The sequence below is a fragment of the Borrelia recurrentis A1 genome, from assembly GCF_000019705.1.
Lineage (GTDB): Bacteria > Spirochaetota > Spirochaetia > Borreliales > Borreliaceae > Borrelia > Borrelia duttonii.
Genome location: NC_011244.1, coordinates 692059 through 749729, shown reverse-complemented (window position 1 = coordinate 749729; position 57671 = coordinate 692059). Strand labels below are relative to the sequence as shown.

Below are 57671 nucleotides of genomic sequence, written 5' to 3'. Positions count from 1 at the left end.
TTAATTGAAGGTATCAAACTTGAACTTACATCTAAACTAATTTCTTTAATAAACGACTTCTTCATAAATTCAGAACATCTAAATTCAGAATCATATCCAAGTCCTCTAGATCGCTCAGCTATGATATCAATAACCTCTGCAACATAATCATAAAGTTTTTCTGTTCCTTTATGTATCACAAAAAAATTAATATCTTTAATATTCCAATGAATACCTCTTAAATTAGCATAAAAAATATGTAAGCCCGCTAACAACTCCTGAAGTGCTAAATGAATTTTATCTGAATTTTCTTTTTCTAAATGACCTAAATGATTTTCCAAATTATCCTCCTATTTTATATAATTACATATATGTTATAATTATATCATTTTAGTATAAGTAGGTTTATTATGCAAAAAAAAATTCCTATCATTATTTTATTCCTCACAAGTCAATGCGCACTAATGGGCACCAATAAAGACTTAGCTTTTCTTTACTCAGATATTCATAAATTAAGAGATAATTTAAATTTAAAAAAATTAGAGATAGATCAAACCCTTGAAATTGTAGCAAAAGAATATGCAATAAATTTAGATAAAAATGACGTATTAACACATACACTATTTGGAACAACTCCAATGCAACGAGTAAGCAAATATGATAAAAATTTTTGCAGAATAAGAGAAATTTTAGCAGCAAAAATGGAAGTTCAAGATGTAACGGATGCATGGCTTCAAAGTCCAAAACACAAAGAAGCCCTAATAAATAAGGATACAAGCAAAATAGGTGGATATGTATTACGCACAAAAGATAATAAAAATATATTTGTGGTTCTTTTTGGAGAAAAATGTAAAAAAATTTGACATAAATCAAGTTTATCTTATATAATTTCTATTGATACTAAAGGGTTTATAGCTCAGGTGGTCAGAGCGCCTGCCTTACAAGCAGGACGTCGGGGGTTCGAATCCCTCTGGACCCAAAATTATTATGTTAATCCCCTTAATTTAATTTTAAGTATGATGTTTAGGTATTTTATCGATTAAAATCAGAATTTTTAGTTAAATGGCTTATAGAAATCATTTAGTTAACAACGCCACATCTTAAATCATAAAAGCTAAAACCTAAATAAGTGAAGTTTAAAAATTAAATTAATATTATTTTCCTTTAAATCCTTATCCAATTTCTCTAAACAAAACACGGCTTCATTTTTATCTTTAAAAAGCAAAATAAAAGCCCCTCCTCTACCAGCACCACTCAATTTTCCAGCAATAGCCTTAAATTCTCTGCCCCTCGCTATTATATAATCAAGTATATTTGAAGACAATTCTAAAGAACTTAAATATTTGTTGGCAATATTAATATTATTTGCCAACAAATCAATATCTCGCTTATTAAAAGCAGCATAAGAATCCTCAACAATATAACCAAGCCTTTCAATAATATCAAATTGGTTATTCTCAACAGAAATTTTATAATTTAAATCAGATATTATTTTACTTGTTTCACATTCCCTTTTGACAGCACCAACCAAAAAATAAAAATTACAAAATTCTATTTTTTTATAACTGAAAATACCATTTTTATTCTCCAGATAAAAAGTCCCATTTAATTCAACAAGTAAAATATCCATACCAGAAGATTTGCCATGAAAAATATTTTCAATTTTTCTTGCCAATACAATCTTATCATAAGCATTATATTCATCATGACTTACAATATATTCAGCAAAACATAAACTAAGACTGGCAGAAGAACCAAATCCCAAGCCAACTGGAATTTGAGAAAATATTAAAAATTCAATAGGTCTAACTTTACTAAAGTTTCTATTAATAAAGGATATTATTTCATCTATTTTTAAAGAAGGCTCCCCCAAATATCTCCAATCAGTAGAAAAAGTATAAACTAAATACATATAAAAAGGTATCGTAGCACCAATTACTGGAAATCCATAAACAGCACTATGTTCACCTAAAAATAATATTTTGGAAGATTTTTTTATTATAAACATCTAATGAAATTTAACACCAATTAAATCTAGATTTATAGGTTCAATATCAAATTGTTTAAAAACTTCAAAATTTGGATTATAAACTAAAAAAGTTTCATTCCCAGCACCCAAAGCCTTAATCAGAGTACATTCATCTTTAAGATAAGAAAGATTTAAAGGTAATTCAGCAGAAATTCCTATTCTTTTTCCAATTTCTAATCCTATATTTCTTGCCAACTTTAAACTAGACAGTAAACAATTAGCAGAATTACTAACATTTAAAATAATATTTTCCATTACAATATTAACATCTCTCATAAAACTCAATAACGAATCTCTATATCCATTATATCTAATGATAGCATTAGTAGTCTTAATGGGACCTGGACCTTTCATTAGATAAAAATTATCAAAACATATTTTATCCAAAAGCTCATATTTCGGGGAATTGCCTCCCTTAAACATAACAACACCTCCAAAAAGACTGGTAGCAATATCATACCCACTACCCATACCTCCTTGAGCATATCTGTAAGCTTCAAGGCAATACATAAAAATTTTATCTTTAATAAAATTTTTATTACCATTTAAAATTAAATAAATTCCATATATAATCCCAACAGCAACAACAGCACTCGAACCAAATCCTTTCTTAACACCACTATCCAAAAAAAAATTACTTGTATCAACATAAACATCAAAAGGAAAAGCTTCTAGATTATTAAAATAGCAATACTTTAAATAGCTAAACATTTTAAAAATAAAATCATCATTACTGTCTATTAAAGTAAAATTATCAATTTTAGTTCTTTTAGAAAAAAAACGCCATTTATCACTTTGTTTAAAAGAAAAATAAGCTCTCTCGTCAATTGCAATTGCAAGACCAAAACCATTTTCTTCTAAAATCGAATATTCACCCATTAAAAGCAAATTACCAGGCACTGAAAAATTTATCGTATCCATTCCAAACCACTTCCAATCCCTGAAACAACAAAATCAACATCTTTAAAATTTTTAGTAAGTTTGGGCAAAATCAAATTCAAATCTTTCTTTAAACACAATATCTTAACTTGTGGCCCAGCATCCATAGTTTCAAAAACAGAAAAACCTTCTCTTCTCAACTCAGCCACATATTTTATCAAATTTATAGTAATATCTTTGAAATAAATAATAGAAGATGATAACATTAAAGCAAACATACACTGATAACTTTTGATAACTCTCAAACCAAATTTATTAAAATCTCCTATTAAAAAAAAATATAAAGCTTCCTTAAAGATATTTTGACTAGATTTAATCCAAGCATCCCAATAAAACCTTTCTTGCTTACAAAGCTCCATGGCAGTTCTTGAAGAAATTTCTTTTTCTTGTCCATCAACTATAGCAAATATAATGCATAACTCATTAAAACAATTGTAATTATTACATTGAAATGCATTTAAAGCTCCTTCCTTTAAAAAAGTAAATCCACCATAAATAGCTCTTGAAGCTGAAGCTGAACCTATTCTTGCAAGCTCTGAGGCTTTTTGATAAGAAAACTGATCAAAATATTTTAAAATACAAGCAGCAATAGACGCAAAACCAGAACTTGAACTTGCAAGTCCTGCTGATGTTGGAAAATTATTTTCACTAACTATCTTAAATCCAATATCTAATTTATTTAATATTTTTCTTGCATAATTGAAAAATTTTTTTTCTCTATCTTGTAAAACAACAGATTTTGAATTCAGAATTATTTCATCTCTAGATGACAATACAAGTTCAGTTATAGAATAAAATTTATCAACGCTAACAGCAATACTCGAAGTAGCAGGAGTATTTAAAAATCTATCTCTCTTTCCCCAATATTTAATTAAAGCCAGACTAGGATTCACCTTACATTTAACTTTCACACTAAGCTCTCAAATCATTTAAAAATTTCAATGCAAAATCAATAGAATAAATTCCATTTTCATTCATATTCACTAATATCTTTTCTCTCTCATCACTAGACACATTATAATCTCTTTCAAGAAGATATAAAATCTTATTAACATGCAATCTCATATGTCCCCTTTGAATTCCATCAAAAGCAAGTGCCCTTAAAGCTGCAAAATTGCTTGAAAGTCCAACACAAGCAAGAATCCCCATAAACTCCTTTTTGCAATCAATACCCATAATTTTAAAGCTTAACATAGATGCCTCATGAGAACCAACTGAACCTCCTTTAACTCCAACTTGTAAAGGTAATTCTATTTCTCCCACCAAATTTTCATCAAAAACATAAAATTTACTAAGAGGTAAGTATCTACCACTTCTTGAGGCAAATTTATGTATGCTTGCCTCAAGAGCCCTTGTATCATTAAGTGTAGCGACACATAAACCTGTTATACCATTCATAATACCTTTATTATTAGTAATAGCACGCTCTTCTTCAAAAAATCCTATCTTTGAAATAAGAGAAATATTATGCGCTAAAGTCAAAGATTCTTCATTATTCTTAAGCAAATTATTAATATTTAACTTAAAATTGGCCTTTACCGAAAAATCATTAGAATCATTACTCAAAATTTTCAATACACATTTATACCCAAATTCTAAATTAATATTATGGGCCACTTTTTCAGCCACTGAATTTAATAAATTTGAACCCATAACATCACAAACATCTATGTAAATATTTAATTTTTGAATACCAATCTCTTCAATAAATTTAGTAGAAAGTCTTCTAAAACCTCCACCCCTAAGTTCCATGTTTTTTAAGAGAGATTTAGACCAAAGATCTATTTTTTCATGAAGACCAAGAAGAATATCACTTAAATCTTTATCTGTGCTTATATAAACTTGAGCAATACCTAATACTTCGCCCACAGAATAACTTAAATTTGCAGTTTTAAGAATTTTAGCCGCAAAATTCAATGCAGCAATAACAGATGGTTCTTCCGTAGCAATAGGTACACTATAATATTTATCATTTACTTTTAAATTCTTAACAATACCAACAGGCAAAGATAGATAACCAATATAATTCTCTATCATATGAGACAAAAAATTCTCATCAATAGAATCATAAAAAAAATCATCAAAATTTAATTTTAAAAGATCCTTTATCTCTAGTTTTTTATCTAAAATACTTTTATTTCTAAAATCATCACTAAGTTTCATAACAATCTTTAAAACTCTTAATATTAAGCATCAATGGATAACTTAAAAAATATTTATTTGTTCTAAACTGTGCCAAATTCTGACTATTACTTAAAAGCATAGACATCTTTAAGACATATTCATAGTCTTTAAAAAGTTTATATAAAGCCTCTTCACCTCCCGAATAAAAAACCCTCAAAACAGCCGCTGCAACTCCTACTAATTGAGCCCCAAGAGCAATACCTTTTGCAATATCCATCCCTGTTTCATATCCTCCTGATGCAAAAATCTTATCTTTAAAAGACTCATCAATACTAAGCAATGTCAAAACCGAAGATATGCCCCAATTAGCAAAACAAGATGCAATATCTAAATTTTTTTCTTTAATACCTTCAACTAAAACCCAATTAGTACCACCACTACCAGCAAGATCAACATAAGAAACCCCAAGCTCTAACAAACTAATAACAGAATCAGGCGATATTCCAAAACCGGTTTCTTTAACAATAACTGGCAAATTGGACACAGAACAAAACTTAGCAATTGTGTCCTTAATTCCTTTAAAATTTCTCCCACCTTTAGAATTCATCAATTCCTGACCAGAATTTAAATGCAAAATTACAGCATCAACCTCCAACCTCTTATTCATTTCAATTATTTCATAAACACCAAATTCTCTTAATTGAACAACACCTATATTAGAAAATAAAGGAATATTATCAGCATATTTCTTTAATGAAAAATCTTTAATATACTCAGGATATTTAAATATAAGCTTAAAAGAGCCAAGACCCATCGGAATACCAATATCATTTGCAATCTTAACAAGAGATTTATTCAATTTATTACCTTCTCTCACCCCTCCTGTCATTGATGATATAAAAATAGGCATAGAAATATCATAACCAAATAAACTCTCATGCGTATCTATCTCACAAAAATCAAGCTCACTAAGTGCATCATGTTTTACATTAACAAAATTTAAAAGATTATCACTTTTATTAACATTTTCCCTTTGTAAACAAATTTCAATTTGTTGTCTCTTATTATTTAATATATTAGGCTCGATACCCATAAATTCGATATCCATCTTCCCTAATTTCTTTTAAATAAAAACCTTGTGACTCATGTGGAATAATTTTATTTTCAAAAAAATTTCGATATTCATCAAAATTTGCATTGTGCCTTACTGAAAGTAGTTTATCAATATCCCAAGTCTTAATCACACAATGAGCGTTCTCTTCAACAGTAAGCTCATAAATAACCATAATATTTCCAGACCCATAAGAACAAAAAAGTATACTCTCTCCACTAATATCCTTTTTTTGAAATACTTTCTTTAAATAAGACATTAAAGACAAAAATATTGATCCTGTATATAAATTCCCAACTTCCTTAGAAGCTTCAATAGAATCATAAAAGTCTATTGATTCTAAATAAGCATTTCTCTCAGATTCATCTTCGCTATAATATTTCTTTAAAACATAATGCATAGAATCTATAGGCATTTTTGCAAAAGGAACATGCAAAATAAATCTATACTTAGAAAATAAATCTTTAATACTCATATTTTTCTTATGCGCAAAATCGGCTAAAGCCTCTTCATTTGCCTTATTGTAACAATCAATAGAATAACGCCCCTTCACTTTAGCCTCAAGACTTCCAAATGGCCTAAAGAAATCATCAACATCATCAGTATAAACTCCAAATTCAGACAAATTAATAGATAAAACTTTTGGATTTTTCTCAATTAAAACTGCTGCAGCACCAGCACCTTGAGTAATTTCTGCTGTAGTAAGATTATTATAATGCGCAATATCACTAGAAAATACTATTCCATATTCAGATCCATTTAAATGACTTAAAATACTTGAAGCACTATGCAAAGAAAGTGCAGTCCCTGCACAAGCATGCTGAGCTTGAAAAGTTAAAAAATTATTCTCTAAATTAATCCCAGCCAACTTTAAAGCCCCATAAACATACGATGATATTGATTTTGAATGATCTACTCCCGTTTCAGTTCCACCCAGAAATATTCTCATATTATTTAAATCAAGATCATTATTATCAAAAATCATTTTAACAGCAGCACTTGCCATTGTAACACTGTCTTCATTAGTACCTGTAAACCTAAATGCCTTCTGAAGAGTCCCATCAATGGCTCTATTAAATTTAGCAAAAAAATTTTCATCAGAATTGTACAATGAATTATCTAAAAGAACACAAAAATCTAAACAATTTAAAGGCAAAAAAACTCTAATATCACTAATACCAACTTTCATCAATTGTCCTCCAATTTAAAAAATGATTACCAAGTAATTTATACTATAGATCATAAAAATATCAAAGTTCAATATGATATGCTAAGAGGAGAAATAAATTATGAAAATAGCAATACTTCTATCCGGTGGAGTAGACAGCTCCGTAGCTCTTTATACAATGATACAAAAAGGATATAAGAATATAAAATGTTATTATCTAAAAATTTGGCTTGAGGACGAACTTTCTTATATAGGAGAATGTCCTTGGAAAGAAGATATAACTTACGTAGATTCTGTATGTAAAAAATTCAATGTGCCGTATAAAATTATTAATTTACAAGAAGAATACTACAATAGAGTAGTAACTTATGCCATTGAAGAATTAAAAATGGGAAATACACCAAGCCCAGATATATTTTGTAATCAAAGAATTAAATTTGGTGCATTTTTTGAAAAAATAAATGAAAAATATGATTTAATTGTAACAGGCCACTATGCCAAAATAGAAAATAAAAATAATTCCTATACATTAAAACAAGCAAAAGACAAAATAAAAGATCAAAGTTACTTTCTCTCTCATCTCTCTAAAAAACAAATATCCAAATTACATTTTCCATTGGGTGATTTATTAAAAAGTGAAATAAGACAAATAGCACATGAAATAGATTTGCCAAATAAAAATAGAAAAGATAGCCAGGGAATTTGTTTCCTTGGAAAAATTAAATATAACGAATTTATAAAATATCATTTAGGAGAACTTAAAGGTAATATAATTGAACAAGAGACTGGAAAAATACTTGGAACACATAATGGATATTGGTTTTTCACAATTGGACAAAGAAAAGGTATTAAACTTAGTCACGGACCATGGTTTGTAACAGAAAAAGATATCCAAAATAATATCATTTATATTTCAAACAGTACAAATTATCTCAAACAAGGTAAAGAACAATTTTTAGTTCACAAAACAAATTGGATCAATAAACCACTAAAAAATAACAACTTAAGCGCCAAAATAAGACATGGAGAAAAAAAAATAAAATGCAAAATAGAAACGCTAAAAGATGAAATTATAAGGGTTAACCTAGAAGAAAAAGACTATGGAATTTCACCAGGCCAATTTTGTATCTTTTATAAAGAAGATGAATGCCTTGGTGGAGCCAAAATCCTTAAAACATTAATATAGAAAGATATATTTTAATATCAAATTAAACCTATAGTAATCATTTATTTCTATAGGTTTATTGATCAATCTTAAAATAATCAACAGAATCTTTTAAATGTTTAACACTCTCTAACATTCTTTCCGACATTGCTGAAAGATTTTCACTACTTGATGCTGTTGTTTGAATCAATTGACTAACTTGTTCTATTGCATTTTTAAATTGTACAATTTGATTACTCTGATTAGAACTTTCACGAGTAATATTTTTAACAAGCCCAGCAGTTTCTTCCATTCCAGGAACGATTTGCTTAAAGTTATTACCTGCTTTACTTGCAATAGTTAAACTCTTATTTGCAATATCAATAATTTCTCTAGCAGACTCCTTACTTTGATCAGCAAGCTTTCTTACTTCAGCAGCAACAACTTCAAATCCCTTACCCTTATCTCCAACTCTAGCGGCTTCAATAGAAGCATTTAAAGCAAGTAAATTAGTTTGTCTTGTTATCTCATCAATAATACTTATTTTATCTGTAATAATTTCCATAGCTTGAATGACTTTAGTAACAGACTGATATCCTTCCTTAGTTTTCTCATTAGTATTAACAGCAATACTCTCGGTAGTAGATGCATTATAGGTATTCTCAGTAACACCTTGCGATATTTGTTCAATATTTGCTGTCATTTCCTCCAATGTAGAAGCTTGTTCAACCGCACCAGAACTTAAATTCTGACTTGCATTCGCTATTTGAATTGCATTTTCATAAAGATAATCAAGATTTTCATTAATTATTTTAGCAATAGACGAAAAATTCTCTCTCAAAAGTCCCAAATCATCATATAATTCATGAATTTCTTCAGTATCCCACCTTAAAGAATGACTTGTAATTGTAAAATCTCCAGAAGCAAGTTTTTCAGAATAACTTAAAATTCCATTTAAAGCAGAACTAAGCCTACCTACAAGATAAATAGTAACAAAACCAAGAACAATTAAAGTAATTACAAAGCCTATACTCAAAATGAAAGTAGTAAGCTTAGACATATAATAAAAATCTCCCCTATTAGCTCTCAAATATACTATAAATGAAACACCAGACAATTTACATTTTATCCTTTGAGCAAATCCAATATACTCGTCGTTAAGAGGATCAACATAACGACCAAAACTAATTTCTTTATTTTTTTGTATTAAATCTTCATAACAATTCTTAAATACACGCTCATAATAAGTATTAGACTTCACAAAATTATTACCAGGAGACCACTTATGATGAATAAGAAACGAACCTGTCTCATCAAATACCATAGCACGACCACTATTTAATGTTCCAAAACGAATATCTTTAAACGAATTATAGAGATAATCAAAAGCATAAAAGATCATAAAATATCCAAAAATATCATTGGTAACATCATCTCTTAAAGGAACACCTATCAATAAATAAGGAATTTGTCCTGATTCATTTTTCATTTGAGAAATATCTTTCATTAAAACTTCTTCAATCGAGCCAGAATCCGCCAATAAAACAGAAGAATTATACATATAACTAGCAGTTTGCAATTTAATAAAATATTCTTTATCTGCAACAGAAACACCATAATCACTATTATCTTTAACAGCAGTAGTAAATATTATTTTACCTAACTTATCGGTTATCATTAAGTTACTACCCCTACCTGTTTTACCTAAAATCTCAATTTGATCTAAAATAGCCTCTATTCTTTTAGGTTTACTTCTAGCAATAGATTCAAACCTTTCTACAGAATCCAAATACATCGAATTAACTTTTACCCGTTCCTCCATTGAATACAAATAACTAGTTAGTGAATTTTTAACATTGCCAATAAGATTTTGCATAAGATCCAATTGTTGCGCTACCAAACTTGAATTAATTAACATTCCAAATCCAATAAATAATACAGAAATAAAAATTGATATAAGCATACTAACAATAAGTAATATCCTAACTCTTAGCTTCAGTTTCATATAACAACTACCCCTTATAAAAATAAGTTTTAAAAATCTGAAAAATCATCATCAAAATCTAAATCCTTATCAATAACATCAATAGCTTTCTTAGGATCTACCCTTTTATTAATAGACTTATAATTCATACTTAAATCATCACGCACACCATTTGCTTTATTGCCTATAACTGAACTAGTCTTAACATTTATAGGAGCAAAATTTTCATTCATCAAATCATCAACTTCAAATTTACCAGAATCATCAGTTTTGAAAAAAGATATTACTTCTCTAAGTTCTTTAGCTTTCTCAAGCATCCTATCAGCCATACTTGAAAGCTCCTCACTGCTTGATGCAGAAGCTTGTACTACCTCACCAACCTGATCAAGAGCCACCCTAAACTGCATAATTTGTTCATTCTGTTTATAACTGCCTTCAGAAATTTTCTTCACAAGATCAGTAGTTTTTTCTATATCAGGCAACATATCTCGAAATATCATCCCCGCCTCCGTTGCTAGTCTAGAATTTTCTTCAACTAATTCACTAATTTCAAGAGCAGATTCTTTACTAAGATCAGCAAGCTTTCTAATCTCACTTGCTACAACAGCAAATCCTTTACCTTCTTCTCCAGCCCTTGCAGCCTCAATTGCTGCATTTAAAGCAAGCAAGTTAGTCTTTCTAGCTATCTCTTCAATAACACTAACCTTCTCAACAATAGATTGCATAGCCACAACAGATTCTTCAACAGCCTCACCACCTACGTGGGCATTTTGATTAGTAACTAAAGCTATTCTTTCTGTCTCTTGGGAACTATCAGCGCTCATCTTAACCCCATCTGATATTTGTTCTATATTAGCTGACATCTCTTCAAGTGTTGAAGCTTGTTGCAATGCACTAGAACTTAAACCTTGACTTGAATTTGCAACTTCAATACTTACCTTATTAACATAATCAATATTTTTAAGAACACTTGTAATAGCATCTGCAATAGCATTTTTCATTTTGATAATTTGCACACCCAACAAACTAAGTTCATCATAATATCCATCATCAGCAATAATACAAGTTTTATCTAAATTTCCTTTAAGCATTCTTTTTACTAAATTAATAAACACATTTAATCTAAAAACAATAATTGACTCTATTTTTACCGAAAGAATGATAATCAATATAATAAGTCCTAAAATAGAACACGCAATAAATTTAAAGGCCAAACTGTTAACAACACCGTAAATATCTTCATAAGGAATTCTAGCAAGAAGAACCCCACTATTAGTTCCAAGTTCACTGCTAATAGGTAAAATAGCATAATAATTATACAATCCCATCTCTGGCAAAAAAGCTCTTTGAATTTCATAAACTGATGTTTCAGTCGCAACTTCGGATTTTCTAGGGGGATGAGCTAACGTACTCTTTAAAAGACTAATGAAAGAATCACTAACTTTAAAACCCTCATCATACTCTATTAGAGAATTCACAAGGTAATTTTGTGAATCAAAATAAGCTAAATTTCCTCTATTATAAAATCCAAACCTAGATCTATCTAATTGCTCTCTTATACAATCATCAAGTAAATAACCTACTAAATAGCCAAGAAACACCTTATCTTCTGCCGAATGTACAGGAACAACTATAGCAGAAGCCTTTTTATCCTTATAGTAAGACCTAACAGCAACTTCTCCTGCTATACCCTCATTAAGAGAAGTATACCAACCAACAAAATCTAATTTATCTTTATTATAACCTTCAACAGCTCTTTTAAAATACTCTGTATGTGACTCAGATTGTGCAAAATCTGAATTATTCTCATATCTTGTAGTGACAATTATATTACCTTCGAAATCAAGAAATGCAAAATCTTCATAAAAAGTATCAAGTTTTAAATCCCATAATATATTGTATAAACGACTACGATATTTTTTATCAAACTTTACAGTATCAAGAACTATTTTAGAATTTTTTCTAAACCTATCTATTTCCATCTCTGAAAACATACGTCCACCATTCTTAACCACTGAATATTCATCCATAGTCTCAAGAGCCAAATTAGAACTAGCACCATCAATTATAATATAAAATGTATCTAATAAAGATTGTACAGAAAAAGCAGCTCGTCTTACTTGAGCTCTTGTTAATTGCTTATAATAACGTTCTAAATAATTACCCAAAATAAACTTAAAAATCAAAGAAAAAAACAATATTACCAACAACAAGCATAAGAATAAATATCCAACAAATTTGTACTTAACTTTTAACATAAAACTACCTCGTAAATTAATCCTTCAATCAATTAATTTAACAAACAACAAACTTACAAATATAAGAATAAATAGACACTCCTAATATACTCTATATCAAAAAACATAATTCATAAACAAATCTTACACCAATTCCAACTGTATATTAAAAAAAATCAGAATAAAAATCAATCTTCTCGACAAGGTAAACCCAGAGCTTGAGGAGCATAATTATTGTTTGCAAAAAACACAAGACTTAAAATTACAACAATATATGGTAAAATAATTAATATTTTAAGAGGAATAACTACAGAAAAAAAAGAAATTTGAGATGTCATAACAACTAGAGTCCTTATAAAAGAAAATAAAAAACTACCCATTAAAATTCCAAAAGGTTGCCAATTTCCAAAAATCACCATAACAATAGCAATAAAACCTTGCCCACCAACAATTCCCTGCATATAACTTGAAGCAATGACAGTCGATAGAACTGCCCCAGCAACCCCTGCAAATAAACCACTAAATAAAACACAAAAAAATCTAATCATAACAACATTAACTCCAAGAGATTTTAAAACCTCTGGAGCCTCACCACTAGCCTTAATTCTAAGTCCAATCTTAGTATACTTAAACATCATATAAAAAACAATGACACACATTATTGCAATATAGAGTGAATATCTTTTTCCAAAAATTTGAAATATAATAGACTTCTTATCCAAAACCCCATCAAAAAGTATAGGTAACTTAACATCTATTGGAGGGGTTGATGAAGAACCAAAAATCAAAGTACCAAATAACATAGCAATAGACGGCCCTAAAAAGTTAATAGCCATTCCAGTCATTACCTGATCTGATTTAAGAAAAATAGTGAAAATAGCATGTAAAAGTGAAAGAAGGAGACCTGATAAACCTCCAGCAAAAATTGCAAATAAAGGACTACCATAACAATATGCAATTGTAGCACCAACAAATGCACCAAGGGCCATTGTACCCTCAATGCCAACATTAATTACTCCGCTTTTCTCACTTATAAGTCCACCAAGCCCAGCCAAAATCAAAGTCTGAGAATTCACAAGAGTTTCACTAATTAGAAATATTAGTGCGTTTAACACCTTTAATTGCCTCCAAAAATATCTTTCTTAAAAAATGACTAGCAGAAATCACAATCACCACTATCCCTATCATTAAAGATACAATTGAAGAAGAAAGACCCATTAAACTTTGAACTCTGCTACTACCATAAATTAAAATTGAGAATAAAATACTTGAAAAGATTATCCCTATTGGAGAATTATTACCTATTAAAGCAACGGCTATACCATTAAAACCAGTTCCCTCCATATAAGAAAGTTTAAATATTCCCTTATTTACACCCATAACTTGTATAGCACCTGCAAGACCAGAAAGAGCACCTGCAAGAAACATAACAAACATCAAAACCTTCTTAATATCAATTCCCACACGATAAGACGCCAAAATATTACATCCTATAGAACTTATTTTAAATCCAAGCATCGTTCTATTCAATAAAACCCATATTAAAATAGCAACAACAATGCCAATAATTATTCCAAAATTAAGAGGTGCTTTTAACAAATCATTAATAAATGGATGTTCTCCTCTATAAGCAAGTCCTTCAGATGAAAATTTCCAAGAACCAAAAAAGTCAATAAAAGCGCTTTCTCGAATTGACTTGGATAAATCACTATCACCTTTTTTAATAACGGGTAAATCTATAATTAGATTATTTATATGAAATAAAATCCAATTAAACATTATTCCTGTAATCACTTCATTTATATTAAACTTAATTTTCAAATACCCAATTAAAACACCCAAAATTCCCGATACTAAGGATGCAAAAAATAAAACAACAATCACATGTAATAAAGGAAAAAACTCAAAAAAAATTCCACCTATTAAAGCTGCAATTGAACCAAGCATAAATTGACCCTCAACACCAATATTAAAAAGTCCAACTTTTAATGCAATGCCAATTGAAAGTCCCGTAAAAATTAAAGGCGTAGCATAACTTATAATATATCCTAAATGTTTGGGAGATAAAAAAATAACCTCTATTATTATAAAATACATTTTCAAAGGAGAATATCCAAGAACGAACACTACTAAACCAACAATTACAATTCCTAAAAAAAATGAAAAAAAATTAATAAACATTGGAGAACTTATAAATGTGATAATGACTTCTCTAAATCTAGAATTATTAATCATAATTTAACCTGTACCCATCATCATTTTACTAATAATATTTGCATCAAAATTATCTTCCAAAACACCTATAATTTTACCATCACACATTACAGCTATTCTATCACAAACACGAATAAGTTCATCAAGTTCAAGAGATACAAGAAGAACAGTCATTCCTGCATTCCTTTGTTCAATAATTTTTTCATAAATATTTTCAATCGCACCTATATCAAGTCCTCTTGTCGGTTGCACTGCTAATAGAATCTCGGGTTTCAAATTAATCTCACGTGCAATAATTACTTTTTGTTGATTACCTCCAGATAGATTTTTAACTTTACGCAAGATATCTCTTGGCCTAATATCAAATGTAATCACAAGTTGTTCGCTTATTTTCTTAAGAACAGAAAAATTAAAATTAACAAATTGCTTCTTTAGAGTATTTAAAAATTTAAACTTTATTTTACCACTTTCTATATCATTACCTTTCATTTTTAAATATTTAACATCATCAAAACTCTTAATAGCAATATTTTGTAAAATATTAAAATCTAAAATAAGTCCGTGTTTTTGCCTATCAGATGGAATATGACCTATTTTTTTATCTATTATTTGTTTAACAGTAAGACCTTTTATTGATTCAAATTTATCATCAACTTTCTTAATTATATCTCCACTAAAAATAGATCTAACGCCAATAATAGCATCAATTAACTCTTCTTGACCACTTCCTTCAACCCCAGCTATCCCAAAAATCTCACCCTCTCTAAGGTCAAAACTAATATTTTTAACTCTTAAAACACCTCGCTCATCTTTAACTTTTAAATTTTTAATTTCAAGAACATTTGTATAATTAATACTCTGTTTCCTAGACATATCAAGAAAGGTATTTTTACCTATCATCAATTTAGTAAATATTACCTCACTAGTAGTAGCAACATCAAAAGTTCTAACAACTCTCCCAAGACTCATAACTGTACATCTTTGTGCGACAGATTTTATTTCCTTTATTTTATGTGTAATAAGTATTACAGTATATCCTTCAATAGCCAATATCTTTAACACATTCATAAATTCATTTATTTCATTAGGAGTAAGTACTGCCGTAGGTTCGTCAAAAATAATAATATCTGCATTTCTATAGAGAACTTTGAGTATTTCTATTTTTTGTCTCATTCCAATGCTTAAATCTTCAACAGGCTTATCAATATCTATTTTTAAACCATGTTTTTCAGAAAGTTGAATTATTTTTTTTCTTACACGATCATAATTAACAAACCCAAATTTTGAATCTTCATATCCTAAAATAATATTTTGAACTGCCGTAAATTTAGGAATTAGCATAAAATGTTGAAACACCATACCAATACCACTACGAATAGACTCACTTGAATCTTTCAATTTAAGTTCACGCCCTCTTAAAAAAATTTGTCCGCCATCAGGTCTGTGAATTCCATAAATAATTTTCATTAAAGTGGTCTTGCCAGCACCATTCTCACCAAGAATTGCATGTATCTCTCCCTTTTTAAAATTGATACAAACATTATCATTAGCAACAAAGTCGCCATACCGTTTAGTAACTTTATCTAAAACCAATATATTTTGCATCAAAGATAACCTAAATTTTAAAGAAATTAAATAACATTATTTACACCCTAGCCAGACATAATAAAACTAAAAACAAATATTTTCAAGGAATCTTTAGAAAAAAAACAAAAATAATGTAGAATATTATAAATACTATAATAAAATAAACAAAAAATAGAAATAATGATAAAATGAAGCAAATGATATATGACTTTCAAGGGGATTTACAATATGAAAATCAAAGCTTGCATTTTTGACATGGATGGAACTTTAATAAACAGCATTATGGATATTGCATCATCAATGAACTTTGCTTTAAAAAAATTAGGATATAGAGAAATTAAAACAGAAGAATTTAATACTCTAGTTGGAAAAGGATATTCAAAATTAATAGAAAACACCCTAAAACATCTAAATATAGATCTAAATGACAAGCACCTTAATGACAATCTTTATCAAGAATTTGTAAAAACATACAATCAAAATTTATATTTTCACACAAAAACATATGATGGAATACCAGAACTTTTGAAAAAACTAAACTCACTTAAAATCCCTATTGGAATTTTAAGTAATAAAAACCATGAAGAATTACTAATAATCACAAAAGACATATTTAAAGATATCAAATTTTTTGAAGTCAGAGGTTACTCATCAAAATTCGAAGCAAAACCAGATCCTGAAAATGCCCTTGATATGATTATAGAACTCAATCTTATGCCACAAGAAATAGCATATATTGGTGATAGTGATGTTGATATGTTAACTGCTCAAAATGCTGGTTTTTTGCCCATAGGAGTCTCATGGGGATTTAGAACAATACAGGAATTAAAAGAAAACGGAGCAAAATACATATTAAATAATCCATTTGAACTCTTAGACATACTCAAATGAACCTAAAAATATATTTTCCACATCTTTACCACTACTTATTTAATCATGAAAGTATAAAAGGATTGTCAGTTTTTGAAAAAGAAGTTGAAATAATCAAATACATAGAAGATAATAAAAAAACCATTTCAACATTTATAAATGAAAATTTTAAATTTGACACAGATTCACTAATTCAATACGTTAAGGAAAAAACAAACATAATAATTAGTCCTATTATCTTATCAAATATTGAATCTATTGATCTAAATATTGTAAAAGATCTTTTTAATAAAAAATTTAATAAAAATAATCTTGAATTAATATTTAACTCCATTAAAACAAATCCTTATTTAAGAAAAGAATTCCTATATAATTTTAATATCATAAGTAGTGGATATATAACATTCTATATAAATAAACTTTTTGAAGATAAAAATTCTTACACAATATACTTAATCAAAAAAGAAAGTAATATTTTTGATTCTTCTAAAATTATAAAAAACTATATTAAAATTTTATTATTATTAAGAATCCTAATAATTAAATTTTATTTAGAAAAAGAAATAAAGTTAGTTCCTCAAAATATTGAAAATATATCACAATTAGTGAGCAAAGAAATAGAATTTTTAGACAATAACACAGTAAAGATAATAACTCAAAGTCTATTTAAATATGAACACTTAAGCAATATGTCTCCAATTGCAACATTAATATCAATCTTTTCAAATAGAACTAAAATTCCAAATATCAAAAATAACAGAACAAAAGGATTTATTGGATACGATGAGAGTTGGTTTTCAATAAAACAATCAAATTCAAAAGACTACGATCCAAGAATTATTAAAGAACTCTTAGAAATAGCTAGGAAAAACAAATGGTAAAAATATTTTCAAATTTTTTTAAAGCAATTTTAATAGCATCAATATTTACATTTTTGATGGAAGAATTATCAATAATACTTTTTTTGCCATATAAAATTCGATTTGCTTTAATATTCATTGGATTTTTATTTGACATAATATTAATTCTTATTTTCTTATACAAAATTTTAAAGGCATTTTTTTTAAAAAAATCACAAATATACATAAGAAATAATCTATTCTTCGACTTAATACATTGTCTAGTTCCTTTAATATTTTATAGTTCCCATCAAATGCAAAATATACTAAATCCGCAAGAAATAATCTTAACTCCAATAATACTCTCACTCTTTAAATTAAGATTCTTAAGACTTCTTAGATTTAACGACTTAATGATTGAAATCTATTATAATCCAAAAGAAAAAAATTTAATTTTAATTGCATTTGCCAGAACATTTTCAATAAGTTCACTGGTTCCATTTATATTTTTTATCATATTCTCAAGTTCAGGTTTTGCAAATACAATCCCCGAAAAACAAGAGTTCAATATAATAAAAAATATTTCTATCACAACTGAAAAAAATTATATTAAAGAAAAATATCCTTTCATACTTATAATTAAGGACAAAGAACAAACTATATATTCTAAATCCGATGATATATTTTTTTATTATAGTCCTAGTGAATATAAAATTATTGAAATAGACAAAACAAAATTCTATATAGATAAATATTTACAAAGAAAAAATGACTCTGTAATAGGAATATTTTTATTTACCCTTTTCATATCATTTGCAATATTTTTAACAAATTTTTATAAATTTTTTAAAGCAAGTTTTCTAAACCCAATTATATTAATGCACAAAGTTTTACAAGACCCATTTGAATATAGAAAAATTCAAATTCCATTTCATTTTAGTGAAGAAAAAGTATATGAAATGGCAAAAACATTTAACAATGTTTTATTAAAAAATAAATTAAATACAAAAAGAAAAAGCAAACTTCCACTAGAAATTGAGCAACTAAAGAAAATAATAAATAGTAACAATAAGGAAAACATATGATCAAAAAAATATTGCTGTTTTTAATAATTAATACATCAATTCATTCAAGATTAATAACACCTTCAATAGAAAAACGATCATCAGAATCCATAAAAAAATATTCTGCTTTTAACTTATTAATAGAAGAAGAATATTATATTCAATATCCAAAAAGTACACATGAAATACAAATATATGAATTAACAGAAAATTTCATAAAAAGTATTCTAAAAAATAAAATCGATGACTCAAAAATCACTCCAACATATAGAGAAACTAACAAATACTTACTTCAAAGTGAAATCATTGACAAAGATTTTACAAAATACAAAATATTTAAAATTAAAACTATAGACTCAATTTTTAAAAGCTCAGCATTAATATACACCACAAAAGGATTTTACAAGCTAGAACTATACATAAGTGATAATAAAGACAAATTAGAAATTTTCAACCTCAATCCATCATACTTCACAAAAAATCCAAACGAAATAACTAATGAAATGATTTTTTATAATAACAATAATAAATAATCAACATTAATTTCATTTGACAAATACAGACATAACTCTTTGAAGAACCTTGGCTCTATCAAGAGGTTTTACAATAAACGTCTTTGCACCCTTAATCAAACATTCCTTAACCAACTGCTCTTTCCCCAAAGCAGAAATCATTATTACTTTAGCATTTTTATCAAATTCAATAATATTATCAAGACATGTCATTCCATCCATTCTGGGCATAGTAATATCAAGAGTAACAATATCGACATTAGGATAATGATTTTTATACTTAACCACAGCTTCTTCACCATCAGCAGCAGTGTCAATAACGTTAAATCCTTCAGAAGTAAAAATTTGAGTAAGTTGCTTTACAGTAAAAACCGAATCATCCACAATCAAAACATTAAAAGGAACCCCTGTATCATAATTAATACCTCTTGGTTTATTTGAAGCATCCATAGCAATTGTAGTTTTTTGGATCATATTAAACCCTCTTTTCTAATAATAAGCACTCTCAATTTCATAATAATATCAAACCCTCTCCCTTATTGCAATATTAACTTCAATAATTTTATTATCTGGCAAAGTAAAAGGTACTATTAATGCTTCAGACCCTTTATTACTTATCTTCATATTCTCCCCATAAATAAAAGCTGGAGGCGTTATGTCAAACACAAAACCCTTAGAATGTAGAGTAGTAACAAAATTACCAGCAATAATATTACCAACTTCTGTAAGAGTTGCTGCTACCATTTCCTTGGTCTCCTCATCATCAAAATCAACATACTCTTCAAAATTTAATTTAGATGCAACAAAAAGTGCAGTATCAATATCCATGTCAATAATAATACTTCCTTCAACAGAACCTGCAAGCCCTACAATAACAGAAACTCCCTTTATCTTTTGATTTATTGATTTAAGCCCAGGACTGCCCATTTGAATATCATCGACAAGCAACATATCTCTTAAAACTGAAGAAGCAGCATCTAAAAATGGCTCTATATAATCTATCCTCATTAATTTCTCCTTTAAATCCTTTTATATAGGTTAAAATATTTTACAGACTTATCTTTTATAAAAAGATCATTATTCTTAAGTTCTTCATTATCTCCCAAAATCAAAAGAGCACCTCTAACAGATTTTTCTGCAATTGCATTCAGAATTAAAACTTGACCATCATCATTCAAGAAACATAAAATATCTCTTAAAAACACAATTCCCAAATTTTCTGGAAATTCTGATAAAATGGCATCTGAATATTCAAATAAAATACTATTCATAATCTCTGGCTTAAATTTATAAACTCCTGAAGCTTGCTCAAAGGAATTTTTTCGATAAATTTCACTCAAATTAATCTCAGATTCTAAGAAAACCAGATTAGAAGTACCTATAACTTTATTAAAATCATTATCAATAGCCGTTACTTTAAAAGGATTTTTATAAGACTCATATAAAACATTCACGAAAGATATTGTCTCTTTTCCTTCACCACAGCCAATTTCAAAAACATTTAAAATAGTACCAATATCACTCATATTATTAACGTGCCGTTGAACAATTTCCTCCTGAAATTCCTTTAAGTACTGCTCATTCCATAATTGACTCGATGATTTTGAATAAAATTCACTTAAGAAGTTATCATAAGCTAAATCATTAATATTTGCAATATCTAATTTAACTCCTATCTTCTTTAAAAAATCGTCACTTACCAAGGATGAATTAAAAGAATATTTAAAAAGATTTTCCTTAATCACCCTTAAATCATCTAAATTATCCTTAGAAGATAACACATGATTACTAGCAGATGCTTCTGATAACTCCAAAGAATTATTATCAAAAGATATCGACTGCTCTTCATGCTCAGAAGTACCTATCTTATCACCTGTATTTTTACTCTCTTCCAATAAAACTTCTTTTTCTTCTATATCATTATCATAATTGAAAATTTTACCAACATCAAGAACAATGTACAATTTTGAACCATATTCAACTACACCCCTCATGTAATGTATCAATGTTTCCTGAAATAAAATAGGATGAGGATTCTGAATCAAAGAAGAATCAATTGAAAAAACATTATTAACCTTATCAACAATAACTCCTATTAATAGATCGTTATTTCTAAGCACCATAACATCTTCAAAGTCTTTTTTAATGACTTTTAAATTAAACATTATCCTCAAATCAATAATAGAAATTATTTCCCCTCTTAAATTGTCAAGCCCAACCACATATTTTTTAGCATTAGGAACATATGTAAAATTATTAGACTTTCTAATCTCTTTAACTTGCATGATATCTACCAAATAACTATCATCTCCAATATTAAAAGATACAACTTTAAAATCTAAATTAACAGAATCTTTTTCTTTAAGATGACTACCAATATTATGTTCATCTAAATATATCTCTTTTATTTCCATCATAAAGACTATCCCTTCATATCCCTTAAGTCAAACAGCCTAAATACATCAATAATCAGAACAACCTTACCATTACCAAGTGTAGTAGCTCCAACTATTCCAGGACTTGAAGCATACTTATCTTTAATAGGTTTTACAACAAAATCTTCCTCTCCAAGAATAGAATCAACAACTATACCTGCTTTCTTATCATTAATGCTAATCACTATCAAAAATTTTTCATACAAATCTTGATGATCATTTTTTATATTAAAAAGCTCATCAAGCCTAAGCACAGATATAACTTCTTCTCTTAAATTATATACCTCATGATCATTTTCAAGAAGCCTAATATTATCTTCATTAATTCTATGAGTTTCAAGCACACTGTTTAAAGGAATAACATAAATCTCATTCCCTGATTTCACAAGAAGTCCTTGAACAATCACCAATGTTAAAGGAAGTTTAATTTTAAAAATAGTACCAACATTAATTTTTGAATCTATAATGATAGTTCCATTTAATTTTTTAACATTATTTTTAACAACATCAAGCCCTACCCCCCTACCAGAAACATCTGTAATTTGACTAGCTGTCGAAAACCCAGGCTCAAAAATCAAATTAAGCATTTCACTCTCAGAGAGAACTGTATTTTCATTTATTAAACCTTTTTCAATTGATTTTTTCCTAATGACATTTGGATCTATACCTTTCCCATCATCCTCAATTTCAATTGATATAACATTACCTTCATTTTTGGCACGCAAAATTATATGACCAGCTTTATCTTTTCCCTTACTAATCCTTTCATCCATAGTTTCAATTCCATGATCCATAGAATTTCTAATACAATGCATTAAAGGATCTACAAGGTCATCTATAACAGATTTATCAACTTCAGTATCTTCCCCTTGAGTACTAAGTTCTACAACTTTACCTAATTTCTTTGAAAGATCTCTTATTACTCTTGTAAACCTTGAAAAAATACTAGCAACCGGCAACATCCGTGTTCTTAAAACACTCTCATGTAAATCAGTAATTATCCTAGAGAGTCTATTAGATGCAAATCTAGAATCTTGGTGAATCTTAAATAATAAATCTTTTAAATTCATCATATCTTGCAAACTTCTATCAAGTTTATGTTCCAACAACTCCACTATCCGTGTCTCAATAGAATTTTCCAAATCTAAACCGACATCTTTAAAAATCATCTTTAAATCTGACAAAAAACTATTACGAAAATTTTCTTGATAATCATAAAAATAATTAAAACCATAAATAAAAGATGTCATATCAGAATTTATTTGATTATAGGACGACTTACTAATGACAGCTTCACTTACAAGATTTAATATAGAATCTATTCTTTTGCTATCAATTCTAATTAAATTAACATTTAAAGCTGATTTTTTAGATTCTTTAACAGGAGCATAAGCATCAACTTCAGTACTTACATCCATACCTTTAATATCTTTCAAATCAACTTCGCTAATATCAAAACTAACAACAACATCTGACAAATCTACCTTTTTAGAAATACTCTCTATTGAAGTTTTTGATATTAAATAATAAACAATCAAATCAAAAAATTTATCTGACAGCAAATCCTCACTATCAGGAATAGATTTATAAATTTCCCCCAAACTTTTCAAAGCCTGTAACATTTGAAAGCCAGAAATAGTTGACATAGGATTATTCTTATTAAAATATAATTTCACTTCAAACAACTTAGAATCTCCAATATAATTTCTTAAATCAATAATCTCATCATTAGAGAGTTGAAAACCACCCTTATTAGATACTGTATTATCTTTAGAAAGTGTATTATCAACTGAATTTTGCTCTCTTAAATTTGCTTTTGCCAATTCATTATCAATATAAAATTCATTAATTGAATAATCTGACGCAACATCAGATAAATTTATCTTTTCTTCAATCTTATGAATATCTAAATATATCAAATAATAATCCACTCTTTTTAAAAATTGATCCGAAATCAATTGATCATAATTTGGAACTGTATGAAGAATTGGAGCTAAATCTTTTAAAGCTTGAAACATCTGTATTCCAGCAATTGTAGCCATGGGATTATCTTTGTCAAAATCAACACTAACTTTTAAAAGTTTTTGACCAAGCCCTACAGCTTCCCGCATATCATTAATATCAGAAGAAGAGAGTAAAAATTCATCATTATCTTTATTTTCTAAAACTGAAACAGAAGTTGTCTGATAATCATATTCCAAAAAGCCTCTTAATTTACTTTTAAGCCCACTTACATCCTGCAAATAAACATCTCCATTAAGACGTGTATCAAGCATACTTTTTATTACATCAAGCGCATTCAAAAGTAAATCAATAAGATCATTACATATTTTTAACCTATTATCTCTAATAGCATCAAACACATCCTCAACAACATGAGTAAAACTTGAAAGTTCCATCATATCAACAGAAGCTGAACTACCCTTAATAGTATGTGCTGCCCTGAATATTTCATCAATAGTTTCCATATTATGAGGGTCATCTTCCAATGAAATAATATTCTCTTCAAGAGTATCTACAAGATTTTGAGCCTCTTCAAAAAAAATTTCTAAAAGCTCTTTATTATCTGCATCTATCATTCACCCATTTTCCTATTTTAATGATAACAGGAACAAATTGAAAATTGACCCTGCTATCATAATAAATTTATCATTTCTCAGTACGTACCCCAGATTTATCATTACTACTTTTTTTACCTTTTTCAAATAAATCTTGAAAAGATTCATCTGGCATTGATATACTCTCTCTCACCTTTAAAACTTTCTTCAGAGCTTCCTGGGACTTCAATTTTCGAAGTGACTCAACTCCACGCGTTTCATAAATTTTAAATATAGATTCATTATCAACATCAAAATCCAAGGAAATACTTAATTTATCATAAATAACCCTTAAATCCTTGATATAAAAAATTAGATTTTGTTCCCTTGAACTATGAAATTTTGAAACTCTAAATGCCTTAAACCTCATTTTGCTTGAAGGAAGAGGATAATTGGGAACACTATTATCAGCTGTTCTAGAACTTATCCCTGGAAGATAAGTAGGATTTGACCACACCAAATCTGCCCAACCCTTAAATTTTAAAGAACCTAAAGGATAAACATATTCCATACCACTCATATCTTCAAATAAAACTTCAAGATCAACATCATGTCCCAAACTGTAAACTGTAACCTTTACCTCTTTCATAATTCTAACATTATCAATAAGACCTCTACCTACAAATTGATTACCATTTTCTCCAGCATAAAAAGGAATTTTAAATGGAGGCAATACCATTGCAGAAGACTGAATATAACTTGGAAATAATACTCTAATTCCCAAAATTGTCTCTCCTGCATATCTTCTAGAATCACTCTTAACAACAGCCGGAACAACAATAGAATTCTTTACATATGCCTGCATTCTAGCTGAAGGTGTTAAAAGGACACTCCAATTATTTATTCCAAGATTTAATACCATATCTTCTGGCTTCATAATGCTTGAAGCTCCAGAATATACACGATCAATATAATCTGTAAGATCAAGCTCAGTAGAACTTGGATCTTTTGCAAGTTCTGCAAAATCAAGAACCAATTCACCAGGTTCACCATCAGAAGAACCATCACCTGATGATTTTCGAGATGTTTCTTGGCCAAAAACAGGAATTAAGAAAATAATAAAAAATAAAATAAAAACACTTTTCTTCATTTTATCCATCAAATCAACTCCTCATACAAAATAATTTAATTTTTTATTTGTCAATTTCATAATACATCCAATAATACTCAAAAACATCTTAAACATTTAAAATATACCCCTCAATGAAAATAAAAATTTCTTTAACATCTCTAGGATAGTTAAAATTAATTGTTTCTTTTAAAGATTTAACAAATAAACTTACCCTCAATTCCTCAGAATCCTTATAAGCACCATTTCCAAAAGAATCATAAAACTCTTTGGAAAGATTTATAAAATATACATCATTACTCATAAAAGAATATAAAAGCTTTACATTAGTAGTTCCAAATTGCAAATAAAAACCTTTACTATTACCCAATAAAAAATCTTTAACTAACAAATCCAAATTTTCTTTAAGAGTTTTTCTTTTTTTTAAATAACGTAAATCAGAAATTAATTCATGCTCAGAATGGAAATAAAATACTTTTCTAAAGAAAAGATTATCATAATTACAAAATATCATATATGAAGAAAATAAAAAACTTAATAATAAAAATACAATCAATATCTCAAGTAAATATTTTGAACAATGACGCCTAAGAAAATCGTAACAAACACAAATATTTTTCATCAACATGTTAAAACCACTATTTTTCATAAAATTCAATAAACTTAATTAAGGACTCAAGTACTAAAATATTGATTTTGCTCATATAATTGTAATCCAAAATCAAAATCGCATCATCAATATTCGACAAAAACCCAATTTCAATTAATACAGCGGGCATACTACTATTTTTAATCACAAACCACTGCTCTTCCCTAATTGTTCTAATTTTAGTCTCACATAAAACATCACTAAAAGTTTCATATAAAATTTCCGCTAATTTTTTTGATTCATATTTATACTTAATATCTAGTATATCATTAAGCTCCCTTAAGTATCTATTACCTCTAATATCATATCCTTTCAAATTCCTTATAACCTCTCTTTTTGAATTTTGAGGAAGATACCAAAATTCAACTCCTCTAGCATCCGGATTTGGGGCATTATTTGCATGTATCGACAAAAATATAACATTATTGGGAAAATCTGGTTTAATTGCATTTGCAAATTCGGATCTATCTTGTAATGACACAAAAATATCATCCACACGTGTTAATAAAATATTTCTATCTAAAAAATAATTACTAAGGATTTTATATAAATGTATAGAATAAGTCAAAGTGAAATCTTTTTCAAAAAAAGTAATATTATGTTCTCTTAACTTATGTGTTACAATAGCTCCCCTATCATGACCACCATGACCAGGATCAATAACAATTGATGTTATTCGTGGTTTACTATAACTTTGCAAAGATCGAAAATAATTTTCAATCTGCATCAAAGCTTTCTTAGTGATTAAAATTTCCCCATCTCTTAAAAGGATAGGATCTACATAAATATAATAACCAATAGATGATAAACCATATTCAAAACCCACTTTAAGCTTAAGATGTCCTTTCTCATGCTCAATTGTAAGAATATCTCTCTCAATATTAAAATTGAACTTAAAAAAGTTGCTATCAAATGAATCAAGAATATTGACATACTCAAATTCATCTGCATGCACAAATAAAAACACAAATACTAAATTAATCAATAATATTATTTTCCCAAAGTTCAATTGCACTCTTTAAATCACCTTTAAACCTTAAGCTATTTTTGATGGTTTCATATTTAATTTCTTTAAATTCTCTGCCAAACCTAAAAGGATTAACACCATATCTTAAGCATAGTCTTATAAATCGTAAAAATGAAAATTTTACTCCATTTCCAATAAAAATAGGAACATAATTTTTAAGTAAAAAAATCAAAAAACTTTTATTTTTTGTTAAATCTTCTGGAATATTTAAAGCTGTATATTGTATACGTAATTTCCTATAAATATAAATACTCTCTCCAAAATAAATAGCTCTAAGCCCAAAATCTAATCTTTGAAAATACTCATTTTTGATCCTCTTATCAAAACCTCCTAACTGAATAAACTTCTCCTTAGAATAAAGACCACAATAATCCATAGTAATTAAAGTCTTCTCATAATCACGTTCAGAATTTATTAAAATTACTTTCAATCTTTGATATTTATCAATAGTAGGCAGAAAAATCGATGGAACAACCTCTTCATCTTTATCAAAGAATTCACCACCAACAAGAAGTACATTCTTTTTAACAATTTCATCAAATATATTAGGAATCCAAAAAGGATTTAACAAGTACATATCACTTTGCAATACAAAAACAAAACTACAAATGGATTCTTTCATAGCTAAATTAACTTTCTCTCCAGAATTTAAATCCCCAGAAAGTAAAATAAACTTCAATTTATCATAATTTTCTGAAATAAACTGAAGAGAAGTCCTATTACTTTGTTTTTCAATAGAAATAATTTCTCTGATAAAGTCAAAATTAGAAAGAAATTCAAATAAATCCTCCCTAAAAATTTTTGTGCCTCTATTTAAAATGACAAAAGATATTCCAAAAGTTGACTTTTGTACATAACTATTTTTAGATTGAATAACTGTATAAGAATAATCATTACTCCTAAAATACATATAACTTACTTCAAAAATCCTTATAATTAAACTATAATAAATTACATGGTAAGCAATAACATGTTAAAAAAAAGTATTCTAAACATTGAACAATTAAAATATAGCATAGTTATTGCCGTTTTAACACTAATAACATTCATAAGTTGTAAAGATAAAAACGTAACTTACGACAAAAGAATTAAAAAAATACTTGATAACAATAAATTAGAATATAGAATAGATAAAGAAAATGATTTCATCATATCAAAAACCATTAACAATGCAAACATAGAAATAATAGTCAGGTCAAAACTAAATTCATATCAAAATTCAAAAATAAGAGAAATATTTGGAATAGTAGAAACATTTGACGTTAATTCGGATAAAATTCAAGAAATATCAGAATCTTTAATGAGCGATAGTTACAACAATCGTGTCTTAGGATCATGGGAAATAATCCATGATCCAGAAAGAGGCAATAATTCTTTGGTATACATTGTTAAAGCTGAAGAAAATGCAAAAGAAATATTCTTACTTGATGCCTTTGAAGAAATAGCAGCAACAATATCTATATTTAAAAAAGTCATAAGAGACGATAAAACAGACATCAACATTAAAGATAAATCCAATGAAACCTTCAATAAAATTCCTAATGACACATTACAAAATGAAGATAAAATCAACGATCATGAAGAAGAAGAACTTCAAAAAATAAAAGCTAAATAATTTACTCTATATTTAAAGAATTAACATCAAAATTAAATTTGACCTTATCACCCACTTTAATTTTAAATTTAGAAAAAGTACCCCCTGGAACCTCAAGAGCATATTTAACCTTATATTTAGAATTGACACTCACTTCTGAGAAAGGAATTAAACTATAAATCTCTTTAATAATACCTGCAGCATTAATATAAGCAATTTCAAGTGGTATAGAAGTATCCCGCATCCAAAAAGATAAATTTTTTTCTTTATCAAAAATAAAAAGCATGCCATTATTTATACCTATATGTCTAGTTCCCATATAACCTTTAGCTCTAGTAACCTTATCAATTGCAAGCGTAACAAAAAACTTAGTATCATTAATAATGATTTCTTTATCATATATATGCCTAACACAAGAGACAAAAAAAATTAATGCAAACAAAATTTTCAGGTTCAATTTTTTCCATTAATGTAAGACTTTAATGTCATTCTTAAAATATTATCATTTAACACAATAATTGAATCACCAATATCCCAAACATAATTAAAAGGAGTTACAACAGAAGCATCACCAAATTTTTCTTTAACACTCAAAACAATAGAATATTGAGAAACCAATTTTTTATCAAAAACAAAAGTATATGAATAAAGTTTATACTTATCAAAACTAAAATAAGCATTTTTTACACAAATTTTACCTCTAAAATTCAAAATTTGTGTATTAACAGAAGCTATTTCAACTTCTTCAATATCATAATAAAAAATAGAATTGCGTTTCATATTATCTTCAACAGTCTTAACATTATCTCCTAAGTTAAAAGATAAGAAAATAGAAAATAAATAAAAAACCGTAATTCCCATATAAATTCATCCTTAGAAAAAAAGAATATAAACAAAAAGCAAAATTATCAAAAAATTAGCAAACAAATAAAGCATAACATTCACATAAAATCCAAAATAAAATTTTCTCCTTAAAAAGCTATCACCACTCCAAAGCCTTTTAAATCCTCTATTAATAGAAAGTTTTTTTAACTGTTTTTCAAAAGGACTATAATTACATTTTGAACAACCATTCTCAAATGCAGAAATAATACCTACATATCCACAACTTGGACATTCAAGATCGCCTAACTTAGAATGACAATTCAAACACATTGCCTTATCAAGTTCAACTCTCTCACCACATTTCTCACAAAAAACCTCAAAATTGACTTTTCTCAAACCTTAATCCTTGTAACACAATATTTAAAGATAGTATACATTAATTACCATATAAAATATATTAATAATATTAATACATTGAAATAGGAAATTAAAATGAAATCAGGATTTGTATCAATCATAGGTAGACCTTCAACAGGGAAATCTACACTTTTAAATTCAATATGTGGACATCAAATATCAATCACTTCCTCTACACCACAAACAACTAGAAATAAAATAAAAGGAATATTTACAGACAAAAGAGGACAAATCATTTTTATAGACACACCAGGATTCCATCTAAGCAAAAAAAATTTCAATATAGCATTAATGAATAACGTATACTCTGCAATTATAGAAACAGAATTAATTATCTATGTCATAGATATTCAAGATCAACCTGGAACTGAAGAAAATGAAATATTAACAATCATACAAAGATCCAAAATTAATTTTATAGTGGCCATAAACAAAATTGATATTCACAAAACAAAAGAAAAAGAAATAATGACATTTTTAGAAGAAAAAAAAATACAAAAAAACAAAATTATAAAAATCTCTGCTGAAAAGCAAATAAATATTGAGACAATGAAAGATAAAATTTATGAAAATCTTAATGAAGGACCTCTTTATTATCCAAAAGAATATTATACAGATCAAAAAATAAATTTACGAATTAGTGAAATAATTAGAGGAGTAACTATTAAAAAACTTAAAGAAGAATTACCATACTCTATATACACAGAAATCGAGATCTTAGAAGATAGAGAAAACAAGTTTTTTATTAAGGCAAATATTATTGTAGCTGGAGAGAGTCAAAAGGGAATAATAGTTGGCAAAGGAGGAAAAGGAATTAAATCAATTGGTGAAGAATCTAGAAAAATAATATCAAAAATACTTGAAAAAAAATGCAATTTATTCTTACAAGTAAAATTAAGAAAAAATTGGAATAAAAACGCTAAATTAATTAAAAATTTGATAAATTAATATGATAACATTTTTCAACACTTCTTCATATTGAAATAACAAAAATAGGATGATAAAATTAAGTTTAAACAGAGGAAATATTATGAAAACAGCACACTGGGCAGATTTTTATGCAAAAAAAATAATAACAGAAAAAGGTGAAAAAGAACAATACACAGTTTCATCAGGAATTACTCCATCAGGAACCGTTCACATTGGAAATTTTAGAGAAGTAATTTCTGTTGACCTAGTAGCAAGAGCACTTCAAGATCAGGGAAAACAAGTAAGATTTATTTATTCATGGGATAACTATGATGTATTTAGAAAAGTACCTAAGAACATGCCTGATCAAGAATTATTAACAACCTATTTAAGACAAGCAATAACAAGAGTTCCTGACACAAAAACTAATAAGTCAAGTTATGCAAGAGCAAATGAAATAGAATTTGAACAACATTTGCCTACTGTAGGCATTGAACCAGAATTTATAGATCAAAGCTTAAAATATATGTCAAGTGATTATGCAAATCAAATAAAATTTGCACTAGATCATAAAGATGAAATAGCAACAATACTCAACAAATACAGAATCACACAACTTGCAGATGACTGGTATCCTATTAGCATTTTTTGTACCAAATGTAATAGAGATACTACAACAATAAAAAATTATAATCATTGCTATTCTATTGAATACTATTGCGAATGTGGCAACAAAGAATCGCTAGACTTAAGAAAAACATGGGCTTGCAAACTTCCATGGAGAATAGATTGGCCAATGCGATGGAAATATGAAAATGTTGATTTTGAACCTGCTGGCAAAGATCACCACAGCAGTGGAGGAAGTTTTGACACAGCAAAAGAAATCGTAAAAATTTTTGGAGGAACTCCTCCCATAACATTTCAATACGATTTTATATCCATTAAAGGACATGGTGGAAAAATATCTTCATCATCTGGAGACGTTGTTTCATTAAAAGATGTTCTTGAAATATATACACCTGAAGTTACAAGATTTTTATTTGCCTCAACAAAACCCAATACAGAGTTTGCAATATCATTTGACCTTGATGTAATAAAAATTTATGAAGATTACGATAAATTTGAAAGGGTATATTATGGAATTGATGAAATTCAAGAAAAGAAAAAAGAAACTTTCAAAAGAATTTATGAACTCTCACAACCAAAAGCACCAGACAAAGAAATTCCTTATCAAATTGGATTTAGACATTTAAGTGTAATATGTCAAATTTTTGAAGGAGACAAAGATAAAATCTTTACACTTTTAAATAATATAAAAGAACATCAAAAAACAAAACTAATAAATAAAATTGAATGTGCCATCAACTGGATTAAAAAATTCGCACCTGAAGATTTTAAATTTTCACTCAGATCAACATTTGATAACATTGAAGTACTTCAAGATAACAATAAACAAGCAGTAATACAATTACTAAAATTCTTAAAAGAAAATTTTAATAATATTACTGAAAAAGACATTCAAGATGAAATTTATAATATTGCAAGAAAAAACAATATTGAACCACCATTATTCTTTAAGCAACTCTACAACATATTAATTACTAAAGACAAAGGACCAAAATTAGCAGGATTTATTAAAACAATTGGTATTGAAAAATTTGAAGAAATTGTAAAACATTACATTTAATTTTAACACAAAAATATTTGAAATTTATAATAAGAAGAGATCATATTTATTAATAATCTCTTCTTATTAACGTTTGCTCTGTTTTTTATCTATCTATTTTTTTACCTTGATTAGCAACAGATTCCATAGCTGCCTTAATTTTATCTTCATCACCCAAATAGTAATGTTTAACGGGTTTTAAATTTTTATCAAGCTCATAAACTAAAGGAATACCCGTTGGAATATTGAGCTTTAAAATATCTTCTTCACTCATATTATCAAGATATTTAACAAGGGCTCTTAAAGAATTACCATGAGCAGCAACAATAACTCTTTTTCCTTCAAGAATAGCCTTAGCAATTTTATCTGTCCAATATGGTATAACTCTTGCAACAGTATCTTTTAAACACTCGGTTGAAGGAAGTTCACTTTTAGGAATATTTTTATATCTTGAATCATGAATAGGATGACGCTTATCAGATTCATCCAAAGGCATAGGAGGAACATTATAACTACGTCTCCAAATGAGAACTTTATCTTCGCCATACTTTTCAGCCGTTTCAGCCTTATTTAATCCTTGCAATGCCCCATAATGTCTCTCATTAAGTCGCCAAGATTTTTCTACATCAATATACGATTGACCCAATTCACACAAAATAATATTTAAAGTATCATTAGCTCTTACTAACATTGAGCTAAAAGCAATATCAAAAGAATAACCTTCCTCTTTCAATATTCTACCACCCTCACAAGCTTCAGAAACACCCTTCTCAGAAAGTTTAACATCAGTCCATCCTGTAAAAAGATTTTCCTTATTCCATTTACTCTCACCATGCCTCACTAAAACTAACTTATACATAAAATCTCCTAAGAAATATTTAGATTACCTTAATAACATTTTATCAATTAAATTAACACAAAATCTAATTAATGTTAATACTCAAACATTTCTTAAAGACAATAAGTTATAAAACTATTTTACTCAAAATAAAACATTATTATTTACTGAATTATTAATGATATAATTTACCTTAAAGCTCGTATTCTAATAAACATTTAGTAACTAAAAGGATTATTACAAATGGAAAAACAAAAAGAATTGATCTCAAAATATGCAATTGATAAATATGTAACAAGCAACATGTTCATAGGAATTGGAACAGGAACAACTGTTTTTTATGCAATTAAACACTTAAGCTACAAAATAAAATCTGGTGTTTTAAAAAATCTTACATTTTATCCAACAAGTAGTGACACACAATGCTTACTTGCAAAAGAAAATATTGCTTACGAATCAAAATTTACAAAACTTAACAAAAATATAGATATCACAATCGACGGAGCTGACGAGGTTCTATTAGATAAAAAAGCATTAATTAAAGGTGGTGGAGCAGCTCACTTAATGGAAAAAGTAGTCGCATATAACTCTAATCAGTTATTGATCATTGCAGATGAAACTAAAATAGTAACAAACTTAGGAGAAAAAACACCAATACCAATAGAAATTGCCCCAAATGCCCTTGCATTTATTAAAGCCAAACTAGAAAAAATGAACTTTAATCCTGTTTTAAGAACATGTAAATCTAAAGCAGGACCACTAATTACTGACAATAATAATTATATCTTAGACATAAAAATGAATATTGAAAATCCTAAAGGAACTGAAAAATATTTTAAATTATTCCCTGGAATACTTGAAATTGGTATTTTTAATCATCAAAATACTAAAATCATATACTATCAAAATGGACAAATTAAAGAAACTTAAAGCTTACTTTAAAAGAATTAACAATGAAATATTCTTCTATCAATCGCAAATAAAAATTCAATTTAAACCTCTCGCATTGCTCCAAATAAAGAATATCATTACTCAAAACAACTGATTTATTTAAACTTAAAAGGTAATCAATAAATTTATAAAAATCGTTCTGGTGATATATAAATCTACGTCTCAAAATAGATATATCAAGACCTCGCTTGGTACCAAGATTTGTAATGAAATGATAAATAAAAAAATCTAAATCACTTAAATTTTCAAAAGTGGCAGAAGACTCTACACTATACAAAAAATTATCATCCTTCCTAATCACAGCCCTAAGACCATTATTCTCAGAAACAAAAAGCAAACTAACAGCTTGCAAGCCAAGACCTAAATATGGACTGAGTTCCCAATATCGCACATTATGTTTACACTCATATCCTCTTAAGGCAAAATTTGAAATTTCATAATTTAAATAACCATGAGACTCCAAAAAATCAAAAGCATAGAACCATAAATCTTCACCCCTAATATCATTATAATCACTATAAGCATCACTACTAGAATCAACAATACAATTATTCTTATCAATCAAAACTTCTGAAAGAGAAATATGTTCGGGAGCATATGATATTACTTTTACTAAATCACTCTTAAGATTTGTTTTGTTGTGATACAAAATATTAATATCAAAATCAATATTCAAATCAAAATGAAATTGATGAATATTTTCAATAGCAGCATTAACTTTATCAATAGATACCCCAAAAATACCTATCTTCTCTAAAAATTTTGAAGAAAAACTTTTTATATCAAGACTAATTCTACTGACAAAAAAATTATCTAGAACTGTTAAAACAGACGTTGTAATATTTCCAGGATGCAATTCAAAAGTAAATTCATCCAAATCAAAAAAATTAAATTTTGCAGACAAAGATGTTAAAAAAGATTTTAATTCAAAAACATCAACCAATCTTAAATCATTATATTTAATATAAAGAGTCTTAACTTTTGGAAATCCCAAAACTTCTAAATAATAAGACAACTCACGAAATACTTTTTCATAAAAAATATGACTAAAACACTTGCTAAAATCAATATAAATACTTAGCTCTTTCAAAGACAAAAAATTCAATACTATATAAATAACCTTTAAAAAATTTAAGTTTAATTATAATATATATAATCATAGCATTAAGTATAATGAATTTAACTAACTGCAATATAAAATAGGAAATAAAAACAAGAGGTTTAAATGTCTAAAGATTACTACAACATACTTGGAGTAAGTAAAAATGCTACAACAGAAGAAATAAAAAAAGCCTACAAAAAATTAGCAATTAAATATCACCCTGATAAAAATAAAGAAAACAAATTTGCAGAAGAAAAATTTAAAGAAATAAATGAAGCTTACGAAGTTCTATCATCTCCTCAAAAAAAATCTAATTATGACAATTTTGGAAATGCAGATTTTAACAATAACTTTAATACAGACTCATTTACTAAAGGATTTAAGAATTCTGGGTTTCAGCATTTTGACAATTTTGATTTATTTTCTAATATTTTTGGAGAATTTACAAAAGGAACAATTCAAGATAAAGAGGTAACTATTAAAATTTCTTTATATGATGCTTATATGGGAGGCAAAAAATTTATATTGATAAATAACGAAAAAATCGAAATTAATATACCAAAAGGCACAATTGATACCACCAAATTAAAATTCAATGGCAAAGGAAATACCAATCCAATTTCTGGAAAAAGAAGTAACTTAATTATTAAATTTGAAATATCAAGTTATAAAAACTTTACACTAAAGGATCGAAATTTAGAAACACAAATTAACGTATATCCATGGGAAATAGCTTTAGGGAGTGAAAAAATCTTTGAAACAATTGAGGGTAAGAAAATAAAAATCAAAATTCCAAAAAACACAAAAAATGGAGAAATACTTAACTTAAAAGGTCTTGGAATGCCTGCTCTTGAAAATGCCATTAAAGGAGATCTGAAGGTTAAATTAATAGTAGATGTACCACCAATTATTAATGATGAAGTTAAAATAATATATGAAAAGCTAAAAGAAATATATAATAAAAAATTTTAAACAAATAATTGTTCAAAATTTTTCAAACTTTGCTCCCAATCACGCTTTAGGCTATTAAGTTTATCTATTTTAAGTTTATATTCCTTAATGCCTTCTTCAAGACTACTAAGACTTTTATTAATATCAACTGTGAATTGAATAACATCACCTTGACGAGGTGAAAGGCTAAAGAAAGTAAATTTCCAAGCTCCAGAATTTATAGTAGATATTATTCTTTTTTGAAAAACATAATCTGATATTAAAACAAGTTTCTGAAACTCCTTTCTACGTAAATAAATAAGTTCATTCCATTCATTAAAAATGGCATCGGGTAATTCATCCAAGCCAATCTCAATGATATTACTTATCGACAAGAGAATATTAAGAACCTCTAATAAATTTAGATAATAGCTTTCAAAACAATGAATAACAATATCCAACAAAGAAATCTTAACAAGCAATTTAGATATATCAAGACTATGCTCTTTCATAATTTTTGATATTCTCTCTTTTGCATACTCCATAACAAATTTTTTATGCGTATCTTTAATATATTCACTTACTTTGACCTGCTCCACCTTTTCACAATACTCATCAATTTCTTTATTAATTAAATCTAAACTACTATTATTAGCTTCATTAACAAAAAAATCAATTGAATGCCCAAGTCTCTCTAAAAATTCTTCTTTAATAAAATAAGTTGCAATCTTAATACAAGAATATGGTGTTTTATTTCGTCTATCAAATTCCTCAATCTTCTTTTTAAGATCCACTTTAAAATTTAAATATCTAAGCCTATCTAAAAATTTATCAAAAGTATCCTCATCATCCAAAAGGACATCACATTCAAAATCTAAAAACTCTGATTCTGGATAATATTTTTTGATTAAACTTTTAATGTTATTCAAAGTATCACAAAATATTGTCTTATTAACACTTAAATTATCATTTTCTTTTGAAGAAATGTAGGTAATATTCGTGATATCTTTACGAATTTTATCTAAAAAAACAATTTTATTTTTAAACAAATTAGCATCATTAATAAGAGTCGATTGTTCTTTGTAAGAATAGTAATTTATTAAACTATATCTAAAAATACTAAAATTGAGATGCTTTTGAAAATCAAAAAACCTATAAAATCCTAATGAACCAAAATCAAAAAACTTCATATCATAATATTATAACAAAATATCTATTTGATTTTTTTATAACAACTTAAAAGAATAGGAGAAGCTATAAAAACCGAAGAAAAAGTACCAACAACAACACCTACCATAAATATCAAAGAAAAATCCTTAATAGCACCTTCAGTAAATATGTATATAGAAAATACAGCAACAAATGTAGTAATAGATGTTAAAATGGTCCTTGACAAAGTTTGATGAATACTTATATTTAAAATATTTAAAAATGAACTATCTGTTATATTCCTAGAATTTTCTCTAATTCTATCAAAAATAATGATCGTATCATTTAAAGAATATCCAATAATTGTCAATATAGAAACAATTATTGAACTATTTATTTCTATTCTAAATAAACCTAAAAAAGCAATCACAAAAAGTATATCATGCATAGTTGCAAATATTGATGACACAGCATAACTCAATCTAAATCGTAATGTCACATAAACTAAAATAAGGGCAAATGTTAAACAAACCAACAAAACAGACTTTGTCCTTAAAACAGATGAAAATCTTGAATCAATAAAATAAGAATCAAGAATTTCAACATTAGCATCAAACTCAATACCTAATTTATCTAGCAACATACTATGAATTTCTTTTTTCAAAGAATAATCAGTAACCTCTGACTTTATTATAATATCAAAATGACTCTTAGAATCATTTGCAATAATTTCATTAACATCAAATGTTTTATAAAATAAAGAGAGCACTCTTTTTATATCAGAATCCTTAATACCTGCTTTATCTATCACAAAATTAATATTTAGACCCGAAGAGAAATCTACTCCCCAATTATAACCACCATGATACATAAAGGTGTAAATAAAACCTAAAAAAATCATACAAAAACTAGCTATAATAGCTTTATTTCCATATTTTAAAAAATTAAACACCTTTTGCATAATTTGAACTCCAAGAAATACTTACACATTTGTTTCTATTCAAAGATATAATCAATTCCAAAATAAACCTTGAAAAGACTAAACTACTAAAAAGTGACGCCACAATCCCTATAGATAAAGACCACGCAAAACCTTGAATAGTCCCTGTCCCAAGAAGAGTTAAGAAAAGCACAGCTATAAATGTTGTAACATTTGAATCCATTATTCCCCAAAAGGCTTTTTTAAATCCATCTTCAAATGCTCTTTCAAATTTTCTACCATTTCTAATCTCTTCTTTAATCCTTTCGTAAATAATTATATTAATATCAACAGCCATACCCATCGTTAACACCAGACCTGCAATACTTGTAAGAGTTAAAGTAAAATTAAATGCAGAAAGAATTGCCAATATTAAAAACAAATTATAAATGACCAATGAAAATCCTGAAACAAAACCACTTGTTTTATAATATATAAACATAAATAAAAAGACCAAAACAAGAGCAAGAAGAGAAGCCTTTATGCCAAGTTCAATTGTTTTTTCTCCAATAGTAGGACCAATAATCCTTAAATCATCTATTTTTATCTCAATAGGAAAAGCTGCTGTTTTAAAAACAAATGCAAGTTCCTGTGCCTCCTTTTTATCAAAAGAATCTCCTTGAATTGATACATTTCCACCAGCAATAGCATGATTAATATTGGCTACTGACTTAATTTTACCTTCCATAACTACAGCTAAAGTTTTTCCAACATTTTTTTGAGTAAAAGCAAAAAACTTCTCACTACCCTCACTATCCAAAGTAAATGTAACCACATCCTTTCCCGTTTTAGGATCACTTAAAATTCCAGCATCTTGAATATGAGACCCATCAAAAGAATTGTCAAGACCAAAATCAACAACATAATAACGCACTCTTGCCTCATCATCAACCCCATAAGCATCCTTTATATACCAGGGAAAAATTTTTTTACTATCATCAAGTTTCATGCTATTTTTAATATCATGTATAGAATAAAGGGGACCGGCTTCTAATATCTTAGAATTAAGAACAGAAGTAGCATCAAGATCAACAACATAAAAGATCAAATTTCCTTTACCACCCAAAAGAGAATCAACACGTCTCTCGTCTTTCTCTCCTGGAATATCTAAAAAAATTCTATTTCCACCTGCTTCTCTTGTAATTTTAGGTTCTGTAAGTCCAAAAGTATCCACCCTTTCCTTAAGTATTTGCATCGTACGACCAATAGCTTCTTCCTTTTCTAGAACACTTAAAGCTCTTCCTAATCTTTGTTCAAGCTCTAAATAATCAAGAAAAATAGTAACACTTACTCCTCCAGATAAATCAAGCCCAAGTTGTATTATTTTGTTTTTATTTCGCTTGATCTCTTCATAATATCTATAAATTTCAAGACTAAGTTCTTCAATATCAGAATCAGTTAAAAAACCACCCCTTAATGCTTCTATATCATTAAACGATTTGGGAAATTCTCTTCCATAAGTCTTATAATTATTTTTTGCAACTGGAATTAAATATTTTAAATCATCTGGAATTTGACCCTTTGGATTTTTTCGATACAATTCCTTAAGTTTCACAAGAGAACTTAAAGCCTGCGATTTAGAATAATCTCTTAAAGCCTCTTTTGAATATGAACTAATTTGTTTATCCTTCTCTTTAGTAAAAAAATACCATTTTAGAGTAGGAAATATTAAAAAATAAGCAAAAGAAGTTACAAACAGTATTAATATCAATTTAGAGACTTTATTCATAAATAATACCCTTATCCTTATTATGTCAAGTTAAAATTAAATTATTATGTTAAGTTAACATTATATATTAAAATTGCAAATTACTTCTCATTTTTTAATTTTTTATCCTTAATTTCGTCAAAAATAACCTTCTCAATTGAACTTTTTACAAATTTTGCCTCTGAAGTTTCACTAAGCTCAAGCAAAACTTCAGAATCATCAACTCTCTTAACAACTCCAAAAATTCCACCTATGGTTAAAACTTTATCACCTTTTTTAAGGCTTTTCAGCATTTCTTTCTTCTTCTTCTCTTCTTTACGTTGAGGAGATATCACTAAAAACCAAAATATAGCTATTACGGGAACAAAAACTAATAAGCTTCTAAAAAAGCTACTACTATGACTAAAATCTTGCAATAAAAACATAAAATTTCCTAATTTTTAAACATAAGTAACCTTTATATTAGCAATATCATCCGGATAAATTACCCCAAAGAGGAGCTCAAGCTCCTCTTTTCTACTATAAGTAGAGTTACTAATGTTATTATACCTTTTAATCAAATAATCAATAAGAGCATCATCTTTCCTATAAAACGCTTTACTAAAAGCGCTTCTATAAAATCCAAGATTAAAAAGCTCTTCCACACTTTTATCTTTATGTTGACCTAGAAGCTCTTTATCTATTATAGCCCTAATCCCATCATAACCTATACAAAATACAAATTCATTCTCACTCAAATTTTTATCCTTATAACAATAGAAACTCTAATAAAAGAGAAATCTGAAAAAAGGATTAACTTACATCATTCCCATTCCTGGATCCATAGGATAATTGCCACCAGCACTATTCTTTTCTTCCTTAATTTCAGTAATAGCACATTCAGTTGTCAATAACAATCCTGCAATTGAAGCTGCATTTTGAAGAGCACTTCTTGTAACCTTAGCAGGATCAATTATACCACTCTCAATCATATTAACCCATTTAAAACTTGCTGCATCAAAACCAAGTCCTTTCTTGTCAGTCTTAATCTGATGAATATAAATAGAACTCTCAAATCCAGCATTAGAGATTATTTGCCTCATAGGTTCTTCAAGACTTCTCTTCACAATCTCAAAACCTTGCTTCTCTTCATAACTAAGCTTACTTACGTCAACTGTATCAAGATACATAGCAACTTCAATAAGAGTTGATCCACCACCAGGAACAACACCTTCCTCAACAGCAGCACGAGTTGCAGATAAAGCATCCTCCACCCTATGTTTTTTCTCTTTAAGTTCTACTTCAGTAACAGCACCAACATTAATAACAGCAACACCACCAACAAGTTTTGCAAGACGTTCTTGTAATTTTTCTTTGTCATATTCAGAACTTGTCTCTTCAATTTGCTTTTTAATAAGCTCAGCACGCTCTCTTATTTGCTCTCTATTTCCAGTATTAATAATAGTAGTATTATCTTTGTCAACTTTTACTGACTTAGCTTGACCAAGTTGTTCAAGTTCAACATTCTCAAGAGTAAGTCCTAGTTCTTCACTAACAAGAACCCCTCCAGTAAGTATAGCAATATCTTCAAGCATTGCTTTACGTCTATCACCAAATCCAGGAGCCTTAATTGCACAAACCTTCAAAGCACCACGTACACTATTTAAAACAAGTGCAGCAAGAGCATCTCCCTCAATATCCTCAGCAATAATTAATAAAGGCTTATTTGTATTTACAACTTTTTCAAGCACTGGTAAGAGTTCTTTAATTGTGCTAATTTTTTTTTCACATATCAAAATATAAGTATCATCGAAACTCACACTCATATTTTCTTTATTTGTGGAAAAATAAGGAGATAAATATCCTCGATCAAACTGCATACCCTCAACATAAGAAATTGTAGTATCAAAAGTTTTTGACTCTTCAACAGTAATAACCCCATCTTTGCCAACTCTGTCCATTGCTTCTGCAATTTTTTCACCTATTGAAGTATCATTATTTGCAGAAATAGATGCAACTTGTGCAATTTCTTCTTTGGTAGTAATTTTTTTAGCAGATTTGCGAATTTTTTCAGCAGCTAAAGCCACAGCATGATCTATTCCTTTCTTAATTCCAATTGGATTAATTCCTGAAGAAACATTCTTAAGTCCTTCTCTTGCAATTGCATAAGCAAGTACAGTAGCCGTAGTAGTTCCATCTCCAGCCAAATCATTTGTCTTAATTGCAACTTCTTTTAAAAGTTGTGCTCCCATATTTTCAAATGAATTTTCAAGATCAATTTCACGAGCAACACTAACTCCATCTTTTGTAACAATAGGAGAACCAAATTTTTTATCAATTAAAACATTTCTCCCTTTAGGACCAAGAGTGACCTTTACAGCATTTGATAATTTTTCAATACCGCTAAGCAAACTCTTTCTAGCATCTTCATTAAAATATATGTCCTTAGCCATAAATTTTACTCCTTTTAAGTATAAAATTTAAAGTTAAATAATAAATAGCACATTATAAAGTTAACATGAACTTCATACATAATCACTATAAAAATATAATTTTTTTTGTTTCATTAATCAAGCCAAAATAATAAAAAATAAAGAAACCTATATATAGTAATTTACTGGAAAAACAATACCATTTATACTAATTTAATATATACTTATGTAAAGATTTTTTATGATATTTAGAAAAACTAGAAATTCAAAAATTTATATTGTTATTGTTTCAATAACTTCATTTGCTGAGAGCAAATTATATTCCATTTTATCAAATGCCAAATACTTAATTGAAAGTCAAAAACTAACTTATAAAATACACTGGACATTCCCAACATATTTTTTTGAAATTTTAAAACTAAATTCAGAATTAAATGAATGGTTTTTTAAAAGACTTAAAAATAACGAAGATATATACATTCCAAGCACATATAGTGGAAGTCCTCATGAATACATGCTACATGATGAGATACACGTAGATCTGTACTGGGCCTTAAAAAACCCATTCAAAAGCGGATACAAAGATTTATTTCAAGATAATCCTAACACATTTTATATCTATAATATGGAAAAACTAAGAAAAAGAGTACTTGAATTATACAGAAAACTTAATTTCAATTATATAGAAGGCATAAGGATTGCAAAAAATAACAAAAAATATTTGGTTTTCTATAAAAATAACTGTCAATTTTTATCAGAAATACAAGAACCTGATATACGAAAACAAAACACAGACTCACTCATTTATTTCCATGAAATTAAAGACATCTATGATAATCAAGTATTAAAAAATTTCTTGCTCTCTTTAAAAGAATTAGATACAAATTTTTATAGCATTAAGATACAAAATCTAGAGGGTAAAAAAATAAACACAGAACTTTTAGAAATTCCAGAATTTAATTCATTAAAAGAACAAGCATTAGTACTGCAATTCCAAAATAAAAGACTCAAAGAATATCAAATAAATGAAGCTTCTTTAAAAGAATTTTTAACTAATAAAAATTTTGAAAACCAATCACAAAATCCAGAACCTATTACAAGCAAAAATCTAGAATATAATATGGAAGGTAATTTTACATTATCCCATGAAAAATATTATGTAAAATTTAAAGAAGGCAAATTAAATAGAATCAAATATAAAGAAAAAAACTCTGAATTTCTAGATTCATGTAGAACTTATATTAAAACTTTATCAAAAAAAGAAATCATTATAGAACCAATTATTGAGAGTTCATTTTCATTCTCAAATGAAAAAATTATAGGTATTAGACAATATTTAAATTTCAATGCAAAAGAAAAATCAATAATCGATTTCTTTTTGGATGAAAATCTTGCAAGCTTTTTTATATCTCTCAAATTAGTATGGCCTACTACTGTTATAAATTGTAACAATAAAAAGCTAAATATAAATAATATAAATTACTTAACTGAATATTCAAGTTTAGAAATACCCATATTTGAAGTTGAAAGAGGGACAAACTTAAAAATTACTGCAAGATACAATGATCTTGATACCTATGAAAAAATCATTGAAACAAAAAAAGATACTCAAGGATATATTAATGGAACAGAATTTCTAATATCCAAAGGAAGCGATCAAAACAGTAATTTTTTCATCAGTTTTTTAAACATTGAAAAATGTATTATATATACAATAAATTACAAAATTGCAAAAAAAGGCTTTAAAAGGTGGTTTATATTAAATATAGGAGGATCTTATAATAAAGTAAAAATTGAGGATTTGAAAAATTATTCTTTGAGTTTAAATTTACTCTTATTACCAAATAATAATAATTTTGATAATAAAATAAAAATAAACTCAAAAATAAAAACTTTACTTTTTTATCCAAATATAAAAAAAAATGAAAATAAATAGCTATCAGTAGCAAAATATTAATAAACCGTTATAAAATTATTTTTATAAGGACATTAAAGTACTTAATCTTAAATAATAAAGGGTATTATATATGAACAACAATACAATCGAGGTACATTCTACTTTAGAAAAAGTCGGAATTACTAATGACCCTATCTTGCTAAAATCATTAACAACAGAGTTGGGCATGAAAGCCTCACATTCAAGAAATAGAATAATTTTACATATTGCATCAAATCCACGAGAATATTTTACAGCAAAAGAAATTTATAACAAACTCATAAAAGAAATACCAAGCTTATCAAAAGCAACAGTATACAATACGCTAAATATCTTAAAAGAACGCAACATTCTTAAAGATATAAAAACAACAGACCAAAAAGAAACAAGATTTTATCTAAGTTTGACTTCTACAATAGCTCACTTTAAATGCAACAAATGCAATCAAGTTTATCCAATACAACTTGATGACATTAAAGATATTCTGAAAGACAAACTTGGAGAAGAATGGAAAACAAAATCCATTGAAATTATTTATTCAGGATCATGTAATAATTGTCATCAAGAATCTCAACAAGAAGAATACAACACCAATGATGACAATCATTAAAGGAAAAAATATATGAACATTAAAAACGCAATTTTTATTTTTATTTTTATTTTTTTATTAATAATAGTAGGCCCAAAAATAAAATTTAGAAATGAATTTGACAAAACTCAAATTCCAAATAAACTTGAAGAAATTGATCAATACCTACTCATCGAAGAGTCCAAATTCAATTTGGTAGAAAACACAAAAAAAGAAATTATATGGAATAAAGAAAAGGAAAAAACACAGTATGCAGTGGTATATATTCACGGTTTTGGAGCATCAAAAAATGAAATTTATCCTATTCCTAATAATATAGCTAGAGCATTAAAAGCAAATATTTTCTTTACAAGGCTTAAAGGCCATGGAATTGACAATAAAAATGCATTTAAAGGGGTTAATACTAAAGACTGGTTACGAGACATCGATGAAGCTATCCAAATTGGCCAATCAATAGGAGAAAAACTAATACTTATTGGAACTTCAAATGGCGGTGCCTGTGTTATTTGGGCATTAAAAAACTATCAAGACAAAATACATTCTGCCGTTTTAATATCACCTAATATCTATCCTAAAGACAAAAGAACAAATTTAGTTTATTACCCGTGGGGACGTCAAATTGCTTATCTAATAACAGGAGGGTATAATGAGCCTGAGATAAGACAAAATAAAAGAATAGAATACTCAAAGGTCAACATATTTCATTCGCCAATACGACAAATTGATTCAATAATTGCAATGATGGGTCTTGTTAAATTAATCAATATTAATGGTTTTAACGAAATTAAAACTCCACTCACAATAGCTTATTCCCCAAATGATCCTACAGTAGATTCTCAGGAAATAAATAATTTTATAAATAATTATGGGGGATACAAACAATCAATACCAATAATTCTTGTTGAAAGTCCTCATTCTCATGTTCCTGTAGGAAATCACAGTTATAGAAGTGCACAAAACACATCTTATTTAACAAAATATGCTGTCGATTTTATTCAAAACATAAAAAAAAGCAAGTGATGTAAAAAACATACACTTGCTTAAAATTTTAATTTTCTTCATTATCAAGATATTCTTCAATTTCATTTTTAAGAACACTAACTCCAGGTCCATAAACTACCTGAACACCACTGCTCTTGATAATAATTCCTTTGGCTCCAGTACTTTCCAAAATACTCTTTGAAACCTTTATAGAATCTTTTACGGTAACTCTAAGTCGCGTAGCACAACAATCAAGTTCAACAATATTATCACGTCCCCCAAGGCCCATAACTACTTGCACACTAACATCACCTTCCCTTACAACTTCATTTTTACTCAAAGAAAAAGAATCATGAGAATTAACAATATCCTCCCTACCAGGAGTCTTATAATCAAATTTAGATATTAAAAAAGTAAAACTAAAATAATATAGCCAAAACCAACAAACACCTACCATTGGAACTAAAACCCAATTTGTTCTTGCATTTCCTTGTAAAATCCCGAAAAGAACAAAATCAATAAATCCCCCAGAAAAAGTCTGACCTATTGTAATCTGTAAAATATGAGCAACCATAAATGCACACCCATCAAAAACTGCATGAACTACATAAAGCACCGGCGCAACAAAAAGAAAAGAAAATTCAAGGGGCTCAGTAATTCCTGTTAAAAAAGAAGTTAAAGCCGATGACAACAAAAGACCAAAAACTTTCTCCTTTTGATTAGGTTTTGCAAGTCTATAAAGTGCAAGAGCAGCTCCAGGCAATCCAAACATCATAGTAATAAATCTTCCGCTCATAAAACGACTAGTTCCAATAAAAAATTTATCAGTACTATGAGATGAAAGTTCCGCAAAAAAAATGTTCTGAGTCCCTTCTACCAATTTACCATTAATAATTTCAGAACCACCAATACCAGTTGTCCAAAAAGGCAAATAAAATATATGATGAAGCCCAAAAGGCCCAAGCATTCGCAAAAAAATACCATAAATAAGAGTACCAACATATCCTGTTGCATCAACTAATATACCCACCATACTAATTCCAGATTGCATAAATGGCCAAAATATAAACATCAATACAGCAAGAAAAATACTTGAAAGAGAAACTATTATCGGTATAAATCTAGATCCTGAAAAAAACCCAAGTACTCTTGGAAATTCAACTTTATTAAACTTATTATGAAGACAATAAGTCATAATACCAACAATAATGCCACCAAAAACACCTGTTTCTAAAGTTTTAATACCAAGTATTAATCCAATAGCTCCATTTGAGAAATCTTCAACTTTACCAAACATCTCAACTAAAATACCAATCGTAGAATTTAAAACAAGATATCCAACAAAAGCCGCAAGCCCTGCTGTTCCCTTATCCGATTTTGCAAGCCCAACAGCAACTCCAATTGCAAATATTGGTGGCAAATTAACAAAAATAATAGCACCTGCGGTACGCATGATGTTAAAAACTGATTGAAGAAAAAATACATCTAAAAATGTATAAGTACTAATAGTTGCCGGATTGGAAAAAGCACCTCCAATTCCTAAAAATAATCCTGCCGCAGGAAGAATGGCAATAGGCAACATAAAAGAACGACCAAATTTTTGGGCATTCTGAAAAAATCTCCCCATAAAAACCCTCCTATATACCTAAAAATATTAAATATACTATTAAATTGTTATAACTTCATTTATTTTATCAACAAAACTTTTAGTAATTTCCATAGGTCGTGTAATAGCTCCACCTACAACAACCAAAGAAACTCCCAACTCAAAACTTCTCTTAGCCTTAAGAGGAGTATCAATTTTGCCTTCAACTATCAATTGCGCTTTCAAATTACATTTAAGTAAACTTTTTAAAAAAGCAAAATCATTATCAGCAATATTAAATCCCTCGGTATCTTCTGTATATCCATGCAAAGTTGTACCAATAAAATCAAAACCAAGTTGATCTGCATTTAAAGCCTCATCTAGAGACCCAATATCTGCCATTAATAATTGGCTAGGATATTTTTCCTTAATTTTATTCACAAATTCAGATAACAAAAGCCCATCAGGACGATTCCTAAAAGTAGCATCAAGAGCAATCACCTCAACCCCTTCATCACAAAGTTCATCAACTTCTTTAAGAGTAGGTGTAATAAAAACAGAAGAATTGTGATAAACTCTCTTAATAATGCCTATAATTGGCAAATCAACTTCTGATTTTATTTGACGAATATCAAGAACACCATTAGCTCTAATTCCAATAGCTCCTCCCATTTTTGCTGCCAAAGCCATCTTAGACATAATAAAACTACTATGCAATGGCTCCCCTTCAAGTGCTTGACAAGACACAATAAGACCTTTCTTAATAATAAAAACCTCCTACAATACAATCATCTAAAAGAGATTCTAAAAAAGCTTAAAGATATAAATTTATAATATTTTTACAAAAGATACAATTAATCAACAATTTAACATAAAAAAAACATATATTTCACATACAATGAAATTAAGATATAATTTAAAAATGTCAAATAAAATCAACTGGTTTCCAGGCCATATGAAACGGGCCTTAGAGTTAATACAGATAAATATCAAAAAAACAAATATTGTATTAGAAATACTTGATGCCAGAGCTCCATTTAGTAGCAAAAACCCGCTCATAGAAACAATAATCAAAAACTCAAATAAAGATAAAATAATACTTTTAAATAAATCAGATCTTGTCCACGAAGGAGAAATTCTAAAATGGAAAAAATATTTTGAAACTCTTGGTAATAATGTATTAATCACAAACATATATAAAAAAGGAATAAAAAAACAAATAATAAACAATATAAAAAAAATAGCTAACATAAAAAAAATTAAAACTTATAAAGAAAAAATAAAAGTTTTAGTAATTGGAGTCCCAAACGTTGGAAAATCATCAATAATTAATCTATTAGTAGGAAAAAAAAGTACAAGTGTTGCAAATAAACCAGGACACACAAAAAATATACAAATATTAAAAGTAAATGAAGATATTAATCTCTTTGACATGCCAGGAATACTATGGCACAACCTAGAAAATCAAGAAATAGCAAAAAAATTAGCAATATTAGACATGATCAAAAATGAAATTATAGATAATACAGAACTTGCCCTATATCTACTTAAAGAAATGCATATAAAAAACAAAACCAAATTGATAGGAAAATATAATATAATATCAACAGACACACTTAAAATTTTAGAAGAATTTGCAACAATAAGAGGATTTATCAATAAAAAATATGGAACGGATATTGAGAGTGCATCAAAAATACTGATAAAAGAATACAGAGAAGGAAAATTTGGAAAAATTATACTTGACTTAAGACCTGATAACAGCAATAAATAAAATCATTTACATAAGCATTAATATAAAGTATAATCTAGTCTCATGTGGCTTATAATAGGCTCATACAAAAAGGAGGGTCCCATTAGTTGGATAATTACATCCTAGAGATTAAAAATTTAAAACATTATTACACAGATAGTAATAATAAAACTCTAGATTCAATTAATTTAAAAATAAAAAAAAATGAATTTATTACCTTACTTGGCCCATCAGGATGCGGAAAAACAACGTTAATAAAAATAATAGGTGGTTTCTTAAATCAAAAAGAAGGAGAAATTTATTTTTTATCAAAAGAGATTTCAAAAATTACACCTAATAAAAGAGAGATCAACACAGTATTTCAAAACTATGCTCTATTTCCACACATGAATGTCTTTGACAATATCTCATTTGGACTGCGAATAAAAAAATTAAATAAAAATTTAATCAAAGAAAAAGTCAAAACAGTACTCTCACTAATTGGCATGCAAAAATACGCATATAGAAATATTAATAAATTATCAGGCGGACAAAAACAAAGAGTTGCAATAGCAAGAGCAATAATTATGGAACCAAAACTTTTATTATTAGATGAACCTCTCTCAGCTCTAGACTTAAAGATGAGACAAGAAATGCAAAGAGAACTTAAAAAAATTCAAAGAAAACTCGGAATAACATTTATCTATGTGACACACGACCAAGAAGAAGCATTAACAATGAGCGACAGAATAGTAGTAATGAATGAAGGAATAATTCTTCAAATTGGAACACCTGAAGAAATTTACAACGAACCAAAAACAAAATTTGTAGCCAGCTTCATTGGTGAAAGCAATATTTTTGAAGGAACTTATGAAAAAGAATTTGTAGTGAAAATGTTTGGAAAAACTTTTCAATGTCTTGATAAAGGATTTAAAAATAATGAATCTGTTGACCTTGTAATCAGACCAGAAGATGTAAAAATATTACCAAAAGGTCAAGGACATTTAAGTGGTGTAATCACTTCCGCAATATTTCAGGGTGTACACTACGAAATGACATTAGAAATTCAAAAATCTAATTGGTTAGTCCAAAGTACAAAATTGACAAAAGTTGGTGAAGAAGTTGACATTTCACTAGGCCCTGATGACATTCATGTAATGTGTAAGGAATAATAAGTATGAATAAAATAATGTTAAAATTATATAGTCTCTTCTTATTAATCTTCATTATCTTCCCACTAGTCATAATAATAACTCTAGGGTTTCTTAATGAAAGAAACGAATTTACATTTGCAAATTTTATAAGATTATTAGAACCAAGTTACTTAAGAATTTTTTCAAGAAGTATAAATTTTGCATTAATTACAACAATTTTTTGCATATTAATTGGATATCCTACAGCATGGTTTATATCTATGTCAAAAAAAAGTACTCAAAACAATTTAATTATAATGATAATACTCCCTATGTGGATTAATACCCTACTTAGAAGTTATGCTTGGATTAGAATACTTGGAAAAAATGGCATTATCAATAATTTATTTATAGCAATGGGATTTAAACCCATGGATTTACTTTACAATGAAAAAGCTGTAATAATTGGTATGATATACAATTTTTTACCATTTATGATTTTACCAATATATATAGGGCTCTCAAAAATAAAATATGAATACATCGAAGCAGCAAGGGACCTAGGAGCTAGGATGTGGCAAATATTAATCTATATCAAAATACCGTTAACATTATCATATCTTGCTACAGGAATAATAATGGTATTTATTCCTTCAATCACAGTGTTCATTATCTCAGATCTTCTAGGAGGTTCTAAACAAATTTTACTTGGAAATTTAATTGAAAAACAATTTTTATTTGTACCAGATTGGAATACAGGATCTGCTATATCATTTATTTTAATGATAGTCATAGTAATATTTAATTTAACAATAATTAAATTAATGCAAAAAACAGAAAAAATATGAGGTATTAACATGCTTAAAATATTAAAAAATACTTTTTTATTTTTGACACTTAGCTTTATTTATGCTCCCATAATAATTTTAATAATTTATTCTTTCAACTCAGGAGACAATGGATTTTTTTTTGAAGGATTTAGCTTAAAATGGTACAAAGAAGTATTTGCATCAAAACAAATAAAAATTGTTATATATAATACCTTGCTGGTAGCAATAATATCATCTTTAATTTCTATTATAATTGGAATTTTGGGAGCCTACAGTATCTATAAAATAAAAAATAAAAAAATAAAAACTATACTCCTATCAATAAATAAAATACCAATAATCAATCCTGACATTGTAACAGGAATTAGTTTAATGACATTTTATTCTTTAATCAAAATACAACTAGGATTCTCTACAATGTTAATGTCACATATAATCTTTTCAACACCTTATATAATAATAATAATTCTACCCAAGCTATATTCTCTCTCAGACAATATCATTGATGCAGCTCGTGACTTAGGAGCATCAGAAACCCAAATTTTTACAAACATAATACTCCCAGAAATACTTGGAAGTATAGCAACAGGGGGACTTATTGCATTTACGTTATCAGTTGATGATTTTTTAATATCATTTTTTACAACAGGGCAAGGATTTAATAATTTATCAATATTAATAAATTCTTTAACTAAAAGAGGAATCAAACCCATAATTAATGCCATTTCCTCCATACTATTTTTCGTAATACTTAGTCTTTTATTCATTATCAATAAATACGTAGGAATTAAAAAATTAACGGTAGATACAGAAATTTAATTAAAAGGAGTTTGATTTTGAAAAAAGTTTTAATACTTATAATAATTTTAATTATTGTGTCTTGTTCCTCACAAAAAAAACAAAATGTTCTGAATATCCTTAACTGGGCAGAATATATTGATGAAAATTTATTAGCTCAATTTGAAAAAGAACATAATGTAAAAATAAATTATGACTGTTTCAACAATACGGAAGAAATGATGGCAAAATTTAATAACACAAAAAATTATTATGACATCATAGTTCCATCAGAATATCTTATTGGCGATTTAAGAGATGAAAACAAAATTGAACTTTTAGATCATTCAAAACTACCAAATGTAAAAAAAAATATACTAGATGAATTAAAAAACCTAGAATATGACCCTGGAAACCTTTATTCCGTGCCTATTTTTTGGGGAGTACTAGGAATACTTTATCATAAAAATAAAATTGATATAAATGATATGAATGAATTTGATATATTATTTAATGAAAAATATAAAAAAGAAATTGCAATGTTAGATTCTCCAAAAGAAAATATCGGGGTTGCACTTAAAAAACTTGGTTATTCATTAAATGAGCACAGCATACCTATCATAAAAGAAGCTGAAAAACTACTAAAAAACCAAGTCTCCTTAGTAGTAGGCTATTTCTCAGATATTGCTGCAAAATCACTAATGCTAAACGGTGAAGCATCTATTCAACTAACATGGGGCGGAGAAGCCATAGATGCTATGCTTAAAGATCCAAATTTAGATTTTTACACACCTAATAGTACAAATCTTTGGTTTGATGTCCTTGCAATTCCATCAGACGCACCCAACAAAGAGCTTGCTTATAAATTCATAAATTTTCTTTATGAAAACGAAGCATCTTATGCTAACTTTGAAGAAACAAAATATAATTCTCCAAATAAAAATGTTCTTAAAAGACTAAAATCAGAAGCAACAAATAAACCTGAAATGAAGCTATATTTAGATGATAGATTTGTTCCAAAAAATTTTTCAAAACATGAAGTATTTAAAAGAATATCTAAAAAAGTGAAAGAAGAACAAATGAGAATATATGTAGAAATATCATCTTAACATAGGCACTTTAAAAAAGTGCCTATTAAATTTAAAAACTGATTTTTTTCAATTTAAAAAAGGCTATAGAAAAAATAATAATAATACCTAAAAAAACCTGATAAAACAAAAATGGCATAATATCAAGTGGAGATATGGCTCCCTTTGCAATATTCATAACACTTATCATATGCATTCCATATGGCAACGCACCAATTAAAGCACAAGAAGAAATTGAAAGCAATGCCGCACAACGTTTAGGGCAAACAGAATTGGCCTCAGATATTCCCTTAGTAACAGTCCCATTAACTAAAATTGCAAGACCACTATTTGATAAAAATCCTGTTACCATAATTATTAAAAAAGTAATTGTAAATTCAGCACTTCTTCTACATCTAGCTAAATATTTTAATTTGGTTAAAATCCACTCAAAACCTCCATGATTAATAGTCATATAAGAAATTCCACCTGTAAAAATAACAATAATAAGCATCTCACTTAAATCCAAAAGTCCTTCATTAATCTTTTGAGCCATTAAAAGCAAAGTTAAATCACCATTAACAATGCCAATAAATCCAGCAATCAATATTCCAAAAAATAAAACTAAAAAAACATCTACTCCTAAGAATGCAAAAATCATAACAAAAAGATAAGGAATTACTTTAAAATAATTTATATCACCAAGTTCAAACTCAACACCAATACCACTCATATAAGAACCTAAAATAGCAAATGCTACAGTTGATAAAATAGATGCAGGAAATGTAAAAAAAACACCATTTCTAAAAACATCTATAATTTTGACTCCCTGGGTACGACTTGCAATAATAGTTGTATCTGATATTAAAGACATACTATCACCAAAAGCACCACCTCCAAGAACAGCTCCTGCAACCACTGGCAATGGAATGCCGCTCTTATCCGCTATCTCAAATCCAATTGGGGTAATAGCAACAACAGTTCCAAGAAAACTACCAGTTGCCGTAGAGAGGAAAAGACATATTAAAAATATTCCAGCTACTAATAAATTGGCAGGTATATATTTAAGACCAATATTTGCCACAGTTTCAACGCTACCTATTTCTTTACAAACAGCAGAAAAAGCACCTGAAATCATAAATATAAAAGATATAAATATAATATCATTCTGTGCACACCCTTCAACAAATTCATTCAATTTATCTATAAATGAACCTTTAAATAAAAGAAATGCCGTGACAACAGCTAATAACATAGCAATTATTGGTGGCATTTGATAAAAAGCCATCTCTACACCTTGAATCTCTAAAACTATTCCTGTTCCTACATACAGAACAATAAAAACAAGAAAAGGAACAAGCCCAAAAAAGTTTGGTTTTATATGACTATCTGTGTTCATTTTAACCCCCTATATAATCCACAAATTGATGTAAATTACTATTTAGATCTCTTTCTTTTTTAATTTTAAGAAACCTCAATAAATTTAATTTTTAGTAAAAAATCAAAAAATATCTTTATCTATCTCAAAATAAACTATAAGTAAAATCATAAAAACAATTAATAAATAAAACTATAATTACCTAATAAAAATTTGAGACCTGTAAAATGCAAATAAACACTTCTTAGAAAGAATAACTCATATCAATAAGAAATATTATCAATAAATATCACCACCTTGTCTTCTTACTACAAACATGTTAACAAATAAGAAAATATTATCTCACTATAACAAAACAAAATGATCATTATACAAACCTTGTCAAGTCACCATCCCATCCTCAATCTTAACAATTTACTCTAATCATTTATTTATTCATCATAATAAAAGTTTGCCATTCAATAACATCTAGATCCATAACTCAGACTTACAACGTTTCCTCTAGCTAATTTGCATAAGCTTGCATAAGATATAAAGGATCACAAATCTATACCAAATTTCAATATATCTATAAATATTTCCCTGCAATATCTCCCATCTAAGAAAAAGTAAAACAAATAATTCAAACATGAATAAAAACAATTCATATGAAATTAATATATATCTTAAGATTAAAGGTATTAAAGAATTACAATAATACCCATTTTGATAAAGAATCAAAATTTAACAAAACTACACTTAACTTCATAATCAATAAACCCTAATCAAATCCTAAAACCAAATAATAAACTCTAGATATATATTTCTAATATTATAGCATAAAACAAAATATTAATGGGCTTTAATTGAAAAATTCATATTAAATCTAAAAATTAATGCAAAAAAGAGAATAAATTAAATTTATATAAAATTATTACTTTACATAAGATTAAATACCATATATAATTACATTTTGCGCCAAAAATGATCCTTTTCCAATATCAAATTGGCTTCAATTGGTCCTTCAGATCCATAAAAATAATCCATATTCTCTATATTTCCCCATTTATCAAGAATATCTGATACAAATTCCCAAGAACTATCAATCTCATCATTACGAGCGTACAAAGTTCTATCACCTAAAAAGGCATCAAAAAGTAATCTCTCATAAGACTCACCAAAAAATTTATTAAATGAAGCATGATAAGAAAATTCCATATTAGCTTCTTGAATTTCATAATTATAACCTGGTTTTTTAGTATTAAATTTAATTTCAATTCCATCTCTCGGTTGTATTCTAAAAACCAAAGCATTTGCAAGATTAGATAGTCCAGTATTAAAAATAGTAAAATTAGGTTTTTTAAACTGAATATATATCTCTGAAAATTTCCTAACAAGTGCTTTTCCTGTTCTAATATAAAAAGGAACACCAGACCAACGCCAATTATCAATAAATAATTTCATAGCCAAATAGGTTTCCGTATCTGAATTACACAAAAAATTAGCTTCTTTCCTATATCCCTTTCTAGAAACACCTTGTACTTTAGAACACACATATTGACCTTTAATAATATTATCTTTCATAGTATCTTGATTAAACTTTCTTAAACTTTTCAAAACTTTAACCTTTTCATCATGAATAAAATCAGCATTAAATCCAATAGGGGGTTCCATAGCAATAAGACTTAAGAGCTGCAAAATATGATTTTGAACCATATCCCTTAATGCTCCAACAGAATCATAATATTCAGCCCTACCATCAATACCAACTTCTTCTGCTACTGTAATTTGAACAAAATCTACATAACGATTATTCCAAATATTCTCAAAAATAGAATTCCCAAATCTAAATGTAAAAATATTCTGAACTGTTTCTTTCCCTAAATAATGATCTATTCTATAGATTTGCTCTTCTTTAAATACAGAATAGAGAAGAGAATTTAAAAACCTAGCAGTATCAAGATCACTGCCAAAAGGTTTCTCAAGAATAATCTTAGATAAATATGAAGTATCATCACATAAATACAACTTTAAATTTTCAATTATCGATTCATAAAATTCAGGAGATGTTGCAAGATAATATATTTTCTCTCTATTACTCAAAAGAGATAATAATTTTAAATAAGCATTTTTATCTCTAAAATCTCCTGATAAATAAATAACAAATTGTAAAAAATTATCAACCAAAGCAGTAAACTCTTCTTGCCACAAAGCGTCCTTAATATAATTTTTAATTTCTTCATCGGTAAAATTTTTTCGTGCAAATCCAATAATTCTAAAATTACTAATATAACCATCTTTATATAAATTAAAAAGCGAAGGAATAAGTTTTTTTCTAGCCAAATTACCAGTAACACCAAAAATTACAACATCAAAATTAGATACATTCTTTCCACTCATAAAACAGCTCCAACAAGTAATTATACTATTATTGCTATATTAAAAACCATTTAAATAATCCCATTTTAGATACTAATAATTTATTTACTTTTAATCTAACCAAAAAGTTGATTAAAATAGACAGTATAAAACACACAAATCAAATATCTCTTGGTGTATAATGTAAAACAATGAATAATTTATCACTCTTTACAGACTTTTATGAACTATCAATGATGAATGCTTAC

General features: G+C 27.7%; 55 protein-coding genes and 1 tRNA gene (2 of these 56 only partly in view). 21 read left to right on the top strand and 35 right to left on the bottom strand.

The annotated features are described in order from the left end of the window. Window positions 1-320, bottom strand: the 5' portion of a protein-coding gene (locus BRE_RS03505) for a Dps family protein (RefSeq protein WP_012539096.1). The gene continues 184 nt to the left of window position 1, outside the view; 320 of the gene's 504 nt are visible here — the first part of the coding sequence; the start codon lies at window positions 318-320; the stop codon falls past the left edge of the window. A 69-nt stretch (window positions 321-389) separates the two neighbouring features. Here BRE_RS03505 and BRE_RS03500 point away from each other — a divergent pair, with 69 nt between their 5' ends. Together BRE_RS03500 and BRE_RS03495 are read left to right on the top strand one after the other, a co-directional pair. Then, complete coding sequence (locus BRE_RS03500; protein ID WP_012538430.1) at window positions 390-842, top strand: CAP domain-containing protein; 453 nt, start codon at window positions 390-392, stop codon at window positions 840-842. A gap of 42 nt (window positions 843-884) precedes the next feature. Further along, window positions 885-958, top strand: a tRNA-Val gene (locus BRE_RS03495). A gap of 135 nt (window positions 959-1093) precedes the next feature. On the opposite strand, the gene mvk is transcribed toward BRE_RS03495, so the two are convergent. The 6 genes from mvk to BRE_RS03465 are packed head-to-tail and all read right to left on the bottom strand — an operon-like array spanning window position 1094 to window position 7371. After that, on the bottom strand, window positions 1094-1987 hold the full coding sequence (gene mvk, locus BRE_RS03490; RefSeq protein ID WP_012539095.1) for a mevalonate kinase: 894 nt from the start codon (window positions 1985-1987) through the stop codon (window positions 1094-1096). Then, on the bottom strand, window positions 1988-2929 hold the full coding sequence (locus tag BRE_RS03485) for a GHMP family kinase ATP-binding protein (protein WP_012539094.1): 942 nt from the start codon (window positions 2927-2929) through the stop codon (window positions 1988-1990). It lies immediately after the preceding gene. Next, a complete protein-coding gene (mvaD, locus tag BRE_RS03480) occupies window positions 2917-3858 on the bottom strand; it encodes a diphosphomevalonate decarboxylase (protein ID WP_012539093.1) in 942 nt (313 codons plus the stop codon). Before mvaD ends, BRE_RS03485 begins: the two co-directional genes overlap by 13 nt. Before the next feature lies 1 nt (window position 3859). Further along, window positions 3860-5110 carry a hydroxymethylglutaryl-CoA reductase, degradative gene (locus BRE_RS03475; RefSeq protein ID WP_012539092.1) on the bottom strand — a complete coding sequence of 417 codons (1251 nt, stop codon included), beginning with the start codon at window positions 5108-5110 and terminating at the stop codon, window positions 3860-3862. Continuing rightward, entirely contained in the window at window positions 5100-6164 is a 1065-nt protein-coding gene (gene fni, locus BRE_RS03470; protein ID WP_041178151.1) for a type 2 isopentenyl-diphosphate Delta-isomerase, read from the bottom strand. The genes BRE_RS03475 and fni overlap by 11 nt, the downstream gene beginning before the upstream one ends. Beyond that, window positions 6148-7371, bottom strand: coding sequence for a hydroxymethylglutaryl-CoA synthase (locus tag BRE_RS03465; protein WP_041178150.1), 1224 nt, complete (start codon window positions 7369-7371; stop codon window positions 6148-6150). The genes fni and BRE_RS03465 overlap by 17 nt, the downstream gene beginning before the upstream one ends. A 100-nt stretch (window positions 7372-7471) precedes the next feature. On the opposite strand from BRE_RS03465, the gene mnmA reads away from it, so the two are divergent. Further along, entirely contained in the window at window positions 7472-8536 is a 1065-nt protein-coding gene (gene mnmA / locus BRE_RS03460; protein WP_012539089.1) for a tRNA 2-thiouridine(34) synthase MnmA, read from the top strand. 55 nt (window positions 8537-8591) lie between these two features. Here mnmA and BRE_RS03455 read toward each other — a convergent pair whose 3' ends face one another. The 5 genes from BRE_RS03455 to BRE_RS03435 all read right to left on the bottom strand — a co-directional run bounded on the left by BRE_RS03455 (window position 8592) and on the right by BRE_RS03435 (window position 16537). Continuing rightward, on the bottom strand, window positions 8592-10499 hold the full coding sequence (locus BRE_RS03455; protein ID WP_012539088.1) for a methyl-accepting chemotaxis protein: 1908 nt from the start codon (window positions 10497-10499) through the stop codon (window positions 8592-8594). A gap of 29 nt (window positions 10500-10528) precedes the next feature. Next, entirely contained in the window at window positions 10529-12736 is a 2208-nt protein-coding gene (locus tag BRE_RS03450; protein WP_012539087.1) for a methyl-accepting chemotaxis protein, read from the bottom strand. A gap of 167 nt (window positions 12737-12903) precedes the next feature. Next, window positions 12904-13830 carry an ABC transporter permease gene (locus BRE_RS03445; protein WP_012539086.1) on the bottom strand — a complete coding sequence of 309 codons (927 nt, stop codon included), beginning with the start codon at window positions 13828-13830 and terminating at the stop codon, window positions 12904-12906. Continuing rightward, window positions 13802-14950 carry an ABC transporter permease gene (locus tag BRE_RS03440; protein WP_012539085.1) on the bottom strand — a complete coding sequence of 383 codons (1149 nt, stop codon included), beginning with the start codon at window positions 14948-14950 and terminating at the stop codon, window positions 13802-13804. The genes BRE_RS03445 and BRE_RS03440 overlap by 29 nt, the downstream gene beginning before the upstream one ends. Window positions 14951-14953: 3 nt before the next feature. Continuing rightward, window positions 14954-16537 (bottom strand): ABC transporter ATP-binding protein, encoded by a 1584-nt coding sequence (locus tag BRE_RS03435; RefSeq protein WP_012539084.1) that lies wholly within the window; start codon window positions 16535-16537, stop codon window positions 14954-14956. A 207-nt stretch (window positions 16538-16744) separates the two neighbouring features. On the opposite strand from BRE_RS03435, the gene BRE_RS03430 reads away from it, so the two are divergent. From BRE_RS03430 to BRE_RS03415, 4 genes are read left to right on the top strand one after another with little or no spacing between them, the layout of a single operon-like run. After that, window positions 16745-17407, top strand: a complete 663-nt coding sequence (locus tag BRE_RS03430) for an HAD family hydrolase (protein WP_041178149.1) — start codon at window positions 16745-16747, stop codon at window positions 17405-17407. Then, window positions 17404-18267, top strand: a complete 864-nt coding sequence (locus BRE_RS03425; protein ID WP_012538416.1) for a hypothetical protein — start codon at window positions 17404-17406, stop codon at window positions 18265-18267. Before BRE_RS03430 ends, BRE_RS03425 begins: the two co-directional genes overlap by 4 nt. Beyond that, window positions 18261-19310, top strand: a complete 1050-nt coding sequence (locus BRE_RS03420) for a hypothetical protein (protein ID WP_012538415.1) — start codon at window positions 18261-18263, stop codon at window positions 19308-19310. The genes BRE_RS03425 and BRE_RS03420 overlap by 7 nt, the downstream gene beginning before the upstream one ends. Then, window positions 19307-19822 (top strand): hypothetical protein, encoded by a 516-nt coding sequence (locus tag BRE_RS03415; RefSeq protein ID WP_012539082.1) that lies wholly within the window; start codon window positions 19307-19309, stop codon window positions 19820-19822. The genes BRE_RS03420 and BRE_RS03415 overlap by 4 nt, the downstream gene beginning before the upstream one ends. Before the next feature lie 12 nt (window positions 19823-19834). Here the strand turns inward: BRE_RS03415 and BRE_RS03410 are convergent, their stop codons facing one another. From BRE_RS03410 to BRE_RS03375, 8 genes are all read right to left on the bottom strand, one after another. Beyond that, window positions 19835-20275 (bottom strand): response regulator, encoded by a 441-nt coding sequence (locus BRE_RS03410; protein ID WP_012539081.1) that lies wholly within the window; start codon window positions 20273-20275, stop codon window positions 19835-19837. 48 nt (window positions 20276-20323) lie between these two features. After that, a complete protein-coding gene (locus tag BRE_RS03405) occupies window positions 20324-20809 on the bottom strand; it encodes a chemotaxis protein CheX (RefSeq protein ID WP_012538412.1) in 486 nt (161 codons plus the stop codon). Between the two features lie 11 nt (window positions 20810-20820). Beyond that, window positions 20821-22215: a CheR family methyltransferase gene (locus tag BRE_RS03400; protein WP_041178203.1), complete on the bottom strand. Its 1395-nt coding sequence runs from the start codon at window positions 22213-22215 to the stop codon at window positions 20821-20823. A gap of 8 nt (window positions 22216-22223) precedes the next feature. Next, on the bottom strand, window positions 22224-24815 hold the full coding sequence (locus tag BRE_RS03395) for a chemotaxis protein CheA (RefSeq protein WP_012539079.1): 2592 nt from the start codon (window positions 24813-24815) through the stop codon (window positions 22224-22226). 70 nt (window positions 24816-24885) lie between these two features. Further along, the gene (locus BRE_RS03390; RefSeq protein ID WP_041178202.1) at window positions 24886-25923 is read right to left on the bottom strand and encodes a flagellar filament outer layer protein FlaA; all 1038 of its coding nucleotides are present in this window, start codon (window positions 25921-25923) and stop codon (window positions 24886-24888) included. An 88-nt stretch (window positions 25924-26011) separates the two neighbouring features. Next, the gene (locus BRE_RS03385) at window positions 26012-26551 is read right to left on the bottom strand and encodes a flagellar filament outsheath protein (RefSeq protein WP_041178201.1); all 540 of its coding nucleotides are present in this window, start codon (window positions 26549-26551) and stop codon (window positions 26012-26014) included. Continuing rightward, window positions 26541-27536, bottom strand: a complete 996-nt coding sequence (locus BRE_RS03380; RefSeq protein WP_198004636.1) for an N-acetylmuramoyl-L-alanine amidase family protein — start codon at window positions 27534-27536, stop codon at window positions 26541-26543. The genes BRE_RS03385 and BRE_RS03380 overlap by 11 nt, the downstream gene beginning before the upstream one ends. Further along, window positions 27529-28488, bottom strand: coding sequence for a glycosyltransferase family protein (locus BRE_RS03375; RefSeq protein ID WP_012539075.1), 960 nt, complete (start codon window positions 28486-28488; stop codon window positions 27529-27531). The genes BRE_RS03380 and BRE_RS03375 overlap by 8 nt, the downstream gene beginning before the upstream one ends. A 60-nt stretch (window positions 28489-28548) precedes the next feature. Between BRE_RS03375 and BRE_RS03370 the strand changes: the two genes are divergently transcribed. After that, entirely contained in the window at window positions 28549-29193 is a 645-nt protein-coding gene (locus tag BRE_RS03370) for a hypothetical protein (RefSeq protein WP_049752016.1), read from the top strand. 1 nt (window position 29194) lies between these two features. Here BRE_RS03370 and BRE_RS03365 read toward each other — a convergent pair whose 3' ends face one another. Genes BRE_RS03365 through BRE_RS03355 form a run of 3 tightly spaced genes read right to left on the bottom strand, consistent with a single transcriptional unit; the run spans window position 29195 to window position 30393 of the window. After that, window positions 29195-29629, bottom strand: a complete 435-nt coding sequence (locus tag BRE_RS03365; RefSeq protein ID WP_012539073.1) for a DUF192 domain-containing protein — start codon at window positions 29627-29629, stop codon at window positions 29195-29197. Then, on the bottom strand, window positions 29626-30033 hold the full coding sequence (locus BRE_RS03360) for a hypothetical protein (RefSeq protein ID WP_012539072.1): 408 nt from the start codon (window positions 30031-30033) through the stop codon (window positions 29626-29628). The genes BRE_RS03365 and BRE_RS03360 overlap by 4 nt, the downstream gene beginning before the upstream one ends. A gap of 12 nt (window positions 30034-30045) precedes the next feature. Beyond that, entirely contained in the window at window positions 30046-30393 is a 348-nt protein-coding gene (locus BRE_RS03355; protein WP_012539071.1) for a hypothetical protein, read from the bottom strand. A gap of 96 nt (window positions 30394-30489) precedes the next feature. Between BRE_RS03355 and era the strand changes: the two genes are divergently transcribed. Both era and lysS read left to right on the top strand, forming a co-directional pair. Further along, a complete protein-coding gene (gene era, locus BRE_RS03350) occupies window positions 30490-31362 on the top strand; it encodes a GTPase Era (RefSeq protein ID WP_012539070.1) in 873 nt (290 codons plus the stop codon). 82 nt (window positions 31363-31444) lie between these two features. Continuing rightward, complete coding sequence (gene lysS / locus BRE_RS03345) at window positions 31445-33010, top strand: lysine--tRNA ligase (protein WP_041178148.1); 1566 nt, start codon at window positions 31445-31447, stop codon at window positions 33008-33010. 85 nt (window positions 33011-33095) lie between these two features. Here the strand turns inward: lysS and gpmA are convergent, their stop codons facing one another. Further along, a complete protein-coding gene (gene gpmA / locus BRE_RS03340; protein WP_012539068.1) occupies window positions 33096-33848 on the bottom strand; it encodes a 2,3-diphosphoglycerate-dependent phosphoglycerate mutase in 753 nt (250 codons plus the stop codon). Between the two features lie 222 nt (window positions 33849-34070). Between gpmA and rpiA the strand changes: the two genes are divergently transcribed. Beyond that, window positions 34071-34757 (top strand): ribose 5-phosphate isomerase A, encoded by a 687-nt coding sequence (rpiA, locus tag BRE_RS03335; protein WP_012539067.1) that lies wholly within the window; start codon window positions 34071-34073, stop codon window positions 34755-34757. Here the strand turns inward: rpiA and psgB are convergent. Continuing rightward, window positions 34744-35874 (bottom strand): HemN-related non-iron pseudo-SAM protein PsgB, encoded by a 1131-nt coding sequence (psgB, locus tag BRE_RS03330; RefSeq protein ID WP_232212700.1) that lies wholly within the window; start codon window positions 35872-35874, stop codon window positions 34744-34746. The two genes, rpiA and psgB, sit on opposite strands and share 14 nt — an antisense overlap. A 129-nt stretch (window positions 35875-36003) precedes the next feature. Here psgB and BRE_RS03325 point away from each other — a divergent pair, with 129 nt between their 5' ends. Further along, the gene (locus tag BRE_RS03325) at window positions 36004-36852 is read left to right on the top strand and encodes a DnaJ C-terminal domain-containing protein (RefSeq protein ID WP_012539065.1); all 849 of its coding nucleotides are present in this window, start codon (window positions 36004-36006) and stop codon (window positions 36850-36852) included. On the opposite strand, the gene BRE_RS03320 is transcribed toward BRE_RS03325, so the two are convergent. The 6 genes from BRE_RS03320 to groL all read right to left on the bottom strand — a co-directional run bounded on the left by BRE_RS03320 (window position 36849) and on the right by groL (window position 43078). Next, window positions 36849-38000 (bottom strand): hypothetical protein, encoded by a 1152-nt coding sequence (locus tag BRE_RS03320; protein ID WP_012539064.1) that lies wholly within the window; start codon window positions 37998-38000, stop codon window positions 36849-36851. The genes BRE_RS03325 and BRE_RS03320 overlap by 4 nt on opposite strands. 23 nt (window positions 38001-38023) lie before the next feature. Further along, window positions 38024-38920 carry a protein translocase subunit SecF gene (gene secF, locus BRE_RS03315; RefSeq protein WP_012539063.1) on the bottom strand — a complete coding sequence of 299 codons (897 nt, stop codon included), beginning with the start codon at window positions 38918-38920 and terminating at the stop codon, window positions 38024-38026. Next, window positions 38904-40667 (bottom strand): protein translocase subunit SecD, encoded by a 1764-nt coding sequence (gene secD / locus BRE_RS03310; protein WP_012539062.1) that lies wholly within the window; start codon window positions 40665-40667, stop codon window positions 38904-38906. Before secD ends, secF begins: the two co-directional genes overlap by 17 nt. An 80-nt stretch (window positions 40668-40747) precedes the next feature. Next, a complete protein-coding gene (gene yajC, locus BRE_RS03305; protein WP_012538392.1) occupies window positions 40748-41071 on the bottom strand; it encodes a preprotein translocase subunit YajC in 324 nt (107 codons plus the stop codon). A gap of 15 nt (window positions 41072-41086) precedes the next feature. Next, window positions 41087-41383 (bottom strand): hypothetical protein, encoded by a 297-nt coding sequence (locus BRE_RS03300; RefSeq protein WP_012538391.1) that lies wholly within the window; start codon window positions 41381-41383, stop codon window positions 41087-41089. A gap of 60 nt (window positions 41384-41443) precedes the next feature. Next, window positions 41444-43078, bottom strand: a complete 1635-nt coding sequence (gene groL / locus BRE_RS03295) for a chaperonin GroEL (RefSeq protein ID WP_012538390.1) — start codon at window positions 43076-43078, stop codon at window positions 41444-41446. 223 nt (window positions 43079-43301) lie between these two features. Here groL and BRE_RS03290 point away from each other — a divergent pair, with 223 nt between their 5' ends. From BRE_RS03290 to BRE_RS03280, 3 genes are all read left to right on the top strand, one after another. Further along, entirely contained in the window at window positions 43302-44993 is a 1692-nt protein-coding gene (locus tag BRE_RS03290) for a hypothetical protein (RefSeq protein WP_041177736.1), read from the top strand. Between the two features lie 91 nt (window positions 44994-45084). Beyond that, on the top strand, window positions 45085-45603 hold the full coding sequence (locus BRE_RS03285) for a transcriptional repressor (protein WP_012539060.1): 519 nt from the start codon (window positions 45085-45087) through the stop codon (window positions 45601-45603). 12 nt (window positions 45604-45615) lie between these two features. Beyond that, window positions 45616-46602 (top strand): alpha/beta hydrolase, encoded by a 987-nt coding sequence (locus tag BRE_RS03280; RefSeq protein ID WP_012539059.1) that lies wholly within the window; start codon window positions 45616-45618, stop codon window positions 46600-46602. Between the two features lie 28 nt (window positions 46603-46630). On the opposite strand, the gene BRE_RS03275 is transcribed toward BRE_RS03280, so the two are convergent. Together BRE_RS03275 and BRE_RS03270 are read right to left on the bottom strand one after the other, a co-directional pair. After that, on the bottom strand, window positions 46631-48190 hold the full coding sequence (locus BRE_RS03275) for a PTS transporter subunit EIIC (RefSeq protein WP_012539058.1): 1560 nt from the start codon (window positions 48188-48190) through the stop codon (window positions 46631-46633). 39 nt (window positions 48191-48229) lie between these two features. Next, window positions 48230-48916, bottom strand: a complete 687-nt coding sequence (locus BRE_RS03270; RefSeq protein ID WP_332248260.1) for an N-acetylmannosamine-6-phosphate 2-epimerase — start codon at window positions 48914-48916, stop codon at window positions 48230-48232. Window positions 48917-49070: 154 nt separating this feature from the next. Between BRE_RS03270 and ylqF the strand changes: the two genes are divergently transcribed. The 5 genes from ylqF (at window position 49071) to BRE_RS03245 (ending at window position 53729) form a co-directional block, all read left to right on the top strand. Beyond that, window positions 49071-49922, top strand: a complete 852-nt coding sequence (gene ylqF / locus BRE_RS03265; protein ID WP_041178146.1) for a ribosome biogenesis GTPase YlqF — start codon at window positions 49071-49073, stop codon at window positions 49920-49922. A gap of 86 nt (window positions 49923-50008) precedes the next feature. Beyond that, on the top strand, window positions 50009-51052 hold the full coding sequence (locus BRE_RS03260) for an ABC transporter ATP-binding protein (RefSeq protein ID WP_012538383.1): 1044 nt from the start codon (window positions 50009-50011) through the stop codon (window positions 51050-51052). Window positions 51053-51057: 5 nt separating this feature from the next. Next, window positions 51058-51861 carry an ABC transporter permease gene (locus tag BRE_RS03255; protein ID WP_012539055.1) on the top strand — a complete coding sequence of 268 codons (804 nt, stop codon included), beginning with the start codon at window positions 51058-51060 and terminating at the stop codon, window positions 51859-51861. Between the two features lie 9 nt (window positions 51862-51870). Beyond that, window positions 51871-52662, top strand: coding sequence for an ABC transporter permease (locus tag BRE_RS03250; RefSeq protein WP_012539054.1), 792 nt, complete (start codon window positions 51871-51873; stop codon window positions 52660-52662). A gap of 17 nt (window positions 52663-52679) precedes the next feature. Continuing rightward, complete coding sequence (locus BRE_RS03245) at window positions 52680-53729, top strand: ABC transporter substrate-binding protein (protein ID WP_041178145.1); 1050 nt, start codon at window positions 52680-52682, stop codon at window positions 53727-53729. A 31-nt stretch (window positions 53730-53760) separates the two neighbouring features. On the opposite strand, the gene BRE_RS03240 is transcribed toward BRE_RS03245, so the two are convergent. Together BRE_RS03240 and zwf are read right to left on the bottom strand one after the other, a co-directional pair. Further along, the gene (locus tag BRE_RS03240) at window positions 53761-55086 is read right to left on the bottom strand and encodes a Na+/H+ antiporter NhaC family protein (protein WP_012539052.1); all 1326 of its coding nucleotides are present in this window, start codon (window positions 55084-55086) and stop codon (window positions 53761-53763) included. Between the two features lie 924 nt (window positions 55087-56010). After that, complete coding sequence (gene zwf, locus BRE_RS03235; protein WP_012539051.1) at window positions 56011-57444, bottom strand: glucose-6-phosphate dehydrogenase; 1434 nt, start codon at window positions 57442-57444, stop codon at window positions 56011-56013. A 170-nt stretch (window positions 57445-57614) separates the two neighbouring features. On the opposite strand from zwf, the gene BRE_RS03230 reads away from it, so the two are divergent. Further along, a protein-coding gene (locus BRE_RS03230; protein WP_012539050.1) for a nicotinate phosphoribosyltransferase crosses the window boundary here: on the top strand, window positions 57615-57671 show its 5' end (the start). 1389 nt of this gene lie beyond the right edge of the window; 57 of the gene's 1446 nt are visible here — the first part of the coding sequence; its start codon is at window positions 57615-57617; the stop codon falls past the right edge of the window.

Coding starts and splice junctions, on each gene's coding strand:
- BRE_RS03500 (WP_012538430.1), top strand. CDS start 390: ATGCAAAAAAAAATTCCTATCATTATTTTATTCCTCACAAGTCAATGC.
- mvk (WP_012539095.1), bottom strand. CDS start 1,987: ATGTTTATAATAAAAAAATCTTCCAAAATATTATTTTTAGGTGAACAT.
- BRE_RS03485 (WP_012539094.1), bottom strand. CDS start 2,929: ATGGATACGATAAATTTTTCAGTGCCTGGTAATTTGCTTTTAATGGGT.
- BRE_RS03475 (WP_012539092.1), bottom strand. CDS start 5,110: ATGAAACTTAGTGATGATTTTAGAAATAAAAGTATTTTAGATAAAAAA.
- fni (WP_041178151.1), bottom strand. CDS start 6,164: ATGGGTATCGAGCCTAATATATTAAATAATAAGAGACAACAAATTGAA.
- BRE_RS03465 (WP_041178150.1), bottom strand. CDS start 7,371: ATGAAAGTTGGTATTAGTGATATTAGAGTTTTTTTGCCTTTAAATTGT.
- mnmA (WP_012539089.1), top strand. CDS start 7,472: ATGAAAATAGCAATACTTCTATCCGGTGGAGTAGACAGCTCCGTAGCT.
- BRE_RS03455 (WP_012539088.1), bottom strand. CDS start 10,499: ATGAAACTGAAGCTAAGAGTTAGGATATTACTTATTGTTAGTATGCTT.
- BRE_RS03450 (WP_012539087.1), bottom strand. CDS start 12,736: ATGTTAAAAGTTAAGTACAAATTTGTTGGATATTTATTCTTATGCTTG.
- BRE_RS03440 (WP_012539085.1), bottom strand. CDS start 14,950: ATGATTAATAATTCTAGATTTAGAGAAGTCATTATCACATTTATAAGT.
- BRE_RS03430 (WP_041178149.1), top strand. CDS start 16,745: ATGAAAATCAAAGCTTGCATTTTTGACATGGATGGAACTTTAATAAAC.
- BRE_RS03425 (WP_012538416.1), top strand. CDS start 17,404: ATGAACCTAAAAATATATTTTCCACATCTTTACCACTACTTATTTAAT.
- BRE_RS03420 (WP_012538415.1), top strand. CDS start 18,261: ATGGTAAAAATATTTTCAAATTTTTTTAAAGCAATTTTAATAGCATCA.
- BRE_RS03415 (WP_012539082.1), top strand. CDS start 19,307: ATGATCAAAAAAATATTGCTGTTTTTAATAATTAATACATCAATTCAT.
- BRE_RS03410 (WP_012539081.1), bottom strand. CDS start 20,275: ATGATCCAAAAAACTACAATTGCTATGGATGCTTCAAATAAACCAAGA.
- BRE_RS03405 (WP_012538412.1), bottom strand. CDS start 20,809: ATGAGGATAGATTATATAGAGCCATTTTTAGATGCTGCTTCTTCAGTT.
- BRE_RS03400 (WP_041178203.1), bottom strand. CDS start 22,215: ATGGAAATAAAAGAGATATATTTAGATGAACATAATATTGGTAGTCAT.
- BRE_RS03395 (WP_012539079.1), bottom strand. CDS start 24,815: ATGATAGATGCAGATAATAAAGAGCTTTTAGAAATTTTTTTTGAAGAG.
- BRE_RS03390 (WP_041178202.1), bottom strand. CDS start 25,923: ATGAAGAAAAGTGTTTTTATTTTATTTTTTATTATTTTCTTAATTCCT.
- BRE_RS03385 (WP_041178201.1), bottom strand. CDS start 26,551: ATGAAAAATAGTGGTTTTAACATGTTGATGAAAAATATTTGTGTTTGT.
- BRE_RS03375 (WP_012539075.1), bottom strand. CDS start 28,488: ATGTATTTTAGGAGTAATGATTATTCTTATACAGTTATTCAATCTAAA.
- BRE_RS03370 (WP_049752016.1), top strand. CDS start 28,549: ATGTTAAAAAAAAGTATTCTAAACATTGAACAATTAAAATATAGCATA.
- BRE_RS03360 (WP_012539072.1), bottom strand. CDS start 30,033: ATGGGAATTACGGTTTTTTATTTATTTTCTATTTTCTTATCTTTTAAC.
- era (WP_012539070.1), top strand. CDS start 30,490: ATGAAATCAGGATTTGTATCAATCATAGGTAGACCTTCAACAGGGAAA.
- lysS (WP_041178148.1), top strand. CDS start 31,445: ATGAAAACAGCACACTGGGCAGATTTTTATGCAAAAAAAATAATAACA.
- gpmA (WP_012539068.1), bottom strand. CDS start 33,848: ATGTATAAGTTAGTTTTAGTGAGGCATGGTGAGAGTAAATGGAATAAG.
- rpiA (WP_012539067.1), top strand. CDS start 34,071: ATGGAAAAACAAAAAGAATTGATCTCAAAATATGCAATTGATAAATAT.
- BRE_RS03325 (WP_012539065.1), top strand. CDS start 36,004: ATGTCTAAAGATTACTACAACATACTTGGAGTAAGTAAAAATGCTACA.
- BRE_RS03320 (WP_012539064.1), bottom strand. CDS start 38,000: ATGAAGTTTTTTGATTTTGGTTCATTAGGATTTTATAGGTTTTTTGAT.
- secF (WP_012539063.1), bottom strand. CDS start 38,920: ATGCAAAAGGTGTTTAATTTTTTAAAATATGGAAATAAAGCTATTATA.
- secD (WP_012539062.1), bottom strand. CDS start 40,667: ATGAATAAAGTCTCTAAATTGATATTAATACTGTTTGTAACTTCTTTT.
- yajC (WP_012538392.1), bottom strand. CDS start 41,071: ATGTTTTTATTGCAAGATTTTAGTCATAGTAGTAGCTTTTTTAGAAGC.
- groL (WP_012538390.1), bottom strand. CDS start 43,078: ATGGCTAAGGACATATATTTTAATGAAGATGCTAGAAAGAGTTTGCTT.
- BRE_RS03285 (WP_012539060.1), top strand. CDS start 45,085: ATGAACAACAATACAATCGAGGTACATTCTACTTTAGAAAAAGTCGGA.
- BRE_RS03280 (WP_012539059.1), top strand. CDS start 45,616: ATGAACATTAAAAACGCAATTTTTATTTTTATTTTTATTTTTTTATTA.
- BRE_RS03275 (WP_012539058.1), bottom strand. CDS start 48,190: ATGGGGAGATTTTTTCAGAATGCCCAAAAATTTGGTCGTTCTTTTATG.
- ylqF (WP_041178146.1), top strand. CDS start 49,071: ATGTCAAATAAAATCAACTGGTTTCCAGGCCATATGAAACGGGCCTTA.
- BRE_RS03255 (WP_012539055.1), top strand. CDS start 51,058: ATGAATAAAATAATGTTAAAATTATATAGTCTCTTCTTATTAATCTTC.
- BRE_RS03250 (WP_012539054.1), top strand. CDS start 51,871: ATGCTTAAAATATTAAAAAATACTTTTTTATTTTTGACACTTAGCTTT.
- BRE_RS03240 (WP_012539052.1), bottom strand. CDS start 55,086: ATGAACACAGATAGTCATATAAAACCAAACTTTTTTGGGCTTGTTCCT.
- zwf (WP_012539051.1), bottom strand. CDS start 57,444: ATGAGTGGAAAGAATGTATCTAATTTTGATGTTGTAATTTTTGGTGTT.